This window comes from Streptomyces sp. NPDC111520, assembly GCF_055635295.1.
The window spans coordinates 1-44,349 of record NZ_JBVKBW010000037.1; the positions used below are offsets into that span (position 1 = coordinate 1).

32 protein-coding genes and 2 pseudogenes are annotated in these 44,349 nt (G+C 70.2%); 17 read left to right on the forward strand and 17 right to left on the reverse strand.

What is annotated here, in order from left to right; all coding sequences use genetic code 11:
• Window positions 1–82: 82 nt before the first annotated feature.
• Window positions 83–1,432 (forward strand): annotated as a pseudogene (locus ACZ7MY_RS41515) (UvrD-helicase domain-containing protein); the annotation flags it as partial.
• A 30-nt stretch (window positions 1,433–1,462) separates the two neighbouring features.
• On the opposite strand, the gene ku reads toward ACZ7MY_RS41515, so the two are convergent.
• From ku to ACZ7MY_RS41530, 3 genes are read right to left on the reverse strand one after another with little or no spacing between them, the layout of a single operon-like run.
• Complete coding sequence (ku, locus tag ACZ7MY_RS41520) at window positions 1,463–2,221, reverse strand: non-homologous end joining protein Ku (protein WP_499611208.1); 759 nt, start codon at window positions 2,219–2,221, stop codon at window positions 1,463–1,465.
• Window positions 2,222–2,279: 58 nt separating this feature from the next.
• Window positions 2,280–2,807 (reverse strand): DUF6233 domain-containing protein, encoded by a 528-nt coding sequence (locus tag ACZ7MY_RS41525; RefSeq protein WP_499611211.1) that lies wholly within the window; start codon window positions 2,805–2,807, stop codon window positions 2,280–2,282.
• Window positions 2,808–2,822: 15 nt separating this feature from the next.
• A complete protein-coding gene (locus ACZ7MY_RS41530) occupies window positions 2,823–3,839 on the reverse strand; it encodes a DNA polymerase Y family protein (protein WP_499611213.1) in 1,017 nt (338 codons plus the stop codon).
• A 352-nt stretch (window positions 3,840–4,191) separates the two neighbouring features.
• Between ACZ7MY_RS41530 and ACZ7MY_RS41535 the strand changes: the two genes are divergently transcribed.
• From ACZ7MY_RS41535 to ACZ7MY_RS41555, 5 genes are all read left to right on the forward strand, one after another.
• Window positions 4,192–4,344 carry a hypothetical protein gene (locus ACZ7MY_RS41535; protein WP_499611215.1) on the forward strand — a complete coding sequence of 51 codons (153 nt, stop codon included), beginning with the start codon at window positions 4,192–4,194 and terminating at the stop codon, window positions 4,342–4,344.
• A 1,077-nt stretch (window positions 4,345–5,421) separates the two neighbouring features.
• Window positions 5,422–6,861, forward strand: a complete 1,440-nt coding sequence (locus ACZ7MY_RS41540; RefSeq protein ID WP_499611217.1) for an LCP family protein — start codon at window positions 5,422–5,424, stop codon at window positions 6,859–6,861.
• Between the two features lie 386 nt (window positions 6,862–7,247).
• Window positions 7,248–8,528 carry a serine hydrolase domain-containing protein gene (locus ACZ7MY_RS41545; protein ID WP_499611220.1) on the forward strand — a complete coding sequence of 427 codons (1,281 nt, stop codon included), beginning with the start codon at window positions 7,248–7,250 and terminating at the stop codon, window positions 8,526–8,528.
• Window positions 8,529–9,322: 794 nt separating this feature from the next.
• Window positions 9,323–10,564, forward strand: a complete 1,242-nt coding sequence (locus ACZ7MY_RS41550) for a bifunctional glycosyltransferase family 2/GtrA family protein (RefSeq protein ID WP_499611222.1) — start codon at window positions 9,323–9,325, stop codon at window positions 10,562–10,564.
• Window positions 10,561–11,904: a putative hexosyltransferase gene (locus tag ACZ7MY_RS41555; RefSeq protein ID WP_499611224.1), complete on the forward strand. Its 1,344-nt coding sequence runs from the start codon at window positions 10,561–10,563 to the stop codon at window positions 11,902–11,904. Before ACZ7MY_RS41550 ends, ACZ7MY_RS41555 begins: the two co-directional genes overlap by 4 nt.
• A 106-nt stretch (window positions 11,905–12,010) precedes the next feature.
• On the opposite strand, the gene ACZ7MY_RS41560 is transcribed toward ACZ7MY_RS41555, so the two are convergent.
• Both ACZ7MY_RS41560 and ACZ7MY_RS41565 read right to left on the reverse strand, forming a co-directional pair.
• Window positions 12,011–12,268 (reverse strand): hypothetical protein, encoded by a 258-nt coding sequence (locus ACZ7MY_RS41560; RefSeq protein ID WP_499611227.1) that lies wholly within the window; start codon window positions 12,266–12,268, stop codon window positions 12,011–12,013.
• 122 nt (window positions 12,269–12,390) lie between these two features.
• Entirely contained in the window at window positions 12,391–12,597 is a 207-nt protein-coding gene (locus ACZ7MY_RS41565; RefSeq protein WP_499611229.1) for a hypothetical protein, read from the reverse strand.
• A 216-nt stretch (window positions 12,598–12,813) separates the two neighbouring features.
• Between ACZ7MY_RS41565 and ACZ7MY_RS41570 the strand changes: the two genes are divergently transcribed.
• Window positions 12,814–13,767 carry a serine hydrolase gene (locus ACZ7MY_RS41570; RefSeq protein WP_499611231.1) on the forward strand — a complete coding sequence of 318 codons (954 nt, stop codon included), beginning with the start codon at window positions 12,814–12,816 and terminating at the stop codon, window positions 13,765–13,767.
• 90 nt (window positions 13,768–13,857) lie between these two features.
• Here the strand turns inward: ACZ7MY_RS41570 and menC are convergent, their stop codons facing one another.
• Genes menC through ACZ7MY_RS41585 form a run of 3 tightly spaced genes read right to left on the reverse strand, consistent with a single transcriptional unit; the run spans window position 13,858 to window position 17,572 of the window.
• Window positions 13,858–14,976 (reverse strand): o-succinylbenzoate synthase, encoded by a 1,119-nt coding sequence (gene menC / locus ACZ7MY_RS41575; protein WP_499611233.1) that lies wholly within the window; start codon window positions 14,974–14,976, stop codon window positions 13,858–13,860.
• Window positions 14,973–15,869, reverse strand: a complete 897-nt coding sequence (locus ACZ7MY_RS41580) for a GNAT family N-acetyltransferase (protein ID WP_499611236.1) — start codon at window positions 15,867–15,869, stop codon at window positions 14,973–14,975. The genes menC and ACZ7MY_RS41580 overlap by 4 nt, the downstream gene beginning before the upstream one ends.
• Before the next feature lie 47 nt (window positions 15,870–15,916).
• On the reverse strand, window positions 15,917–17,572 hold the full coding sequence (locus ACZ7MY_RS41585; protein WP_499611238.1) for a PucR family transcriptional regulator: 1,656 nt from the start codon (window positions 17,570–17,572) through the stop codon (window positions 15,917–15,919).
• A 160-nt stretch (window positions 17,573–17,732) separates the two neighbouring features.
• Here ACZ7MY_RS41585 and ACZ7MY_RS41590 point away from each other — a divergent pair, with 160 nt between their 5' ends.
• A complete protein-coding gene (locus ACZ7MY_RS41590; RefSeq protein WP_499611240.1) occupies window positions 17,733–19,331 on the forward strand; it encodes an N-acyl-D-amino-acid deacylase family protein in 1,599 nt (532 codons plus the stop codon).
• Window positions 19,328–20,467, forward strand: coding sequence for a M20 family metallopeptidase (locus tag ACZ7MY_RS41595; RefSeq protein WP_499611242.1), 1,140 nt, complete (start codon window positions 19,328–19,330; stop codon window positions 20,465–20,467). The genes ACZ7MY_RS41590 and ACZ7MY_RS41595 overlap by 4 nt, the downstream gene beginning before the upstream one ends.
• Window positions 20,468–20,547: 80 nt before the next feature.
• On the opposite strand, the gene ACZ7MY_RS41600 is transcribed toward ACZ7MY_RS41595, so the two are convergent.
• From ACZ7MY_RS41600 to ACZ7MY_RS41620, 5 genes are read right to left on the reverse strand one after another with little or no spacing between them, the layout of a single operon-like run.
• Complete coding sequence (locus ACZ7MY_RS41600) at window positions 20,548–21,933, reverse strand: serine hydrolase domain-containing protein (RefSeq protein WP_499611244.1); 1,386 nt, start codon at window positions 21,931–21,933, stop codon at window positions 20,548–20,550.
• On the reverse strand, window positions 21,930–23,036 hold the full coding sequence (locus ACZ7MY_RS41605) for an ABC transporter ATP-binding protein (protein ID WP_499611246.1): 1,107 nt from the start codon (window positions 23,034–23,036) through the stop codon (window positions 21,930–21,932). Before ACZ7MY_RS41605 ends, ACZ7MY_RS41600 begins: the two co-directional genes overlap by 4 nt.
• The gene (locus ACZ7MY_RS41610) at window positions 23,033–24,997 is read right to left on the reverse strand and encodes a dipeptide/oligopeptide/nickel ABC transporter permease/ATP-binding protein (RefSeq protein ID WP_499611247.1); all 1,965 of its coding nucleotides are present in this window, start codon (window positions 24,995–24,997) and stop codon (window positions 23,033–23,035) included. Before ACZ7MY_RS41610 ends, ACZ7MY_RS41605 begins: the two co-directional genes overlap by 4 nt.
• A gap of 6 nt (window positions 24,998–25,003) precedes the next feature.
• A complete protein-coding gene (locus tag ACZ7MY_RS41615; RefSeq protein ID WP_499611249.1) occupies window positions 25,004–26,047 on the reverse strand; it encodes an ABC transporter permease in 1,044 nt (347 codons plus the stop codon).
• A 14-nt stretch (window positions 26,048–26,061) separates the two neighbouring features.
• Window positions 26,062–27,660 (reverse strand): ABC transporter substrate-binding protein, encoded by a 1,599-nt coding sequence (locus tag ACZ7MY_RS41620; protein ID WP_499611251.1) that lies wholly within the window; start codon window positions 27,658–27,660, stop codon window positions 26,062–26,064.
• Window positions 27,661–27,996: 336 nt separating this feature from the next.
• Between ACZ7MY_RS41620 and ACZ7MY_RS41625 the strand changes: the two genes are divergently transcribed.
• A complete protein-coding gene (locus tag ACZ7MY_RS41625) occupies window positions 27,997–29,085 on the forward strand; it encodes a Glu/Leu/Phe/Val dehydrogenase family protein (protein WP_499611254.1) in 1,089 nt (362 codons plus the stop codon).
• A gap of 357 nt (window positions 29,086–29,442) precedes the next feature.
• On the opposite strand, the gene ACZ7MY_RS41630 is transcribed toward ACZ7MY_RS41625, so the two are convergent.
• The gene (locus tag ACZ7MY_RS41630; RefSeq protein ID WP_499611255.1) at window positions 29,443–30,087 is read right to left on the reverse strand and encodes an aggregation-promoting factor C-terminal-like domain-containing protein; all 645 of its coding nucleotides are present in this window, start codon (window positions 30,085–30,087) and stop codon (window positions 29,443–29,445) included.
• Between the two features lie 672 nt (window positions 30,088–30,759).
• Between ACZ7MY_RS41630 and ACZ7MY_RS41635 the strand changes: the two genes are divergently transcribed.
• The 4 genes from ACZ7MY_RS41635 (at window position 30,760) to ACZ7MY_RS41650 (ending at window position 38,799) form a co-directional block, all read left to right on the forward strand.
• The gene (locus tag ACZ7MY_RS41635; protein WP_499611257.1) at window positions 30,760–34,605 is read left to right on the forward strand and encodes a S8 family serine peptidase; all 3,846 of its coding nucleotides are present in this window, start codon (window positions 30,760–30,762) and stop codon (window positions 34,603–34,605) included.
• A 621-nt stretch (window positions 34,606–35,226) separates the two neighbouring features.
• The gene (locus ACZ7MY_RS41640) at window positions 35,227–36,318 is read left to right on the forward strand and encodes a GlxA family transcriptional regulator (RefSeq protein WP_499611260.1); all 1,092 of its coding nucleotides are present in this window, start codon (window positions 35,227–35,229) and stop codon (window positions 36,316–36,318) included.
• Window positions 36,319–36,358: 40 nt separating this feature from the next.
• Window positions 36,359–37,369 (forward strand): GlxA family transcriptional regulator, encoded by a 1,011-nt coding sequence (locus tag ACZ7MY_RS41645; protein ID WP_499611263.1) that lies wholly within the window; start codon window positions 36,359–36,361, stop codon window positions 37,367–37,369.
• A gap of 143 nt (window positions 37,370–37,512) precedes the next feature.
• A complete protein-coding gene (locus ACZ7MY_RS41650; RefSeq protein ID WP_499611266.1) occupies window positions 37,513–38,799 on the forward strand; it encodes a sensor histidine kinase in 1,287 nt (428 codons plus the stop codon).
• 215 nt (window positions 38,800–39,014) lie between these two features.
• On the opposite strand, the gene ACZ7MY_RS41655 is transcribed toward ACZ7MY_RS41650, so the two are convergent.
• Both ACZ7MY_RS41655 and ACZ7MY_RS41660 read right to left on the reverse strand, forming a co-directional pair.
• Window positions 39,015–39,533 (reverse strand): ATP-binding protein, encoded by a 519-nt coding sequence (locus tag ACZ7MY_RS41655; RefSeq protein WP_499611268.1) that lies wholly within the window; start codon window positions 39,531–39,533, stop codon window positions 39,015–39,017.
• 364 nt (window positions 39,534–39,897) lie between these two features.
• Complete coding sequence (locus ACZ7MY_RS41660; RefSeq protein WP_499611271.1) at window positions 39,898–40,869, reverse strand: pirin family protein; 972 nt, start codon at window positions 40,867–40,869, stop codon at window positions 39,898–39,900.
• Window positions 40,870–41,527: 658 nt separating this feature from the next.
• Here ACZ7MY_RS41660 and ACZ7MY_RS41665 point away from each other — a divergent pair.
• The 3 genes from ACZ7MY_RS41665 to ACZ7MY_RS41675 all read left to right on the forward strand — a co-directional run bounded on the left by ACZ7MY_RS41665 (window position 41,528) and on the right by ACZ7MY_RS41675 (window position 43,909).
• On the forward strand, window positions 41,528–42,718 hold the full coding sequence (locus tag ACZ7MY_RS41665) for a serine hydrolase domain-containing protein (RefSeq protein WP_499611274.1): 1,191 nt from the start codon (window positions 41,528–41,530) through the stop codon (window positions 42,716–42,718).
• A gap of 582 nt (window positions 42,719–43,300) precedes the next feature.
• Complete coding sequence (locus ACZ7MY_RS41670; RefSeq protein ID WP_499611277.1) at window positions 43,301–43,465, forward strand: hypothetical protein; 165 nt, start codon at window positions 43,301–43,303, stop codon at window positions 43,463–43,465.
• 39 nt (window positions 43,466–43,504) lie between these two features.
• Entirely contained in the window at window positions 43,505–43,909 is a 405-nt protein-coding gene (locus ACZ7MY_RS41675) for a hypothetical protein (RefSeq protein ID WP_499611280.1), read from the forward strand.
• A gap of 256 nt (window positions 43,910–44,165) precedes the next feature.
• Here the strand turns inward: ACZ7MY_RS41675 and ACZ7MY_RS41680 are convergent.
• Window positions 44,166–44,349 (reverse strand): annotated as a pseudogene (locus ACZ7MY_RS41680) (IS701 family transposase); the annotation flags it as partial.

Sequence of the window (44,349 nt, forward strand, 5' to 3'; positions counted from 1 at the left end):
TCCTCCACACCTACAACCACCACCGCTGCCACACCGCACTCGGAGGCAAGCCCCCGATCAGCCGCGTCAACAACGCTGCGGGTCAATACACCTAGACGCTGCCGGCCGCTTCCCCGGCACGGTGCTGTGCAAGACCGCGCACTCCCTGGCCTATGCCGCCGTCGGGCATCGCTACCGGGCCCGCTTGAACGGTCCCCGGCTGCCCGGTCGGCACACCGCCGACGCGCTCGGCATCACCAAGCCCATGCGCATCGGCAACCAGGTCGTCAGGCCCGCGACGTTGACCTCGACGGCGCAGCGCACCGTCACCAGGTTCTGCCAGTCCGCCGACCCCACCATCGACCACCACCATGTGCCCCCGCTTCGCGGTCTAGCCGCAAGCCTGCACGCGGAACTCGCCCGCCGCATCCTGCCCTACGCCCGCGCCGCGTGGGCCGACCTGCAGCACTCCAACACCGGCGCCGTTCGCTTCGAACACGACCACTACCTGAAGATCTGGGCCCTGTCCGACCCGAAACTGCACACCGACTTTGTGCTCCTGGACGAAGCCCAGGACACCAACCCCGTCCTCGAGCAAGTCCTGCTCAACCAGCGCGGCCACGCCCAGCTGGTCATGGTCGGCGACTCCGCGCAGGCCATCTACGGCTGGCGTGGCGCCAAGGACGTCATGACTGGCTTCGACGGCACCGCCCTGTCGCTGACGCGGTCGTTCCGTTTCGGCCCCATCCTCGCGCTGGAGGCCAATCGGTGGCTGGCGATCGCAGGCGCCCCGATCCGCCTGGAAGGCACCGAGGCGATCCCCACCGAGGTCGGTGCGGTGACGAAGCCGGATGCGGTGCTGTGCCGCAGCAACATCGGCGCCATGGCCCATATTTTCCGCTTCCTCGCCAAGGGCCGCAGGGTCGCGCTGGTCGGGGGCGGCCAGGCCCTGCGCGCTCTGGCGCTGGCCGCTCGGGACCTGCAGGACGGACGTCGCACCTCCCATCCCGAGCTGGTGCTGTTCACCTCCTGGGGCCAGCTGCAGGACTACGCCGAACACGACCCCGCCGGCGGTGACCTGCAGCCCCTGGTCGACCTCGTCGACCATCACGGCACGGACGCCGTCCTGGCCGCGGTGGGCCGCCTCGTACCCGAGAGCGACGCCCAGGTGACGATCTCCACCGCGCACAAAGCCAAGGGCCGCGAATGGCCCGAGGTCGAGATCGCCGACGACTTTTACCCGCCCAAGGACAGCGATGAACGCGACGAGCACGGCAACCCCCTGCCCGGCCCGATCGACGACGCCGACGCCCGCCTCGCCTACGTTGCCGTCACCCGCGCACGCACCCGACTTGACCTCGGCGGCCTGGAATGGATCAACGAACACCCCGACGGAAACCCTCCGGGGTCACACCCCCGGCCGACTGAGGACCTGATCGCTCTTGCAGGCTGAGCCGATCTACACGGACCAGTTCGGTCTGCTTCAGCGCTTTCCCGTCGCGCGGATGCTGGCCTCCAGTGCCGCCATCAGGTCCACTGGCGGCACCGGCTCTTCCGGCTCCTCCAGCCCGGCTCCGGTCATCTTCGCGGCCACCAACTGCTCCAGGGCAGCCGCGTAGTCGTCGTGCAGCCCTGCGATGTCGACTCCGGTGAGCTGGTCCATGAGCAACTCGGCGAGCTCCAGCTCGCGCTCGGTCACCGGCGCCGGGCTGGAGAGGTCGTCGGGCTCGCGGATTTCTTCCGGCCACAGCAGCGTGTGGAGGACGAGCATGCCGTGGCGCGGCTTCAGGATCGCCAGCTGCTCCCGGGTGCGCAAGGTGACTTTGGCGACGGCGACCGTCCCGTGCCGGGCCAGCGCTTCCACCAGGAGCGCATAGGGCCGCTGGCCTTGCTCGCCGGCCGCGCCGACCCAGTAGGGCTTGGCGTAGAGCAGTGGGTCGACGTCGCGCTCGTTGACGAAGCCGAGGACGTCGACGGTGCGCTTCGTTGGAAGGGGGAGGGCGGCCAGGTCCTCGTCGAGGAGCACGACGGTGCGGCCGTCAGGCCGGTCCCAGCCGCGCGCGATCTCCGACTGCGGGACCTCCACGTCTTCGCGCTCGCAGACCCTCCGGTGCCGGATGCGGGCTCCGTCGCTGGCGTGGACCTGGTGGAATCCGGTGCCGTGCTCCTCGGTCGCGGAGTAGAGATGGACGGGGATGGTGACCAGGCCGAAGCTCACGTAGCCGGTCCAGATCGCGCGCATACCGACAGCGTGAATGGCAGGGCGGTTCGGTGCGCGGTGGGCTACTCCGGCGCAGTGATCACGATGCGCCCGCGACAAGGCGTACTGGGACCAGGTCTCCAGAGCGCTCTGGAGAGGGTTCCGGAGAATCCTGATACGGCGGATTCGACACCCTCGCCTGGCTGGCGGGCCCGCTCACCTTCCAGCCCACGATCAGCGGACGACCCGGATCGCATCCGGTTCCACTGCCGGGGAATGTCCCGTCCGTGGCGTGTGTACCCGATAACGTCCTGCCGGTCTGCGGGTCGGGTTTGCACAGCTCGCAGGCTCGCACATCCCACCGGGCGGCCCATGCGGTGGCTTCGGCAGGGGTGAGTACCTGGCCGTCGTTGATCCAGCAGTCCTGGCGGTGCAGGACGTACCGGGCCGGTCGGCCTGCAGCGCCCGGGAGGCGCTGCAGGCGCCAGCCTGGTGCGGGGCCTGATACCCAGGGCTGGTCGCCGGTCTCCACCTCGTAGATCTGCTCGCGGACCCGGCGTAGCTGCTGCAGCAGATGGAACTCGATCACGCGGAGGCGGGCGAGTTCGGTGGGCAGGTCGTCGTGCACGGGTCGTCGACTGGGTCAGGCGCTGTGGCGGCGGTGAGCGAGTGCGCCCCGGGTGACAGCGCCCGGCCCGAAGCGGGCATTGAGCCGGTCGACGACCGGGTCCAGGCGTCGGCTGTTCTCGCGGCTGGCGTCGAGGCTGAGCTGCTGCGCTGTGCCCACTGCGTGGACCAGGTGCTCGACACGGACTGAGACTCCACGCACCCGGGCCCGCTCCAGACCGAGACGTTCGAACACTGCCATTGCCGCGTCCCGCAGGTCGTCGGTGAACGCGCTCGGCTCGGCCAGGGTCCGGGACCGCGACATGCTGCTGCCACCGGCGAAGGACACACCGAGAGCGATGCCCCGGGCGACCTGACGGCGTTCGCGAAGCTGATGGGCGAGGTCCACCACGGCGTCGAGGATTTCGGTGCGCACCAGAGACGGGTCGAGGGTGTCGCGGTCCAGGACCCGCTGGACCGAGATGCTCTGCGGCAGCTCGGACGGGGTGACCGGCCGCGGGTCGACGCCTCGTGCCCGCTCGTGCACCAGCCGCCCCTCCCGGCCACCCAGGATCCGCTGGATGGTTTGCAGGGGCTGGCGGGCCAGGCGGCCCACGGTCGTCAGCCCGTACTGCTCCAGCGTGGAGGCTTGGACCGGCCCTACCCCGTACAGGTCACGGACCGGCAGCGGGTCGAGGAACGCGCGGAGTGCCTGGTGATGGTCGGGGACGACGCGGATGCCGCCGCGGCCGGGATGCGTGGAGGCCATCGCCGCGACCGCCCAGGTTGCGGCCACACCGATGTGCACGGGCGCCCCGGCGGCCAGCGCCCGGGCCTGGATCCGCTGGGCCAGCTCGTATGGGGTGCGGTCCCAGTACCGCAAGGCGCCGGCGACGTCGGCGAGTGCCGCGGCCGGCGGCAGGGGCTGCACCACCGGGGTGACCTCACCCAGCAGCCCCAGCAGTGCCACGTACTCGGCCTCGCGCACCGTGCGGTCCGCGCGCACGTGCAGGACGTGCGCGCCGAACTCGGCGCGACGCGCATCATCGTGCATGCTCGCCGCCTCCACATAATCCATCGTACACCTGTTCTATTTTGGTGAGCGTGGACGTGCCCGGCGCTGCGGGTGGATCACGGAAAGCCCCGTCTTTGCTCTTCGTTTCAGTCGGTCGATCTGGGCCCCCAATGGCGGCGGTGTCGGGGCCCCTCGCGCACATCTGTCGTTGAGCATTCCGCCGCTACTCATCGGCCAATCGGAGACCTGCATGCCCAGGAAGCCCCGTCTCACCCTGGATGAACACATCGAGATGGGCCGTGTTCTTGCCGGCATCCGTGTCGCTCACCGCGCTGTCCAGCTCGACAGGGTGTACCCGAGCAGTGGAGCCGAGGGGGTACCCCACAAGAAAGTGGGCGCCGCACTGCGGGCGCTGGACGAGGCGCGCAGCACCCTGGAGACCCTGCTGTCCCGCGAGCACCCGGAAGCCGCCGAGACCACCGTCTACTACCCCTACCCTGAGGACCGCAGCGTCGTCATCGCGCCCGACAGGCCAGCATCGTGAACGCCCACTGAATTGAGGTCGACCGTGACGATCGTGGGAACGGCCTCTGTCCCGGGCGGCAGCCAGTGCGGGGACCACAGCCAGTGCGTCAGTGCCTGGTCAGTCGCCGGCGGCCACGAGGTGTTGGCCAAGGGGTCCTGACCGAAGTCGCGCAGCAGACGTGCCTGGCTCCGCGTGCGCGTACCGCAGGTAGGCCTTGTGGTGCAGGGAGTAGAACGCGGTGAAGGTGTCCGGGAGCACCGCCGCCAGATCTCCTCAGAACACGGGCCGTGGCCCATGCCCGACACGGGGCCTCTCCCGTCCCGGCGGGGGAGGGCGTTACTCGTCTTCAACGAGAAGCACCTCAAGGCCGTGGCGATGATGACCCGGGCTCCTGATTGGCCACTGACCACCGAGGTGACCGATGTCGCTGGACGGGTCCATCCCCGGATGCTGCTGACCATCTCGGCAGGCGACGACAGTGCGTGGCTCGACCCCGAGTACTAGGGCACCGAGGACCTCCGCGGCCTCCTGACCGCTCGGTGGAACTGCTTCCGGATGCCTTCACGGTTTCGTGGCGTGGTTGTCTGCCAGGTTCCTGCAAAGGTGCTCTGTACCGTGCCCAACCATCCGCGAGCAGTGCTGTCCGGGGCCCAACGCGTCTCGGCAGTCGCGGAGCTGAACATCACCCATGATCCGCGCTACGGCGTACTCGGTGACTGGAGTGACCAGCACGTTCATGGGAGGGTCTACATGCGTCATGGCGAGAGCCCTGGGAGAGCGAGCTCCCCCCACGATCCCCACGAAGCTGGGTGGGGCAGTGATCCGTACCAGGCTGAAGAGCGCTGTGGGTATGTGCCACCGCAGTCCTCGCACGGTGGCTGTCAGCCGCGTGATCCGTTCGGCGCCGCCATGTACGACGACTCGGAGTTGCTCCTAGCTGAGTCCGCTCTCGCCCCGGAGGCGCAGCTTCCGGCACCGCCGCGACAGCGCCGCCCAGGGGGGGACTCTGTCTCCGAGGCGGCCGGGGGCCACGGCAGACGGCGGAGCGGTCGCCGACGTAAAAGGGGCCGACGGCGGGCTTTGCGGTGGGTGGCGGTGGTTACCTCGCTGGTGATAGTCGGGGCGGCGGGCGCCGCTTGGGCCTACTACCGTCACCTGAACGCGAACATCAAGAAGGACGCTCTCAACATCGGCGCGAAGAGAGCTCCCAAGAGCAAGGCGAACGCGGCGGGTCAGACTCCCCTGAACATCCTGCTGCTGGGCTCGGACGGCCGGAACAACGCCGCCAATCTCAAGCTCGGTGGCGCCAAGGAAACCGCCGGCCAGAAGCCGCGCGCCGACGTCCAGATGCTGCTGCATGTCTCCGCCGACCGCAGCAACATTGCCGTGGTCAGCATCCCGCGCGATACCCGCATCACCATCCCCAAGTGCACCGACGAAGACGGCACCGTCTACCCCGAGACGTCGTCAGAGATCATCAATGCCAGCCTCCAGCACGGCGGACCAGGCTGCACAGTGGCCACCTGGGAAAACCTCACAGGCATCCACATCGACCACTTCATGATGATCGACTTTGCCGGAGTGGTGTCGATGGCCGATGCCGTCGGCGGCGTCCCGGTCTGCGTCGACAAAAACGTACAGGACAGCAAGTCCGGGTTGAAGCTCCGCGCAGGCACCACGGTCATCAAAGGCAAGCAGGCGCTTCAGTGGCTGCGAACCCGGCACGGCTTCGAGTTCGGCAGCGACGTCGGCCGCACCCACGCGCAGCACATGTACATGAACGCGATGGCGCGGCAACTGAAGTCAGGCGCCAAGCTCAGCGACCCGGGCAAACTGATGGGACTGGCTGAGGCGGCGACCAAGGCGCTCACCGTCGACGAAGGCCTGGGCACCGTCAAGAAACTGTACGACCTGGGCAACGACATCAAACGGGTACCCACTGCCCGAATGACGACCACCACCATGCCGTGGCGCGAAGACCCGCAGAACCCGCAAGCACATGTGGTGCCGGGTCCCGACGCAGCCAAACTCTTCACTTTGCTACGCAACGACGACCCCATCGACGGCAAGGCGTCCGGGAAGAAGGGAAGGACTCCTTCCCCGAAGCCCGCCAAAACTTCGGCCAAGGCCGCGATAGAGATCATCGTGCAGAATGGGACGGGTACGGCTTCTGAAGCCGCTGTGGAGGGCCGGGCGGGTGCTGTCTCCGAACACCTGGCATCCCTCGGGTACGCCCGGGCAGCCGCGGACAACACGCCGAAATCCCAGTCCGGCACCACGGTCACCTACTCCCGAGGTGACCAAAAGCCCGGTGCCTTGGCGGTTGCTGGATCGCTTGGCCTGCCGACCAGTTCCGTACAAAAATCGGACGCTGTCGCATCCATTACCCTGGTGATCGGCGCCGACTGGAGGACCGGAAAAAGTTACCCAAAGCCGGATCTTGCCGACACCAAGAAAGTCCTGAAAAACGCAGACGCGCTTAACGCCGCCGACGAAAACGCGTGCATGAAGGTCAACCCTTACAACACCTGGTAAGCCTGATGTTGATCGGTAAGGGTGATTCCGTACGGCCACGCCGTCGTGCGGGGCCGCCCGGTGACCAGCACGTGCTTTGTCCGCTGAGCGGGGGAGTACGACCAGCAGCGCAGACATCCTCAAGAGGGCGGGATCTGGATCGTATGCCGCCATCTTTCCACTGCGGTTTTAGGTAATGCGCCAGGCAGAGGAAATGCCAGCCATATCTAGACAGGGAACCGGCATAGTCCTGGTGACAGTCTCCCGAGGGAGGCTAAGGCCGGGTTCATCCCTGCGGCGGAGGCGCGGATACATCCGTGCGGGCGAGATCGGACACCCCGACGGCACCGAGGCTGGAAGCACGCCGGGTGGCCAAGAGAGGCGACCCGCATGAGAAAGGGCGCAGAATGCCTGACAAGTCCTCCGGTCGCCTCGGCCGTCGTATGGCCACTCGTCGCAACGGCGCGATCGCGGCGGTCCTGAGTGCCGGTGTACTCCTCTCGGCCAGTCCCGTGGCGCATGCTCTCGGCTCCGCAGACCATCCGGCTGGCCCCGAGTCCCTGAAGCCGGCCGCCTCGGTCTCTCACGGCTCCTCGGCGCGGCACCTCACCCCGGGGGTGCGCGCACAGCTCGACCGTGCCATCACCAAGGTCATGCGCCAGGCTAAGGTACCGGGCGCGGTCGTGAGCCTGTCGATACCCGGCAAGGGCGATTACGTCCGCGGCTTCGGAGTGGCCGACAAGGACACCAGGGCCCCGATGTCCACCCGCGCCAACATGCGAATCGGCAGCGTCACCAAGACCTTCACTGCCACCGTGGTGCTGCAACTGGTCGACCAGAAGAAGGTGCACCTGGACGATCCGATCTCCCGGTACGTGCGGGGTGTGCCTCAGGGCCACCGCATTACGCTTCGGCACCTACTGGAGATGCGCAGCGGACTCGCCGAATACATGGCCGACCAGGACTGGGGGATGGCCTGGGCAACCAACCCGCACCGCCAGTGGAAGCCCGCGGAACTCCTTCCCTACTCCTTCAAGCACTCTCCCGAGGCCGCCCCCGGCACCAAGTACCACTACAGCAACACCAACTATGTGCTCCTTGGCATGGTGGTGGAAAAGGTCAGCGGCGAATCACTCGGCCGCTACCTGCAGCACCACATCCTCAAGCCGGCCCACCTGCAGCACACTTTCCTTCCCAAGGGTGCCGAGTTCCCGGCACCGCGTGCCCATGGATACACCGGTAACCCGCTGAGCGATGACAGCTCGATCGTGGACGCCACGACCTGGAACCCATCCAACGGAGGCGCCGCCGGCGCCATGATCTCGACCCTGGCAGACGTCCAGCGCTGGGCACCCCTTCTCGCAAAGGGCAGCCTGCTTAAGCACACCACGCAGGTGGAACGCACGAAGTTCCTGCCCACGGACATCAAGGGACTGGGGTACGGCCTGGGCCTGTTCAACAACCACGGATGGATCGGGCACAACGGCTCCCTGCCCGGCTACCAGACGCTGGCTGTCTATCTCCCGCAAACCAAGGCCACCCTGGTACTGCACGCCACCACGGATGTCCGATACCAGGGAACTTCACCGAGCACGCTCATCGCCAAGGAAGTCACCAAGATCGCGACCCCGCACCACGTCTACGACATCCCTGCCCCCAAGCCGGCACCTTCCCCCAGGGGACGCTGAGCAACCGCGCCTCTGACTCACAAGCGATAGACAAGAGAAAGTCGTGGGCCGGCACCGTTGACGGAGCCGGCCCACGACAGTTGGGGAAGCTGGCGGACTTGACCTTGCCCGAGACCATCCAACGGACCTGGTAGGGCGCCTCTTACTGCGGACCTCATTGTTTTTCAGACCCGCATGTCGGTGGACAGGTTGGCCGCAGGCGAGGCAGCAGGGAGCGACCGCCCCTTCTCGCGGGCGCATGCGGTGGCATCGGGTTCGCGCTGGTTCACGCGGCTTCCTCCACCGATGCGATCCAGCGGTCAAACTCCGGCGGCGGATGCGCACGGCTTCGTTCGGAGAGCTTGATGGCCCGGGGTCCCTTCTTGAGCTGATGCCACGGTCGAAGGAGGCTCGGGGAACGCCGATCTCCGCGATGACCAATGTCGGAGGTTGCTACCGAAGCGCCTGCGCAGCTCACGTGGGTTTCTCTCCCTCCACGGCTGAGCGCCGTGTCATCTTTCTCCTCCCGCGTTCCCGCCCTGCAAGGACAACGCCCGGACGAAGTCCCGTTCTGTGGCATCCGTGACCATTTCCCGTGGCCTCGGCGCTGAGGGTGCTGGGCTAGATTCGGCGTTACACCATTTCGGGGCGTACGGCGCTGTTGGCCCCGGCGGCGAGGCGGACGCAGTGACGTCCCGCCAGGCCCCAGGTGCCCCCCTGAGCGTCGTCTGCCTGCCGAGGATTTCCGGGAAAAGCCCTTGGACTTGGCACCACCCTGCACCAGAACTTAAAACGGATAAGTAGTGAGATATGCCTTGCCTGTCACTGCGGCGGACCGGTGGCCCCTGCGCACGGCGCTGCCCGTGCACCACCCACAGCCCGTCCTGGACGTGGTCGTCCCGGTGTTCAACGAGGAGACCGCTCTGGAACCGGGCGTGCGGCGCCTGCACGCGCATATGTGCGCCACGTTCCCTTACCCGTTCCGCATCACGGTCGCGGACAACGCGAGTACCGACGACACCCCGCAGATCGCCGCCCGGCTGGCCGGCGAACTGCCGGGGACCGAGTGGGTGCGGACGGCCGATAAGGGGCGCGGCCGGGCGTTGCACGCAGCATGGTCGTCCTCCAAGGCCCCGGTACTCGCGTACGTGGACGTGGATCTGTCCACCGAACTGACCGCGCTGCTCCCCCTGGTGGCACCCTTGATCTCCGGGCACTCCGACATCGCCATCGGAACACGACTGGCCCGGGGCTCGACCGTTGTGCGCGGCCCCAAGCGGGAGATCATCTCCCGCTGCTATAACGTCCTTTTGCGCTCCACCCTGGCCGTGGGCTTCTCCGACGCGCAGTGCGGCTTCAAGGCGGTACGCCGTGACGTCGCCGAGCGGCTGCTGCCTTTGGTGAAAGACACGGGCTGGTTCTTCGACACGGAGCTGCTGGTGATCGCCGAACGGGCCGGGCTGCGGATCCACGAAGTTCCGGTCGACTGGGTGGACGACCCCGACAGCAGGGTCGACATCCTGCCGACGGTGCTGGCAGACCTGCGCGGTATCGCCAGGATCGCCCGGGCACTGGGCCGCGGCTCCCTTCCAGTCGCCGAACTGTGCCGGTGCGAGGGCACCACGCAACCAGGAGGCCTCACCGTCCAGCTGACACGATTCACTGCCGTGGGAGTGCTGAGCACAGCGGCATACATACTCCTCTACACAGCCTTGCGTCCCGCGGCGGGACCGCAGTCCGCCAACGCCCTGGCACTGCTGATCTGCGCCCTCGCCAGCACGGCTGCCAACCGGCGACTCACCTTCGGACTGCGCGGCCGGGGCGGCGCGATGCGCCATCAGTTCAAGGGCCTGACCGTATTCGCGGCCGGCCTGGCCCTCACCAGCGGTGCGCTGGCCCTACTGCGCGCCGGGACCTCCAATGCCGCACTTCTGGTGGAAGCAGCGGTCCTCATCGGCGCGAACCTGGTCGCGACGCTGCTGCGTTTCCTGCTCTACCGGTCCTGGGTGTTCCCCGCCCACTCGCATGCCGGCCGGACGGGAGAGAAGGCTTCATGACCAACCCAGCCCGAAGCTCCGACCACGGCACCTCTTCCCTTCGATTTCCCGCACCACCGGAACTCACCGCCCTGGTCACCACGGCTTCCCAGACCGCCGCGGCCGAGCACGGCCGATGGCGGCGACTGCGCCGAGCAGCGCGTCATTACACGCCCGTGCTCGCGCTGTACGGGACGCTCAAGCTGATCGGCTTCACCGTCTTCCTCTACCTGCTGCACTCCTCCGGGGACTACCTGGGCAAGCAGCCGCGTTACGGCGGCGGCGCCCATGCCTGGGACGTTCTCGCCACCTGGGACGGCTGGTGGTACCAGCAGATCGCCGCGCACGGATACCACCCCGCGCTCGTACCCGTTCCCGGAGCCACCGGCCTGGTCACCCTGGAAGGCAACTCGGCGGCGTTCTTCCCCCTCTATCCGGCCCTGATGAGGTTGGTCTCCGCATGCACGGGCCTCAACCTGTTCGGGGCCGGCCTCCTGGTCTCCGTCGTCACCTCGTTCGCGGCCGCGCTAGGGATCTACGCCGTGACCACCCGGCTCGGCGGAAGGCAGGCCGGGCTCGCCGCCGCCGGACTATGGGCCGTATGGCCGGGGTCGGGCATGGAATGGTCAGGCTATTCCGAATCCCTCTACACCGCCCTCGCCGTCTGGGCCTGTCACGCCGTCATGTGTCGTCGATGGCTCACCGCCGGGATTCTCACCTGCGCTGCGGGCCTCACACGCCCCACGGCCTCCGCACTGATCGCAGCCCTCACCATTGCCGCCCTGCTCTCACTTCTGCGGCAGCGAAAGGAGATACGGCAACCAGCCGGACTAAGGTGGCCGGACCTCATCCTGCGCCCGGCGGCGGCCGTCACGATCGCCCCGCTCGGCCTGCTCGGCTATCTGCTGTGGGTGGGCCACCAGATGGGCGACTACGGCGGCTATTTCAAGCTCCAAAAGCACGCTTGGGCCCACGAGTTCGACTACGGCGCCCACAGCCTCAAAGTGTTTCGGTCCGTTCCCGTGGGCCACTTCGACTACCTCTATGCGTGGCCCTACGCGGACATCGTGAGTGTGAGCACCGTCGTGCTGGCACTGATCTTGATCCCGCTGCTGATGTGGCTGCGCCCCCCTGCCGTGCTGATGACATACACCGCGCTGACCCTCGCCCTCGTCCTCGGCAGCCAGCAGATCTTCGCCAACGTCTCCCGCTATCTACTCCCGGCCTTCCCGCTATTCATCCCCGTCGCTGTCGCCATGCGCGGGCTCGGACCTCGTACACGCTTCACGGTGCTCGCCATCGCCGCGGCGGCCTCCGGTTCATATGCGGGCTACGTCCTCTTCGAGCTCGGCATTCCATAGCGTGCGGGAACGCCCGCCGCAACACAGGTGACGATGAAAGGCCGCGCCAGCACTCCGAGGAGGCCTGTGTGATGTCGTGATCAATCTTGCCGAACCGGATTCGCCGTCACCATCGCAGGCCACGCACGCACTGCCCCCAACTCACCAGCCGACCATCCAACATGGATGCGCAACACGGCCCCCAGAGCAGCAGAGTGCGCATCAGCAGGCACCGGGCGAAGCAGCGTGATTGACTGCCTGCGTGACTGCGCAGGCGGCGTGCGCTGCGCACCAGGTGCGCAATGTCGATGCGGTGCTGGAACCCGTGGATGGTGCCGGCGACCCGTGCGTCGATCTCTTCGGGCGTGACGTCGTCGACGTGCACGGTGCTGGTGACGCCGTCGATCGGGTAGAGCAGAGTGGGCAGCGGCTTGTGGATGGCCGGGCCGTGCCGCTTGATGAAGGCCTGTGCGGCGCCCGGTTCGGACGTGTGGAGCGTGGGCGGGATCAGGAAGCCGGCGGCCGCGGGGCGGCGAGCCCGGAGGGCTTGAAGTCGGCGTCGCCGATGCGGTGCGGATGGTGGACGTACCGGCAGCCCGGCGGCGATGCCAGGAGGCTGCCGATGCCGTAGCGGGCCTGTCCGACGGCGAAGCGGGTGGTCTGCGTGACCGGGTCCAGTTCGGCGCGGGCGTAGGCGGCGCCGAAGCCGGGCACGGGGCTATCCGCCCCACGCCCCACGGAGCCCGGTGCATGTTCCGGCGCCATGGTTCGCCCACCGCAACGCGGCTGCCGTCCTTGTTGCTGCCGACGAAGACGCGGTCCTTCTCCTGTGTGCATGCTGCTCCCGCGCCTCGTGCCCCGTGTTCCCGGCGAAGGTGACACGGGCGGGGCGCCCCCGAGTGACACGACATCCTGGAAGGGGTCAGCGCCATGAAGGAGACCACGACGACGGTCGGTAGTGCGCCCGGAGGTCGCAACGGGGCCCAGACCGGTCCCGAGGAGGTGCGGCGCGCCATTGCCGAGGCGTTCACGGCGGCCGGATCCGCGGGGTCCGTCCACGCCGTCGACATCGACAGTGGTGTGCAGTTCGAGTACGGGGCGGACGACCCGGTGCTCCTGGCCAGTGTTTGCAAGATCCCGATCCTTGTGGAGCTCCACGCCCGGGCCGACGAGGGCGCGATCGACCTGAGCAGTCGTATGCTCCTGCCGCAGGCAGGCCGGTCGCCCGGTCCGACCGGGTTGTCGGTCATGGTCGACCCGGTCGAGGTCTCGCTGCGCGACCTGGCCTACTGGATGATCAGCGTGAGTGACAACGCCGCGACCGACGTCCTGTGCGAGCTGCTCGGCATCGACGCCGTCAACGCCCGGATGGAGAGGCTGGGCCTGAAGGAGGTACGTGTGGAGGGAACCTGCAAGGACATCTACGACGCGTTCGATGAAGTACTGGGCGGCGCCGACGTCACCGAGCTCAGTGCTGCGCAGATCGATCGGCTGCGGGGGTCCCGCGCGCTGCACATCCCATCCGGCACCCGCGGGACGGCCCGCTCTCTGACCGCTTTGCTCTCGATGATCTGGCAAGACCAGGCGGCGTCGGCCGAGTCCTGCACGGCGATGCGCCGCATCCTCGGGCTGCAGGTCTGGCCGCACCGGCTGCGCAGCGGCTTCCCGGGCGACTCGGTGACCGTCGCGGGCAAGACCGGCACCCTACCGTTCGTCCGCAACGAGGTCGGGGTGGTGGAGTACCGGGACGGCGGCCGGTACGCCGTCGCCGTGTTCACCTGCCCCGATTCGCTGGCGTACGCGAACCCGCCGGCCGACGCTGTGATCGGGACCGTGGCCCGCATCGCCGTCGACCACCTTCGCGGGGCACGGCAGACCGGCTGACATTCCGACGCCTCGCGCGGCAGCCGGCCCCGCCCGGAGGTCCGGCTGCCGGCGGTGGGGGCTCGGGGCGTGGCCCCGGGCCCGTGAGACCTATCGCAGGCAGTCCAGGGTCACCCAGTGGCTGGAGACGGTGACCTCCGCAAGGACGTCCGGCTGGATCTCGACGCCGAACCCCGGTGCGTCGGGCACCTGCAGGTGTCCGTCAGACAGGACGAAGGGGGCGGTGATGTCCTGGGCGTAGTACCGCGCGGACGCCGAGGTGTCCCCGGGCAGGACGAAGCCGGGAAGCGCGGCCAGCGCCACGTTGGCGGCCCTGCCGATCCCGGTCTCGAGCATGCCCCCGCACCACACCGGGGCCCCCATGGCGGTACAGACGTCGTGGATGCGCCGGGCTTCCAGGTAGCCGCCGACCCGGCCGGGCTTGATGTTGACGATCGAGCAGGCCCCGGAGGTCAGCGCGTCGGCCGCGGCACGCGCCGAGGTGATCGACTCGTCCAGGCAGACGGGCGTGCGGATCCGCTTGGCCAGTTCGGCGTGTCCGCGCACGGCGTCCTCGGCCAGGGGCTGCTCGACCAACAGCAGACCAAACGGGTCCAGGAGGGCGAGCTGGGGTGCATCGGCGAGGGTGTACGCGGTGTTGGCGTCGACCTGGAGCAGCAGTTCGTCGCCGAAGCGTTCGCGTACGGCCCGGACGGGTTCCACGTCCCAGCCGGGCTGGATCTTCAGTTTGATGCGCAGATAGCCCTCGTCCAGGTATCCGGCCACCGCGTCGAGCAACCGGTCGACCGAGTCCATGATCCCGACGGAGACACCGGCCGGGACCCTGTCGTGCACCGCACCGAGGTAGCGGGCGAAGGGCACTCGGGCGGCCCGCAGTTCGGCGTCGAGCACCGCCATCTCCAGGGCCGCCTTCGCCATGCGGTGCTCCTTGACCGGTGCGAGCAGCGGGGCGAGGTGTGCGGCCGTCACGTCGGCAGCCGCGGCGAGCCGGGGCAGCAGGAAGCGCTTGACGACGTGCTCGGCACCGTCGAGGTACTCCGCCGAGTACAGCGGGTCGCTCATCGCCACACACTCGCCCCAGCCCTCCGCCTCGGGGGTGACGATGCGCAGGAGCAGCAGCTCGCGGGCGTGCTGGGTGCCGAACGATGTGCGGAACGGCTCGACAAGTGGCATCCGTATGCGCCGCAGTTCGCATCCGGTGATCTTCACGAGGGGTTCCTCCGGGTGAGTAGGTAGTGCCCGGACCGGGTGCAGGTCCGGATCGTGTAGCCCTCGGCGAGGGCGCCGGTCAGGGCGGTGCGCAGGGCGAGCCGCCACGCGGTGGCGCGGGCCGGGTTCTCGCTGCGCACGGCCTCGATGTCGGGGGGTATCCAGACCAGTTGGGCCTGCGCGCTGGTCGGGTGCGGTTCGGGGCCGCCGTCCGCGCCCTGCGCCAGCCGCGGCTCGGCACGAGCGGCGGCACCGGGTTCCACGGGGCGGCGGCCCGGCACGCCGTCGAGGCGTTCGACGACGTGGGGGGCGAGTAGCGGCCAGGTGAGGTGGAGTCGGTCGCTGTGCTGGCCCGCGTTGATGCCGTCGGTCATGTCGCCGTAGAAGTCGGTCAGGTACTCGGTCGCCTGGGCACCGAGCTTGACCAGGTTGAAGTGGGCGTTGCGCCGTACCAGCGGGTCGAAGGTCCAGGTGATGTTCTCGATCCCGCGGCGGACCGCCCAGTCGCGCTGGTGGAGTTTGAGCGCGAAGCCGATGCTGCGTCCCTGGGCGCCGGCCCGGACGCCGCTGATGTGGGAGTGCAGCGTCGGCCGGTCGCGCAGCCCGAGGAAGCCGACGGACGCGCCGAGCAGTTCCTCGCCCTCGAAGGCACCCACCACGTAGTTGCCCGTATGGGCGAGTGCCCGCATGAGGTCGGAGTTGAGCGGGGGGCGGTCCGGGACGGTGTTCCAGACGTCCGCGAACAGGCGGACCGCGCTTGTCAGCGCGGCCAGGCCGGTGAGTTCTCGCACGTCGACTCCGGCACGGGCCTGGGCGGCCGCCGCGGCGGCCGCCGCACGATACCGCGCGTCGCTTGCGGCGCCCTTGAGGGCGGCTGAGGGTGAAGTAGCCACCCCCTTACTTTGTTTGCATCCGCCGGCGACTGCTTCGTTGCGGCAGATCAATCCTGGCCGGGGACTTGGTGGGCGCCGACCACGCGGCGTCCTTGGTCGGCGGCTGTCGCCGCTCGGCCCTCCCCGACCGTCAGCCGCAGCTGCAGCCAGAGCACCAGGCGTTGGTCCGCGTCCCCCAGGTCCACGCCGAACAGCTCCCCGACCCGGCGGACGCGATACCGGAAGGTGTTCTGGTGGATGTGCAGGCGGTCCGCCGCGACGGTGGTGTCGCCGAAAGCGTCGAGATAGGCCAGGAGGGTCTCGGCGTACCGGGTGCCCTTCTCGGCGTCGTGGCGCAGCATGGCGGTGACCGAGGCGAGCTGGATCCGCGGGTTGCCGGCGACGGTCTCCTGGAGTTCCTGCAGGATCGCCTGGCAGCGCACGTCCTCGATGGAGGCGACACGGGTACCGCGTGGTCCGGTGGCGAGCACGGCCAGCACTCGGTCCGCCTCCTGGCGTGAGCGCCGCACGTCCGCGAAGTCGGCGACCGTGGATCCGATACCGGCTCGCAGCCGGGTGTGCAGCGACTCCTCGCAGCGGCTGACGACGGTGGCGGCCAGTGCCGCCAACCGGGTCCGGGGCATGTCCTCCGCAAGCGGGAGCAAGGCGTACACGACCGGGCCGTCCACGACACAGGAGGCGGCGGAGGCCAGCGTCTCCGCGCAGGCCGTGACCAGGTCCGCGACCTGCAGGCCGAGGACGCCGACCGGAGTGCCGGACGCGGAGGGCAGTTCGAAGGCGAGCACGGTCATCAGGCCGGATTCGATGCCGAGTCTGGCCGCGGAAGGGGGCCGGCCTGCGAGCAGGGAGCGGAGCAGTTCGCCGCGTGCCCGGCGCTCCAGCTCCGTGGCGCGGCGCAGCCTGAGCAGGTGGAGCGCCGCCACCCCTGCGGCGTCGGCCAGTGCCTGCTCCGCCTCGGGGCCGAGCGGGTTGCCGGACTCCACCGCCCAGAGGGAGCCGAGGAGTTCGGTACCGGCGCGGACCGCCACGGCGATGCGGGGCAGCGGCGCGGCGTCACCGATCCGGATGACGCCGGGGGCGCGCCACAACCGCCGGTAGATCCTCTGGTAGCCCTCGTCCCGGGGCACCTGCCGCCCGAGGATGGTGTCGCGCCGCGGGTCGTCGATCGGCTGGCCGGGAAGGTTGGAGTAGGCGAGAACCCGCTGCTGGGGGTCCTCCACGGTGATGGCCCCGCCCACCATCGCCGCCACGGCGTTGGCCAGACCGAACAGGTCACCGACCGCGCCGGCCGAGGGGAGACCCGGTCCGTCCTGCCCGGCGTTGCCCGCGGCGGCGGCGAGTAGTGCGTCGACGTGCCGCCAGGGAATGACGTCGGCGACGGCGAGCACGGCGACGCCGGCGGCCGTGGCGGCCTTAACCAGCGGGCCGGTGTCGGCCCCGCGGGTCTTGAGGGCGATTGCCGCGACGTGTGCCCGGCCCAGGGCCGGCAGGGCGTCCAGGAGCGCCTCGGCGTCGGGACGCATCCCCACGGCCAGCAGCATCGCGCCGGCGCGGGCCGGCCCCTCGTCCTCGGTGACGTCCAGGACGGTGTGCTCGGTCACCGGGATGTCACAACCCGCCGGTGCGGTGAGCAGGCGGGCGGCGGAGGTCCCGAGCAGACCGAGGATCCGTGCCAGGGAGGGGTGTGCGCAATGGTTCGTCACGTTCGGTCCTTCCAAAGCCCATACGGTCGCACGCCCGGCCCGGCACGGGTATGTGCGCGGCCACATGGCCGCCGGGCGGGATTGGTCGCCAAGGACGAGGTGGGGGCGGTTGCCCGCGGCGAGACTGCCGTCGCAGGCAACGACAGTGGGGAGAGACGGCGTGTACGACCTGAAGTTGTGCGGGGGAACCGTCCACGACGGCCTGGGGTCGAGCGGCGTGCGGGCGGACGTCGCGGTGACGGGCGACCGGGTGGTGGCGGTCGGCCCCGGTCTGGGGCCCGCCAGGCGGGTGATCGACGTTGAGGGGCTGGTGGTCGCGCCGGGATTCATCGACCCTCACAGCCACTCGGACATGGTCCCGATGATGTCCGAGCCGCAGCCTTTCAAGCTGTTCCAGGGCGTGACAACCGAGATCGCCGGCAACTGCGGCTATTCCCCGGCCCCGATGGACGACGCGGCCGCCCGGGAGGCCCGGGCCCTGTTCGGTGACCTGGCGGCCGGGGCCGCGTACCGGGAGCGGTCCTTTGCCGCTTACCTCGACGACATCGAGGCCGCCGGTCCCACCAATCACATGGCCGTACTGGTCGGGCACCACACACTCCGCCTGACGGCCAACGGGATGGACCGGCGGCTGGCGCCGGGGGCGCTTCAGGCTATGTGCGCGTTGGCCGAGGAGGCGTTCACCGCGGGTGCCGCCGGACTGTCCAGCGGGCTGATCTACACCCCGGGAGCCTACGCTGACATCGAGGAACTGGTGGCACTCGGCAAGGTCGCCCACCGGTGGGGGCGCCCGTACGCGACCCACATGCGGGACGAAAGCGACGCCTTGGAGGACGCCCTCGACGAGGTGATCGAGATCGGCCGGCGGGCACGGATCCCGGTGCAGATCTCGCACTGCAAGGCGGCGGGCCGGCCCAATCACGGCAAGTCCGCGGTGCTGCTGGAGAAGCTGCACGCGGCGCGGGTGGCTGGGGTGGACGTCCGCGGCGACCAGTATCCCTACCTGGCCGGCGGCACCATGCTGCACGCCCTGCTGCCGCCCGAGGCGCTCGCCGGAGGCGCCCAGGCGCTGCTGGCCCGGATGGCCGACCCGGCCGAGCGTGCCCGGCTTCGTGCCAGGGCCGAGGACCCGGCGCAGGCGGTTGCGGCGGGGCTGTGGCGCCAGGTATCGCCCGCCGACGTGCTGATCAACCGTCACCGGGACGCCCGCACCGTCGGCCGGACCCTGGCGGGGATCAGCGGCGCGGACGACGCGTGGGAGGTGCTGTGCTCCCTGATCACGGCCGATGTGAACGCGATGATCGTGCCGACCATGATGGCCGAGTCCGACCTGCGCGCGATCATGGCCGATCCGCTGGTCGGCATCGGCTCGGACAACGGCATGCCCACCGGGCTCGACCATCCGCGCACCTGGGGCTGCTTCCCGCGGTTCCTGGGCCACTACGTACGGGAGGAGAAGGTGGTCGACTGGCCAGAGGCGGTCCGCAAGGCGACCTCGGCGACCGCCGCCCAGTTCGGCCTGGTCGGGCGCGGCTGGGTGGGGCCAGGCGCCATCGCCGACCTGTGTGTCCTGGACCCGGAGACGGTCGGCCATGAGGGCACCTACGCGGTGCCCGACGTCAGGCCGACGGGTATCCCATACGTGGTGCTCGCCGGAGAGGTCGTGGTGGACTGCGGGGAGTTCACCGGCGGGCGGCAGGGCCGTGTGCTGCGGGCGGGCCACGGCGAGCGGGCTGCCGGGAAGGCGGTGGCGAGGTGAGGCGCGCCCCGCTGCTCGCCGCGGCCGCCGCGCAGGCGCCGCGGATGCGGGACGAACTGGCCGCGCTGGTGGAGCGGGAGTCGTACTCGGCGGACCTGCCGGCGCTGCACTTGTGTGCGGACCTGGTCGCGGAACTCGGCACCCGGGCGCTGGGGAGCCCGCCCCGGCGCCTGGAGTCGGCTGGGCGGCCCCACCTGCTGTGGCCGGGCTCGGGCAGCGGCGACGTGCTGGTGCTCGGCCACTTCGACACGGTGTGGCCGACCGGCACGCTGGCCCGGTGGCCGTTTGCGGTGGACGGCGAGCTGGCGACCGGCCCCGGTGTCTTCGACATGAAGGCCGGCATCGTGCAGCTCTTCGCGGCCCTGCGGCTGCTGCCCTCGATCGAGGGCGTCGCGGTCCTGCTCACCAGCGACGAGGAGCTCGGCGCCCCGTCCTCGAGGGCGCTGATCGAGGACACCGCCCGCGGCTGCCGGGCGGTGCTGGTGCCGGAACCTAGCGCGGACGGGGCGCTGAAGACCGCGCGCAAGGGCATCGGCACCTACCGGCTGGACGTCGGCGGACAGGCGGCGCACGCGGGACTGGAACCGCACAAGGGCGTCAACGCCACCGTGGAAGTCGCCCGCCAAGTGCTGCGCATCGCCGCGCTGGGCGACTGCGCGCAGGGCACCAGCGTGACCCCGACGGTGCTGTCGGGCGGGTCCTCGATGAACACGGTTCCCGAGCAAGCCTCGGTGCGGGTGGACGTGCGGGCATGGTCGGCGGCCGAGCTGGAGCGGGTGGACGCCGCCCTGCGCGCGCTGGAGCCCGTGGCCGCAGGTGCCCGCCTGGAACTGGACGGGGGCATCAACCGGTACGCGCTGGAGTCCGCGTACTCGGCGCACCTGTTCGCCTCGGCGGTGCTGGAGGCCCGGGCGCTGGGGCTGGCCCCGCTGCGCCAAGCGGCGGTCGGCGGCGGCTCGGACGGCAACCTCACCGCCGGGCTCGCAGTGCCCACCCTGGACGGCCTGGGCGCGGTGGGCGACCATGCGCACGCGCCGGGCGAGTACGCCGACCTGTCCGCGATGCCCCAACGGGCAGCGCTCCTGACGGCGTTGATCGGCCGGCTGCTGGGCCTCGGCCGCGGGGCGGCCCGATAGGGCCCGGGAGCCGGCCCGCTGCGGACTACGGTCGCCCTGCCACCGGACCCCGGCCCCCGGCGGCAGGGCGCTCCATGCGTTCAGCCGGTCTTCGGCGTGGCGCGGGCACCGAGGTGGATGTAGCGGGAGCCGTCGCCCAGGGTGTACAGGACGACGGGCGTCCACGCGGTGAAGTCCTGCTCCCGGGCGACGAAGAGGCCGACCTCCGGGTCGACGGCGGTCAGCGGCATCCGGTGCGGCGGTTCCTCGAGACCGGCCAGCCCCTCGGTGACGGTCACGGTGAGTTCCGGCGTGCCGTCCTCGCGCGGGGCGAGGTCGATGCGTACGCCGTGGCGCTCGTAGAGCCCGTACCAGTCGGCGAGATCCACCGGGACGGGCTCCGCGGGCGGCTGCGGCGGCTCGGGCATGCGCAGCCCGGCGATCTCGGGGAGTATCTCGTTCACGACCGCCTGGAAGAGTTCCCGGGTGCGTCCGCCGTTGGTGAGCAGGACGAGGACGACCTCCTGGTCGGGCAGGACGCGCAGGAAGGCGCTCTGGCCGACGGTGCCGCCGTCGTGGCCGTACAGGCTCCGGCCCTGCCAGGTCGGCAGGAACCAGCCCAGGCCCCAGTGGTCGGCGACGGTCCAGCGGTCCGGCACCGCAAGCTGGGGCTCGCGCATCGCCTGCGCGGAGGCGGCGGACAGCACCCGGGTGCCGTCCGCGGCGAGGCCGTCGGCGAGGTGCATGCGGGCGAAGGCGACCAGGTCCCCGGCGGTGGCGACCACGGCGCCCGCCGGTCCGGCCGAGCGCGGGACGCCCCAGCGCGGGGCGGGCCGCGGCCAGTCGCCGGCTTTGCCGTCCGGCACCGGCAGGTGCCCCATTGCCGCCCGGAAACGCAGCACGTCCTCTGGCAGGGTGAAGGTGCGTTCCAGGCCCAAAGGGGCCAGGAGCCGCTCGTGCAGGGCGGTGTCCCAGACCTTGCCGGTGAGCGTCTCCACGACCCGGCCTGCGATGGCGAATCCGGTGTTGCAGTACGACTGGGTGGCGCCGATGGGGTGTGACTGGCCCAGCAACGCGCAGCGGGCAGTGAACCGCTCCAGCACATCGTCCCCGCGGCCGGTGTCGGTGAACACGTCGCCCTGGATGCCGCTGGTGTGGGTGAGCAGGTGGCGCATGGTCACCGAGGCGGTCACGTCCGGGTCGGCCACCTTGAACTCCGGCAGTACCTTCACCACCGGATCGTCGAGGTCGAGCAGCCCCGCGTCGACCAGCTGCATCACCAAGGTGGTGGTCAGGGTTTTGGTGATGGAACCGACCTGGAACAGCGAGTCGGTGGTGGCCTCCACCCCGGTGCCGCGGTGGAGCACGCCCGCCGGCGCCAGAACGGTTTGGCCGTCGGCGTGCACGGCCAGCGAAGCGCCGGGTACGCGATGCTCCCGGGCGAGCTCTTCGAGCCGCCGCCCCAGTTGTGCCTGGTCCAGTGTCAAGGGTGCTCCTTCGTCGCGGTCTCATCATCGGTGGCGGCCACCGCGGCGAGCGGGGTGCGCCCGCCGCCCGACGGGCCGTCGGGTTCTTCCGCCCTCCTGGGGCCGGCCGGGGTCGAACCGTTCGCCACGGGGCCGCAGGTCGCCGCCGGTTCGTCGGCGAAGTGACAGGCGGTCCGGTGGGGTCGCCCGGCCGCGCCGGACTGCGGGTCCAGGGTCAGGCACACCGAACGGGAGGCGTCGGTGCGCGGCCCGACGGGGCAGCGGGGGTGGAACCGGCAGCCCGTCGGGGGGTGGTGGGGGTCGGGGGCGTCCAGGTCGCCGACCGGTGCGTCGAACTCGCGCCAGGAGCGGCCCAGTTGCGGCACTGCTGCCAGCAGGGCCCTGGTGTAGGGGTGGCGGGGCCCGGCCAGCAGCTCCTCGGTGGGCGCGGCCTCCACGATGCGGCCCAGGTACATCACGGCGATGACATCACTGACGTACCGGACCACCTCAAGGTTGTGCGAGATGAACAGCATCGAAGTGCCGGAGCGGGTCTGGATGTCGCGGACCAGATTGAGCACCGCGCCCTGCACCGAGACATCGAGGGCGCTGGTGATCTCGTCGGCGACGATGACGTCAGGGCGCACCGCGAGCGCCCGCGCGAGGGCAACCCGCTGCCGCTGGCCACCCGACAGGCGCCCCGGGAGCGCGCCCGCATGATCCGGGGACAGCGCGACCAGATCCAGCAGCCGACCGGTCTCCCGGCCGCGCTGCTCACGAGTCAGGCGCGCGCCCGGGCGGCTCCGCAACGCCTCGTCCAGGGCCCCGCCGACGGTCATCCGAGGGTTGAGCGAGGCGTACGGGTCCTGGAAGACCATCTGGATCCGCCGGCGGGCGGCCGCGTCCGAGGCGATGTCCCGGCCGTCCAGCAGGACCCGGCCCGCGGTGACGGGGGCGAGTCCGACGACGGCGCGGGCCAGGGTCGACTTGCCCGAGCCCGACTCCCCGACCAGGCTGACGATCCTGCCCGGGGGCACTGCCAGGCTCACCCCGTCGACCGCTGTCATGGCCCGCCGTCCCCGCCCGAACCGCACGGTCAGCCCTTCGATCCGCAATCCGCTCATGCCTGCTCCGCTGCGGTGGTCTTGGCCTCGGTGCGGTCGGCCGGGAGCGGCGGTCGCGGGTGCCAGCAGGCGACCCGCCGGCCGTCCCGGAACTCCAGTGGCGGCTGCTCTGCGCGGCACCTGTGCGAGGCGAACCGGCAGCGCGGTGCGAAGGCGCAGCCGGCCGGCCGTTCGACGGGCTGCGGGGGCCGGCCGGCAATGGTGGCCAGCGGCCGGTCCCGGTCGCTGCCCATGTGGGGCACGGCGGCCAGAAGCGCCTCGGTGTACGGATGGGCGGGGCCCGCGAGCAGGGCGTCGGCATCGGTGTCCTCCACGATCCGGCCGGCGTACATCACCACCACCCGCCGGCACAGCGAGGTGACGACTGAGATGTCGTGGGAGATCATCACGATCGCCGCTCCGGTGTCCTCGTTGGCCCGGCCCAGGAGCCGCACGATTTGCTCCTGGACGGTCACATCGAGCGCGGTGGTCGGCTCGTCGGCGACGATCAGTTCGGGTTCCCCCATCAGGCCCATGGCGATCATGGCGCGCTGCCGCATGCCACCGGACAGCTCGTGCGGGTACTGGCCCATCCTGATGGCCGGGCTGGGGACACGTACCTGGTGCAGCCGGTCCTGCGCCAGCCGCACGGCCGCCGCGCGCGGCAGGCCGAGGTGGACCTCGCTGGCCTCGGTGAGCTGGCGGCCCATCCGCAGCGCGGGGTTGAAGGAGCTCAGTGGGTCTTGGAAGACCACCGCGGTCGTCGAGCCCAGCAGCCTGCGTCGCTCGGACGTGCGCAAGGTCCCGGGGTCCCGCCCGGCGATCTCCATCCGGCCGGCGGTGACCCGGCCTGGCTCCGGGACGAGCCCTGCGATCGCCATGGCCGTCAGCGTCTTGCCGCTGCCCGACTCCCCGACGATGCCGACCGTTTCGCCGCGCCGGACGTCCAGGGTGACGCCCACGACGGTGTGCAGCGGCCCGGACGGGCCGGGAAAGACGACGTCGAGGTCGTGTACGCGCAGGGCGTACGCGGCGGCGTCGGCCACGGGCCCGCGGGTCTCCGGTCCGGCCGTCGCGGCCCGCGCCGGACTTGCCGTGGTGCGGCGCGGTGCCCTGCGGGACCGGCACCGGCCGGTGGTCCGGGCAGCGGCGGCCGGTTCGGCGCGGACGAGCGCGGTCGCGGTATCGCCAAGGGCGTTGAAGACCAGCCCGGCGACGACAATGGCGACGCCAGGCGCGAGAGCCGCGGCGGGGGCGGTGTAAATGCGGTTGAGGTTTTCGCTGAGCAGGCGCCCCCAGTCGTAGTCGGGCGGCTGGACCCCCAGTCCCAGAAAGCTCAGCGCCGAGAGGGCGACCAGCATGCCGCCGACCTGCAAGGTGGTGGTGACGATCAGCGGTTCGGCGATGTTGGGCAGGACATGGCGAAGCATCAGGCGTGACCGGCGTACGCCGAGGATCCGTGCGGCGCAGACGTAGTCCGAGCCGGACACGGACGAGGCGAGGGTGTAGGTCAGGCGGGCGTACGGAGGGGCAGTGGCCACGCCGAGGGCCAGCACCGCCCCCTTCGCTCCGACGCCCACCACGGTCGCCACGGCGAGCGCCAGCAGCAAGGCCGGGAAGGCGATCGCGGTGTTCATCACCGACTCCCACGCCCGGCGACCGTGGTGGCCGAGGACGGTGGGGAACGCGCCGAGCAGCACCCCGGTCACCGCGCCCAGGAGGGTCGCCAGCACCGCGAGAACCAGGGACAGACGGCTCCCGGACAGGACCCGGGCGAGCATGTCCCGGCCCAGGGAGTCGGTGCCGAGCAGATGCTGCGCGGAGGGTCCCTGCTGGGCCGCGGCCACGTCCAGGTGCCCGGCGTCGGCGCCCCAGATGACCGGGCCGAGCACGGCCAGAAGGACCAGGAGGAGCAGGCCGAGGGCACCTGCCATGCCGGTGGGACCGATCCGGGGGACGGGCCGGCTGCCTTGCTTGGTCACCGTTTCTCAGCTCCTCGTGAGGGTCGAGCGGGGGTCGAGCAGACCGAGGGCCAGATCGACGACGAGGTTCACCACCAGCACCACCGCGCCCAGGAGCAGGACGATCGCCTGCACCAGCGGGTAGTCCTGGGCCACGATCGCGCCCACCACACTGCTGCCGAGACCGGGCCAGGCGAAGACGTTCTCGACCAGGACGCTGCCGCCGACCAGCGCGGCGAACAGCAGGCCGCCGACGGTGAGTCCTGCCGTCAGCACATTGGGCAGCACGTGGCGCAGGTAGAGCAGCCGGGCGGGCAGGCGCTTACTGCGGGCAACCCGCACGTAATCCTGGCCGAGGACGCGGGCGGTCTCGGCGCGGATGATGCGCGCCAGCTGACAGCTGGGGCCGAGGGCCAGGGCGAGCACGGGCAGCAGGTAGGAGTCGAGTGTGTCGGCGCCGGCCGGCGGCAGCCAGGGAAGGGTGACCGCGAAGACGAAGACCAGGCCCACACCGATCAGGAAGTCGGGGACGGTGGTGAAGACGCCGGTCACGCCGGTGAAGGCGGAGTCTGCACCGCGCCGGCGACCGCCCTGGGTGGCCACGGCCATCCACATGCCGACCGGGACCGCCGTCAGCGCGGTGAGCAGGACGGCCAAGCCGGCCAGCTCCGCGGTGGCCGGCAGCCGCGTCGCGATGACCGACGACACCGGATCGCCGCTGATGATCGAAGTGCCGAGGTCTCCGGTGAGGACGCCCCCCAGGTAGTGCAGGTACTGCGTCAGCAAAGGCTCGTCGAGGCCGAGTTCGGCCCGACGGGCCGCCACCACGGCGGGGTCGGCCGTGATGCCCAGAGCGGAGCGCACCGGATCCCCGGGAACCAGATGGACAATCAGGAACGAGGCCGTGACGACAACGAGCAGCGAGACCGCCAGGCGCACCAGTCGTCCGACCAGGAACCAGGCCCGGGGGAAGGAACGCCGGATGTCCTCCCCCCGGTCCACCGCGCCTTCGGGAACCGCCCGCGAACCGTCGCGCGGGCCCGTCACGGGCCCCGGGGATGGCTGAGCCATGGGGTGCTGTCTCCTCAGTGGGCACGCAGCCGGATGCTGGTCGGCAGGGGCATCTCGCCGGAGATCTCGAAGGTCGCACCGCGCCCGAAGTAACTGACGTACTTCTGGGCGATGGGGACCACGTCGGCTCCGGCGAACAGCGCCTTCTCGGCCTCGGTCCACAGCGCGCAGCCGGGCCGGCCGGGGGTCTGCACCGCCCGGGCGACCAGCTGCTCGTACGCGGTGTTGCGGATGCCGGCGAAGTTCGATCCCTCGGGGGAGCCGGGACCCGAGAAGAAGCTGACGCTCTGCGACGGCAGCTGGGTGGCCAGGGCGATCATCGGGGCCACGTCCCAGTTGTCGCCCTGGAAGATCGCCTGCAGGAAGGCGGCCGAGGTCAGGGTCTTCACCTTGACCTCGACGCCCAGCTTCCGCCACGCGGCGGAGAACAGCTCCATGCCGGCCGGCAGGTTCGGCCGGTCGGAGGCGTACATCGCGGTGAGGCTCAGCCGGGTGCCGCCCTTCGCCCTGATCCCGTCCGCGCCCTTGAGCCAGCCGGTCGCGTCCAGCGCGGCGGCCGCGGCCGCCTCGTCGAACGCCGGGATGCCCGCCGCGGCACCGGAGTCGTCGCAGATCAGCGGCGGCACGCCCATCGTGGTGTCACCGATCTTGCCCTGCCGGTCGGTGAGCACGGCGGCGATCTGCCCGCGGTCCAGGGCCTGTGTGAGCGCCTTGCGCACCACGGGGTCGGCACCGGGGTGGCCCTGGTGCTGGTTGAACACCGCCAGGATCCCGCCGGCCTCGAAACGGTACTCCTTCATGGTGCGCACCAGCCGCTCCCGGTCGGGGCCGTTGACGACACTGCCGTTGAGGCCGCCGCTGGTGAGGAGGTTGGCCGCGGTGGTGTCGTTGCCGACGACCTTCAGGACGACCTTCTGCGGTGCCCCGGGCACATTGATCCGGGCGCCGCCCGGCCCCCAGGCGTACTTGTCGCGGCGGACCAGCGTGTAGTGGTCGTTGGGGACGGCCTCGGTCAGCCTGTACGGGCCCGATCCGCTGGTCTTCCTGGCGAGTGCGGTGGGGTCGGCCGTACCGCTGCCGCACACCACGTAGAAGGCGGACAGCGACTGGAGCAGCAGGCCGTCGGGCTTGCCGGTGGTGATGGTGACGGTGCCCGCGGCGTCGTCGGCCCTGGTGGTGTAGTCCGTGCTCGGTAGCACGATGCCCAGCAGCGGTGAGGCGGCCTTGGGGTCCTTCAGGTAGTCCAGGTCCTTGCTGACGACACTGGGGGTCACCGGCGAGCCGTCGGAGCACGTGACGCCCTTGCGGAGGGTCAGGGTGACCGACGAAGGGGTGACGTCCCACTTGGTCGCGATGCCCGGGACCGGGTTCCCTTTGTCGTCCAGGACCACCAGCGGGTCGTAGGCGAAGGAAAGGAGGTCGTTGGCCGCGGCGACCACGGTGTGATACGGGTCGAGTTTGCCCGGGTCCTGCGCCAGGGTCGCCGTGAACGTCCCGTTGCGGACATAGGCGCCCCGGCCCTCGCCACCCGGGCCGGAGGCCCCTGCGGCGCAGGCCGTGGCGGCGAGTGCGATCGCGCACAACACCGCTGTCTTGGTTCCGTGCAGTCTCATGAGGAGCCTCCAGCAGCCCACCGTGGCGGTGAGGGATGCGCAGGAGCATCCAGCCGGCACGCCCCGGCCGTCTTCGTCGAAGGCCACCAGATGGACGCCGTGTGTTCGTCGCCGGGGCCCAAGGGGCCGGATCCGCGGGCACGGTCCGGGGCGGTTGCCTTTGGCGCGCCGGGGGTGCCGTGGAGCCCACTCCCGTGGGCGTGGATCGTCTGCTCCGCACAAGTTCCGCTGCGGCGTTGTGCGCGCCCGACGAAGCGGCACGGGTGCGGCGGCCCGGATGCTGTGGCCGATCCCGTGCCAAGGGTGCGGGGCCGCCACGACACGAAGGGCAGACGGATGCAGGACGTCGCAGCGAAGCAGGACCCGCTCGGGCACGAGTGGCTGGTCATCCGCCGCGGGGCGCGATCCGGCGCGACGCTCATCGTCGCGGTGCACTCGACGGCGCTCGGCCCCGCAGTGGGCGGATGCCGGATGCGGGCCTACCGCCGCTGGCAGGACGGACTGACCGACGCGCTGCGGCTGTCGGAGGCGATGAGCTACAAGTGCGCCGCGGCCGGTCTTGCCCACGGCGGCGGGAAGACCGTGATCGCGCTGGATGAGGACACCGATCCCGCACGCGTAGACCGGCGCGCGGTGCTGCTCGACGTCGGCGACCTGGTCGCGGAGTTCGGCGGCCGGTACAGCACCGGGCCCGACGTCGGCACCTCGGCCGAGGACATGGTGGTGGTGCGGGAACGCACCTCGCACGCCCTGTGCCTACCAACGTCCCACGGCGGCTCCGGATCTCCCGCGGCGCCGACCGCGACCGGGGTGCTGGCCGCACTACGCGCGGTATCGGCGCACCGCTTCGGTACCACATCGCTGGCCGGGCGCCGCATCGCCGTCACCGGACTCGGCGCGGTCGGCGAGCGACTGGCACGGAGCATTGCCGAGGAGGACGTCGAGCTCAAGGTGTCCGATGTGGATGATCGCAAAGAGGCGCTGGCCAAGGAACTCGGCGCGGAATGGGTCGAACCAGGAGAGGCGATCACCACCGACACCGAGATCCTCGTTCCGGCCGCGGTCGGCGGCATCCTGCATGGCGCCGTGGTTCCCCGGCTGCGCTGCTCGGCGATCGTCGGGCCGGCGAACAATCAACTCGTCACCGACGACGTCGCCGAGGACCTCAGGAGACGGGACATCCTCTGGGCCCCCGATTTCGTGGCCAACGCCGGAGGCGTGATCTACGCACTCGCCCGCGAGATCGAGGGCATCGGACACCACGAGGCGATCGACCGGGTACACGGAATCGGAACCGCGCTCGCCCGGATCCTCACGGACGCCGAGCGTGCCGACCGGACGCCGCTCGCGACCGCGAACGACCTCGCGACCGCCCGGCTTGGAACGGCACCGGGCTCCAGCCGGATCTCGGCGCACCGGTCCTGAACCGTCCGCCTTCGGCGGGGCGCGAGCCGGGCGGTGACCACGCACACGAAACGAGTGTTGCGCTGTCTTCCCGCCGCTTGAGGACGTCGACCCGCCACGCGCTGCCTGCAGGGAAGCGCTCGGCACCTGGCAGGGCTGACGCGTTCAACCCGCCGGCCGGGCCGACCGACATGTTTTCCAAACTGTATGACCGCGGTGTACCGGCAGTGGTCTGTCACCTTGTTGACGACGAAGTCCGCTGCAGCAATGGCGGTGCCGTCGCTGCGCACTGCCAGGATGCTGGAGGGGGCCTCACTCCGACCAAGGCGATTTTGTCGGCGGTCATGCCGTATGGCGCCGTCGTGGCGCAGCGGCTGGTCAGTACCAGTGGTTGGTCTGCCAGAACGACCAGGCGTCGCAGGGGCTGCCGTAGGCGGCGTTCATGTATTTCAGCCCCCATTTGATCTGGGTGCGTGGGTTGGTTCGCCAGTCGGCGCCTGCGGTGGACATCTTGGTGCCGGGCAGGGCTTGGACGAGCCCGTATGCGCCGGAGGAGGCGTTGGTCGCGGTGTAGTTCCAGCCGCTTTCTCGGGTGACGATTTGCGAGAAGCACTGGAACTGGGTGGAGTCGCCGATGATCTCGCGCGCCATCGCCTGGATTTCGGCGGTGGAGTAGGAAGCCGCCACTGCCTGGGCGGTGGCCTTCTTCTTCTCCACGGCCTTCTTCTTGGCCTCCTTGCGGGCGGTGGCGTCTTTGGCGGCCTGCCTGCGGGCCGATTCCTCGGCGGTCTTGCGCGTGGTGGTATCAGCGGCGTCTGTCTGAGCCTGCACCTGTTGTATGAGTGAGGCCTGCTGGACCTGCTGGCCGGCAGGTATGTCCGCGAGGACGGTTGTCGCGTCGGGGGCGGCGACGGGTTGCGGGCCCGGCTGTTCGCCTTCGGAGGCGACACCGACGACAGCGCCCACGGTGGTGACTGCAGTGGCCGAAGCCACCGCGAATCCCCGGACCGAGATCCGGCTCACACGGTTTCCTTCCAACATCGCCCGCTTGGTGACCTCACGGGCGTGAACATGCCCCTGTGCACCGGCTTCATCGTCGTGTGCCGGTGGCAGGAACCACGGGACCGGTGGGCTCACGTCGGATGCGAGAGTCCGCTGATGCAGCGCGGGCGCCCACGGCGGACCTTTCAATTCTGAAGTTTCCGTGCACCTGGTGGTTACGGGTGGGCCATGGGCAGGGCCTTAACGGGTCGACAGCCTGCCTCACCCGGACACGACTGCGCAATGGCCGGCGGCGCTGCGGGGCGAGGGAAGCGCCTGGCTGATTCGGGTCGGGGATCACTTGCGGAACAGCCGATTGCTCACGGCAACACACAGGCCCTGGGTGGCCGGAGTTGGGGATTTCGTGTCCGCTCTTGTGGCTGACCGGTGATCGCGTTACCTGGGAGCATCCGCGTGTCCGGATCCGGATCACCGTGCAGGCTCCAGGACTGACGGCCGCTCAGCTGTTGGTGAGTGCCGTCGACGACGTTACTTCGCCGGCACCCCGGTGGAGAAGCGGCGGCACGGCCCCCGTCAAGGGCGTGGCCTGGTGTCACGGTCCGCGCCCCGACGGGCCGTGACACATCACCCCCGACCACAAGTGAGGGCTCATTCATGTCGTGGAGACATCGACTGGCAGTCACGGGATGCGCGGTGGCGTTGCTCGCCACCGGCGCCGTCCCAGCCTCCGGGCATTCTCCGGAACCCCGTAAGGCCGGCGTAGCGAGCGCGGCCGAGGCACCGTTCGGCCGGAGCCGGCAGATCACGCTGATCACCGGCGACCGGGTGGAGCTCGCCACCGGACCGGACGGCAAGCAACTGGCCGCCGTGCACCCAGCACCGGGCAGCAGTGGGCACATGACTGCCACCGTCAAGGGTGAGATCCATGTGTACCCGTACTCTGCGCTGCCGCTGATCAAGGCCGGCAAGCTCGACAAGGAGCTCTTCAATGTGACCCGGCTGGCGTCGTACGGCTACGACGACGCGCACACCAAGTCGCTGCCCCTGATCGTTACTTACGGCTCGCCGTCGGGCGTTCGCGCCCAGGGCGGGGTGAAGCTCGCCGCCAAGGCCGCCGTGCCCGAGGGCAGCCGTCGGACCCGGGTGTTCGCCGGGATCGACGGAGCGGCGCTGAGCGCGGACAAGGGCCGGGTGGGCGAGTTCTGGGCATCCCTGACCGGTTCCGAGGTCCCGGCCAAGGGGGCCGCGGCCGCCGCGGGCGCTTCCGCGCCGACCCGTCTGACCTCAGGCGTCTCCAAGGTCTGGCTGGACGGCAAGGTAACGGCCGACCTGGAGCAGAGCGTGCCGCAGATCGGTGCCCCGCAGGCATGGAAGGCCGGCTATGACGGCAAGGGGGTGAAGGTCGCCGTCCTCGACACCGGCGTCGACCCGGATCACCCGGATCTGGTCGGGAAGATCGTCGAGGCCCGCAACTTCAGCCCGACCCCGGATGCCGTGGACCACAACGGCCACGGCACCCATGTCGCCGGCACTATCGCAGGCAGTGGTGCCGCCTCGGACGGTCGGCGCAAGGGCGCGGCGCCGGGAGCACAGCTGTATGTCGGCAAGGTCCTCGACAACGGCGGCTCGGGCACAAACTCGGCCATCATCGCGGGCATGGACTGGGCCGCTCAGACTGGTGCGCCGGTGGTGAGCATGAGCCTGGGCGGGGGCGCCACGGACGGCACCGATCCCCTGTCCAGTGAGGTCGATGCCCTCACCGCGAAGTACGGCACCCTGTTCGTCATAGCAGCTGGAAACGCTGGCGCCGAGAGCACGGTGGCGTCGCCTGGTGCTGCCGACTCCGCCCTGACCGTGGGTGCAGTCAGCAAGCAAGACGTGCTGGCCCCCTTCTCTAGTCGCGGCCCGCGGATCGGAGACTTCGCCGTCAAGCCGGACCTCACCGCGCCCGGCGTCGACATCGTCGCCGCCCGGGCGGCGGGAACCCAGCTCGGCGGCCATCCGATCGTCGACGAGCACTACATCGGCGTCTCGGGCACCTCGATGGCCACGCCGCACGTCGCGGCCGCAGCCGCGATCCTTAAGCAGGCGCACCCGGACTGGACTGCCAGTCGGCTCAAGGACGTTCTCGTCGGCAGCACCAAGGCGCAGCCCGACGCGCCGTACGCCGGTGGCAGCGGACGAGTCGACGTGGCGCGTGCGATCACCCAGCGGGTGATGGCCGACGCGGCTGTCGAGTTCGGTTCGATGAAACCTCCGGCGCCCGGCACCCCCCTGCCGCCCCTGGAGCGTACGGTGACGTACCGCAACACCGACGACAAGGACGTCACCCTTGACCTGGCGCTGGCGGCCAATGCGGCAGCGCCGTCCGGTCTGTTCAGCCTCCGCAACCCGTCGGTGACGGTCCCCGCAGGTGGCACCGCGACGGCCACCGTCGACGCGGCTGCGGGAGCACGGCCGGCCGGGCTGTACGGCACCCAGCTGGTGGCCACCGAGCGCGGCGGCACCGACGTGGTCCGCACCTCGGTGGCGCTGCGGATCGGTGCGCCGGACCACAAACTCACCCTCCGCTTCCGGGATGCCCACGGCAACGTGCCGTGCTTCGTGGAGCCGAACATGCTCTACGACCTGAACGGAAACGTCGCCCAATTGGGCCTGCCGGAAGACGGCGTCATCACGATGACGCTCCCGGAGGACCGCTACGGCCTCGCCTCCATGATCCACACCTGCACGGCGGGCACGGTAGACGACCACACCGAATACACCGTCGCCGACGTGCCGGAGATTGATCTCACCAGGGACACCGAGATCACCCTGGACGCCCGCAAGGCGCACCCGGTCACGCTGCGCACCCCCCGGCCCGCCGATCCGTACGGGGCGCTGGTGACCAGCATGCGACGGAATTCCGGCGAGGACGTCTGGGCGTTCCAGTCCTCCGTACCGGGACACGGCATCCGGGTCTCGGCGCTGCCTACCAAGCCGGTGACTTCGGGTGACTACTTGCTCAACCTGGGGTGGGAGGGACACGAGCCCCTGTTCAGCGCTGCGACCGCCCAGATCCCCGACCGCGGCCGAACGGCCGGGAAGCGGCTAAGACTGCACCCGCACTACGTGATCGAGTCACCGCGCCTGGACGGCCGTCGCAGCGTGCCGCTGATCCACGTCAGGACCGGAACCGAGGCTGAGCTGCGCAAGCACGACCTGCGCGGTGCGGTCGTCGTCGTGGAGGTGGACAAGCCCATCGAGGTGGTGCCGGTGGCCCGGCGCTCCCGCGAGCGCGGGGCGATCGGCCTGATCGGCGTCACCCGTGCCCAAGAGATGCACCTCTACTATCCCCAAGGGCTCCCCCTGCCGGTGATCCGGCTCACGGTCGACGAAGGTCAGGCCCTGGTCCACATGTTGGACGGCGGGCGGGGAACGTTCTCCTTCGACGCCGTCGCCCGCGAGCGCTACACCTACTCCGGCTCGGTACAGGCCCAGCACCAGATCCCGGACGCGCCGGTGACGGGCGTGTTGACGGCACGTAACTCCGCGCTGATCGATCGTGTCTACCACAGCGAACGCGCACAGGTTTGGATAACTCAGTTCCGGGTCCTGCGGACCCCGCTGGGCACCCTGATGCAACAGAGCGACAAGTACGAGCGGCCGACGAATACACGGATCCAGGAATGGCACCAGGCCAACGGTGACGTCTATGAAACCAGCGTCGGCCGGCTGTTCGCAGCGGGCACCGGCCTTGACGAATCGACGCACGGGCAGTATCGCCGCCTGACCCCCGGCACACACCTGCAGGAGACCTACGGCCGCAGCGTGATCAGGCCGCGGGTTCCGACCCACACCGCACCCTTCTCCATCATGGAGGCGATCCTGGATCCGCAGCCGAAGCCGGCCGACCCGGGTGCGTACCGCCACGCCGACGACATGGGCCTAGCGGTGTCGGCCGCCGACGACGGGGCGGGCCCGGGCCGGGAGCACAATGGGCCCGGCATGCTGGGCAAGGTCACCAGCTCGCTCTACCGCAACGGCACGAAGGTGGCGGACTACCTCAACCCGAGCATGGCGATGTACCGCGCCGCGGACCCGTCCCCGGCGGCGTACCGGTACGTCTACGACACCGACCGGGAAGGCCTGAGCTGGAGTCAGGTGGGGACCAGGACGCACACCGAGTGGTCCTTCACCTCACGCCGCACCAAGGACGTTACGGCGCTGCCCCTGGTGCAGGTGGACTACGAGGTGCCGGTGGACCTGAAGAACCGGGCGCCCGCGGGCAAGCGGTTCTCCTTCGGCCTCACCAGCTACCAGATCGAGGCCTCGCTGCCGAGGATCACCGCCATGAAGGCGTGGGCCTCCGTGGACGACGGCACGACCTGGACGCCACTGCACCTGGCCAAGGAGCCCGGCGGGCGGTGGCAGGCCCGGACCGCCAACCCGGCGGGCGGTTTCGTCTCGCTGCGCATCCTGGCCACCGACGCCGCGGGCAACTCCGTCGACCAGACGGTGATCCGCGCCTACCAGGTGGCCGATAGCCGGCAGCACTGACCCGCAAGAAGGGTAGACATCCGGACTCGCCCACCCCTGGCCGGCCCCCTCTCTCGCCCACCAGCGAGAGAGGGGGCCGTACGCATGGCCGCTGGCAGGAGCCAAGACACCTGCGTTATCAGAGCATCGCCCGGGTGGCCCGGGCCCGTGGCATCCGTACAGACGGAGGCACCGGATGAGGAGAACGTGGGTCTGCCAGGGATAGGGACGTAGGGCGCACCCCCACCGGCGGCGGTGCGCCTTTGGTCACTGTCGGTGAACGCGCCGTGCCGGACATGCGTAAGGCATCGTCCGTAACAGCCGACATTCCCAGTTGGCGCGTCGCGACCGCCACCACTTATGTGAGCGCCTACGGCGTGGGACACACGCGGTCTTCGACATGGCCACCAGCGGCTCCTCCGACATCGCCTTCTACGCCGGCCAGACCGACCGACGATGCGCCTGCTGCCTGAACTTTGCGCTCCCGTCGTGAGTGCCGGGGATCGGGCGGGCAGGAGCCGCCCGCCCGATCCCCGCACACTGCCCGGCCCGCCCCGGTTCGGCTCTCGTGCGCAGTGATGGCCGGATACGAGGGGTATCGGTCCTTGCCCCGCCGTGAGGCATGGCCCGAACCTGGCAGTCATGATCACCTCGAACGGCCCGTCCGGCGCAGGCAGGCGTCCACGTACCCACCTCGTCGTGATGGTCCTCTACGACGGGGTGCAGGCGCTGGACGTCACCGGGCCGATGGACGTTCTGGCGTCCGCCAACGTCCACGGCGGCTGCTACCAGGTTGTTGCCCTGTCTCCCGGCGGTAAGGAGGTGCGGACCACGTCCGGGCTGCGGCTTGCCGCCGATGGGATGCTTGAGGAGTGGTCCGGGCGGATCGGCACGCTCATGGTTCCCGGCAGCCCCAACTGGCGCGTGCCCGTGGAAGACCACGGGCTGATCGAGGAGTTGACGCGGCTGGCCCGCTCGGCCGGCCGAGTGGCCTCCCTGTGCGCGGGGGCCTTCCCACTGGCGGCCGCGGGCCTGCTGGACGGGTGCCGTGTGGCCACCCACTGGCGGCAGGCCGACCAGTTGGCCGCCCGCTTCCCGTCGGTGCACGTGGACCGCGATGCGTTGTTCATCCGTGACGGACGGATCATCACCTCGGCGGGCGTGACGGCAGGCATCGACCTGACGCTGTCGTTGGTGGAGGAGGATCTGGGGTCCGAGGTGGCGCGGGCCGCGGCCAAGGACTTGGTGGTCTTCATGGCCCGGCCGGGCGGGCAGTCCCAGTTCAGTGTCCGGCTGCGCGCGCGGTACTGCCACAGCGCGACGGTCCGCGCAGTGCTGGACGCTGTGGCGGCCGCTCCCCATGTGGATCACCGGCTGGACGCGCTGGCGGCCCGGGCGGGGGTGAGCGTGCGCCACCTTACCCGGCTGATCCGTCAGGAGACCGGCACCACGGCCGCCCGGTTCGTCGAGGAGATCCGCTTGGAGGCAGCGAAGGGGATGCTCGAATCGGGCACCGACCCGTTGGACACGGTCGCCCGCAGGAGCGGATTCGGATCCGCGGAAACACTGCGCCGTGCGTTTCAACGCGAATTCGGGATTGCCCCCGGTGCCTACCGTGCGCGTTTCCGTACTACGCAGCCGGAATGCCCCCGGGCGTCTTCCGGACCCGGCGGCGCAGTGCCCGCAGGCCAGGTGGCAGCCGCACTAGGCGGTGGGCCTGACCACGGTGGGTGACCGCCTTGCCCGTAGGCGGGGGCGGGCGGAGGATTTTCCCATGGACGGGCGAAGCGGGCGGATCCGGCCGCACCTGGTGGTGATGGTGCTGTTCGACTGCGTCCAGTTGCTGGACGTCACCGGTCCGCTGGAGGTGTTCGCCGCCGCCAACGACCAGGGCGCCCGCTACCGCTTGCTGACCGCATCCTGCGCGGGGCGGGAGGTGGTGACCACGGCGGGTGCGCGGCTGGCGGCGGATGTGGCCCTGGAGGAGTTCACCGGCAGAATCGACACCCTGATCATTCCCGGCCGCCCCGACTGGCGCACGGCGGTGTCGGACGTTCCCCTCATCGCCGGGATCGGCCGCCTGGCAGGATTCTCCCGCCGGGTGGCCTCGGTGTGCGCCGGTGCGTTCCCGCTCGCGGCCACGGGACTGCTGGACGGGCGCCGAGCGGCCACCCACTGGTGCCTGGCCGGCGACCTGGCCAGGCACTTCCCCTGTATCCAGGTCGATACCGACTCCATTTTCGTACGCGACGGGAAGGTCATCAGCTCCGCCGGGGTCACCTCCGGTATCGATCTGGCCCTGTCACTGGTCGAGGAGGACTTCGGGCCCCAGGTGGCGCGTGCGGCGGCGAAGTATCTGGTGGTCTTCATGGCCCGGCCGGGCGGCCAGTCACAGTTCAGCGTCCGCCAAGCCGCCCGGCAGCCCCGCCACCAGGTGGTGCGGCAGGTGATGGACGACGTCACGGCCGACCCCGCCGCCGATCACAGCCTGGAGGCGGTGGCCGGGCGGGTCGGCATAAGCGTGCGCCAGCTGACCCGGATCTTCCGCACCGAGACCGGGCTGACCGTGACCCGCTTTGTGGAGCAGATCCGCATCGAGGCGGCGCAGGGGCTGCTCGAGTCCGGCACCGACCCGCTGGACGTCGTGGCCCGCCGCTCGGGTTTCGGCTCCGAGGAGACCCTGCGCCGCGCCTTTCAGCGAGAACGCGGCGTCACCCCGGGCACGTACCGGGCGCGGTTCAGGACCACCTTCACGGCCCACTCGGCCGTCGCCCACGCCCACTGACCGCCCCTTCCCTTTCGTCCGGCCCGCCCGCATATTCGGCCGCATTTCCCGCCGAACGGGCCAAGGCCTTCATTTCGCGCCGGATTCGGAAATCCGCCGGATTTCTTGCACGTTGCCGAGTCCGTAACGCGAAAGGGGCCGCTTTGGCTGTCATCGACAGACGTTTTCTTCTTCCACAACAGGCGCGCAGGCATGGGCGTCTGGAGGCCCTTGCCCGGCGTCGCCTACCGCGTGCAGCAGTTGACCTCCTGCTCGCCCCCCTGCTGGCGGTGGCCGCCCTCACGGAAGCCGTCGATCCTGCGTACCCGACCGGACACGGCCTGGACGCGGTGGGCATCGCCTTGGCCCTGATGGTGGGAGCCCCCTTCGCGGTGCACCGTCGGTGGCCGGTTGCCGCACTGCTGGTCGTCGGCGCGTCGGCGGCTGTCCTGCAGGCCCGGCACTCCATCCCCGCACCGGTTGCCGGCGCTGGCACCGCCATCGGCACGGTGCTGCTTGCCGTCGCCGTGGCGGTCTTCCTCACCACCGTCCGCTACGGACGCTGTCCCACCTACCGGCTGCTGGCCGGGACGGTACTGGCAGCCGGCGGCACCGAGGTACTGATCGGTGGTGCCGGCGGCCTCGGCTCGGCCCTCGTTGTGGCCGTCTTGGTGGTCGCCGCGTGGGCTTTGGGCTGCTTGGTGCGGGCCCGCCATGCCATGGCGGCCGAGACGCTGGAGCATGCGGCCGCGCTCAGGCGGGAGCAGGTCGCGCTGGCGCGCACGGCCGTGGTGGAGGAGCGGGCCAGGATCGCCCGTGAACTGCACGACATCGTGGCCCACCATGTGAGCCTGATGATCGTGCAGGTCATTGCCGCCGACCGCGTCCAGACCAGCAACCCGGGCAAGACCCGGGAGCTGCACGCTGCCATCGAGGCGACCGGCCGGGCCACCATCGCAGAGCTGCGGCGTCTGCTGGAGCTGCTGCGCACGGAGGAGGACGAGGCGGTGGCGGGGCGCTCGCCGCAGCCGGCGATCAGTGACATCCCCCCACTGCTGGACTCCCTGCGTGAAGCCGGGCTCCACGTGGAGGCGACCTCCACGGGCGTCGCCCGCCGCTTGTCGGCCGGCACCGAGCTCACCGCCTACCGGGTGGCACAGGAGGCGCTGACCAACACGCTCAAGCACGCCGGGCACACGCACGCAGCCGTCACCTTCGACTGGCAGCCGGACTGCCTGACCGTCACGGTGCGCGACGACGGCCCGCGTGCCGACACCCATGCCCCCCATGTGGTGCCGCCCGGCGGCGGCCACGGCTTGGTGGGCATGCACGAACGCGTCATCGCCGCCGGCGGCACCCTGCACACCGGCCCGCAACCCGGCGGCGGCTTCCTCGTTTGCGCCGTCCTGCCCCTGACCCCACCCTGCGACAACGAAACGGACCGTCCTTGACGACCAGGCCTCGCCGTGCACGAGGACAGCCGCCGCCACCATCCGACTGCCTTCCCCATCGCACAGCGAAATTCCGGTGCCCGCATACACATTCACCTGCGAACGCGGACCACGCTGCTGCGACGAACGCCCTCGGCAGGACGGGGCCGGCCCGCTGCGACCCTGCTTGGCCGGCGACGCAGGAAGCCCACGCGTCGACGCGCGGGGTCACCGGGTCACGCCACGCCGGCGGCAGGTTTCGCCGCCGGTCTCCCGGCCGTCGTCACGCGCAGCACCGCGCCCACACGCCATCCTTCCGGCTCGCGGGTCACCTCGATCGTTTCGGCCAGTGCCTCGACGATGGCCAAGCCGCGGCCGTGCTCGGCCAATTCCTGCGGGATGACAACCCGGTGCGCCGCCAAAGGAGCTCCGGAGTCCGTCACGCACATATACAGCCAGTTCGCCTGCTGAAGGAGGCGGATGCTCATTTCCGCATGGCCGTAGCGGACTGCGTTGGCCGCCAGCTCACTGATCACCAGGGCGGCCGTGCCGAGGTCGTCCGCACTGACCCCCCACAGGGTGAGGAGGCCGGTGGCCCAGCGGCGGACGACGCTCACGCTGGCAGGCTCGGCGGGCAGCGCCACCACAGCTGTTTGGACAGGACCCGCCACCGGCAGCGTCGTGCGGCGTGGGGCGTCCACGGCCAAGACGGTCTGGTGAGCCGCAGGGCTGGGATGACGCGGACGGGACAGCATGGCGACCTCCGGGGTCCCTGTGCCGCGGGGGATCCGCCCGGCACATCGTGGGCAACCGGGTGCGCCGGTGTGGTCATGGCCGGGCCCCCGGACCCGTTTCCCACGATTTTGGCCCTCCGCGCAGTCCACCCATGGGCGCAGTCCGCCCCCGGATCCGCGGTCGGCGCGAAGTCACGGCTCCGCGGCCCGGTGACTTGTTCTCGGAGCACCTTTCGACGGTACGTCGCAGGGCGGCCGCACAGGCATGCGGGCCGTCGTCGGCGGCGGGCGGGCCGGTCACCATCGCCGATGTGGCTGCCCGTACCGGCAGGCGACGCAGGTGGGCCGGCCCTGCGGTCCTCGGGCGTCCTGGCCGGACCGTCCCTTACGACGTGCCGCCGTCCAGGTGGGCTGCGGGAATGTGTCCCATCCTGCCCTGCAGGTGGTCCTCGATGGCCTGCCGGATCTCCGCCTGGGTGTTCATCACGAACGGGCCGTAGCGGGCGATCGGCTCCCGCAGCGGCACGCCGCCCAGCAGGAGTACCTCAAGACGCCCGGTCCGGCCGCGCTGGGACGGCCCCGCCTGAACGGTGATGGCATCTCCCGCTCCGAACACAGCGAGTTGCCCCTCCTCCACGGGCCGCTTGTCTGCGCCCGCGCTCCCCGATCCCTGCAGCACATAGACCATCGCGCTGTACTGCGGATCCCATGCCGTCCGCAATTGTGCCTGCGGAGGGAGACTCGCGTGCGCATACACGATCGGCGTGTAGGTCACGCCCGGACCGTGGTGGCCGCCGAGATCTCCGGCGATCAGGCGTACCAGCGCACCGCCGTCGTGGGAGGTCAGCAGTTGCAGCCTGTCCGCCCGGACGTCCTGGTAGCGCGGTGGCGCCCACTTGTGGGTCCGCGGCAGGTTCACCCACAACTGGATGCCGTGACTCAGACCGCCCTTGGCGAGGACCTCTTCGCTGGGGACTTCGTCGTGCAGGATGCCCGACCCTGCGGTCATCCACTGGGTGTCCCCGTCTGCTATCACGCCTCCGCCACCGTTGGAATCGTGGTGTACCACGGTGCCGTCGATGACGTAGGTGACCGTTTCGAACCCGCGGTGAGGGTGCCGGGGCGCGCCCTTGGCCTGATGCGGCTGGTAGACGGTCTCACCGACGTGGTCGAGCAGCAAGAACGGGTCCGCGTCGGGCAACGCAGCACTTGGGAACGGACGGCGCACCACAAAGCCGGCTCCCTCCCGCTGCTGGTGTGCGGTGACTACACGGTGGACGGGGCGGTCGGTGGCGGCAGCGTCAGGGCGGGGGAGGCGGGGGAGGATCAGGAGATCCTCGACGGTCACGGCCGGCATAGCGGTCCTTGTGCGGACGACGCCCCACGGCGACGACGATCCGCCGGGGGCACCGGTGTCTCTGCATGGGGAAACATGGACAGGCAGGCCGCTCTTCAGGGGGTGCGACCGATGCCGGGCTGATGCCGGGGCGCCCGACGCCTGCGACGCCTGCGATACGGCCCATGGCGCCGTACCGCCCCAGGAGCTTGTACCGCCGAATCTAACTCGCCGACGCAGCACGATCGCTGCCGGAACCGGTCACAAATACCACGTATCGGGACCAGGGCTTTGTGGTCCCTATTCCTGCCGGGCAGACACACCTGGCTGGAGCCGGCCAGCGCGTCCGCCGCTGCGTGACCGGCTTTCCGCCGGCCCTCCTTGCCCTCCGGCCGCTGCCTGCAGTCGCCGCAGCACGGTCTCTTGCCCGGTCCGCCTTCGGAACCAGCGCAGATGAGCGCTCACCTGTCGGGGGGAGACGCAACCTCCGCCACGAGGCTGAGGCGATGACGGTGTTCCGGGCGCCAGGCTGGACTCCGCGCCGCCTTTCCATGGACGTCGCTCGCCATCCGGGCGGCACACCGGGTGATTAGCCGGTGTCCCGCCCCTTCTGGGAGAGGGCGCGGCGGCGCGTTTGAACCCGAACCGTAGATGACACCTGTGCTTGAGAGGATTCTTCATGCACCTTCCCTTGCTCGCCGCCGCCACCGTGCTGTCCGGAGCCTTGGCCGTGCCTGCGGCTGCTCCCGCCTTCGCCGTCTCGGCCCCTCCCGCGGCTGCCGCCGCGGCCACGTGCACCGACCTGGCACACCGGCCGGGCGGGGCAGACCACGCCGCATGGCGCAAGGCCCTGGACGACCTCGTCGCGGCGGGCGTGCCGGGCGTCGTTGCCGAGGTACACGACGCCCGCGGCACATGGACCGGCACCAGTGGCAGGGCCGACCTGCACCACCGCCGACTCCCGCCCACCGACGGCCGGTTCCGCGCCGGAAGCACGACCAAGACATTCGTCGCCACCACGGTGCTGCAGCTCGTCGCCAACAAGAAGGTACGCCTGGACGCACCCATCGAGCACTACCTCCCGGGCGTGGTGCCAGGCGGGCACGACATCACCGTCCGGCAGCTGCTCAGCCACCGCAGCGGACTGTACAACTACACCGACTCCCTGTGGCATGGGAGCCTTTCACAGCTCTACCAGGCCCGCTTTCGCCACTGGTCGCCTCGGCAGTTGCTCGCGGAAGCCTTCCGGCACGGCCCCTACTTCGCCCCCGGCAGCGCCGGCCACTACTCCAACACCAACTACATCCTGCTCGGCATGCTGATCCAGAAGGTCACCGGCCACAGTGCCGAGCAGGAGATCACCGACCGGATCATCCAGCCCCTCAGGCTCAACCACACGCACTTTCCCGGCAGCTCAGTCCGCATTCCCGGCCCGCACGCACACGGCTACCTCCGCCTTGACGGCCCGGATTCCCCGCTCAACGACATCACCGAAGTAAGCATGTCCTGGGCATCGACGGCCGGTTCACTCATCTCCACCACCCACGACCTCAACCGCTTCTTCAGCGCACTGATCGGCGGAAAGTTGCTGCCGCCGCGCCTGCTTCACGCCATGCAGGACGCCCAGCCACTACAAAGCGGCACGATCGACTACGGGCTCGGCCTCAGCCGCCTGACCGACCCCTCCTACGGCACCGCCTACGGCCACATCGGCAGTGCCCCCGGATACAGCACCTACAGCTTCACCACAGCCGACAACAGCCGCCAGGTCACTCTGTCCCTCAACACCCTGACCGACTCGCAGAAGCTGAAGGAGGCCACGGACAGCGCACTGAAGACACTGCTGAGCCCTCCCACCACGTCGGAATAACAACCTCCGGCACAAACAACCCTGTCACAGGCGCGCCAGGCCTTCGCGCACTCCGCGCCCTGCAAGGCCACCGGCCGCGCCGCTCCTGCCTGTTCGTCCCATGGCGGGCTGCTCTACACCCGCTATCTCGCCCCCGGTCTTCTCGGGGACCTTCGGAGTGTGGACCACAGCCGTCCCCGGCACCGCTGTGGTCTGCCGGTCCTGGACGCCGAGGCCGTGCCGGGCGCGTGACGGCTGGAACCCGTCAACCCGCTCCCGTGCCCTGGTGGCGCGCCTCTGGCGGCGGTGCAGAAGGTGGTGGCCTGTGACCTGACGGTTGTCCATACGCGGAGTGGCCGCGGTGGCGCAAGCGGCGCTGCCTGACCTACGCCGCGCTCGATGAGGCCGCGGACCATGCGTGCACCGAAGGGGAGCCGTTCCACCCGGGCTGCCACCAGCACATCCGTGACCGGCTTCCCGGCTCATCACGCATCACGCATCCGGGGGCTGGGGTGGCCCCACGCTCTCGAGCGGCCGCTTCCTTCGGCTGCTTCGGCTGCTCCGGTGTGGTCGGTGTGCGGAAGGCCCCCGAACCTTCTGGACGTGACGGGGGTGAAGGGTCTGGCCCGAGTCGCGGGCATCGCGAGCTTCTGGATCCGCAAGGGCATCGCTGACCGTGTTGAGGTACTCAACCGGGAACGACTGGTCCTTGCGATCTCAGGGCTCGACGTCCGCGTGCTCGATGAGCCACACGCGCAGAACACCTAGGGCCTGTCCGGCGGATCATGGCAATGGCAGATTGTGCCCGTGAGTTACAGCATCTTTCTGCTCCGGTTCGCGGACGGCGAGGTCGTCGCCCTGGACGTCGAACGATTCCGACAGGTGACGGAGCCGTACGTGGTAGCGGGCGGCCTGGAGGAGGGCTTCTCCCAAATCCGCGCGGAGGACGGGGGCGAGGCAGACCTCTATCACTCGTCTCAGGGCGAGGACGGAATGTCGTGCGTGACAGCGACACACTTTGCTCGCGGCGCGATGAGCGGCGTGCTCGCCCGGCTGGCGACAGCGCTAGGGGCCTCGATTGTCCCTCAGAACAGCCGCGCACTGATCTTCCACGAGGACGAGCGCCAGCATCTTCCTGCGGTCCTCCAGGGGGAGGCGGCTGTCATAGCCCCCACGGCGGACGCGCTCCAGACGGAATTCGACGCGCTCTGAGCGTCTCCGCCCCCGACGAGTGCGCTAGACCCGAGGGGAACCGCAATCACCAGGGGCTAGTACTGCAACGGTCTTTGCTCTGACAGGTGAGCAGCTTCCGGTGGTATGTGACCGCGTCGTTTGTAGTGGCTGGTGCGGGCTTGGTGTTGTCGTCGGCGTCGCCAGTGTGACCAGTGCAGGACGTGGTCGATGGAGTGTGGTCGGCGGTGGGTGAGTCGGGTGATCAGGCGTCTGAGCTCGGGGAGGCTGAGCGGGATCAGGTCGGAGGATCCGTTTCTGCTTTCCCGGCATCCAGCTCGCGGGCTCGCAGGACCGTCAGGCAGGCGTGGGCGGCGATGGCCAAGGTGATGTGGCGGTGCCAGCCGTCGTAGCGGCGGACCTGGTAGTCATCGAGGCCGCACTCGCCCTTCGCGGTCTGGAAGCACTCCTCGATGGCCCAT

Bases quoted from the DNA above. Each gene is read 5' to 3' on its own strand.
- ACZ7MY_RS41615 (WP_499611249.1), bottom strand. From the start codon at position 26,047: ATGGCTCAGCCATCCCCGGGGCCCGTGACGGGCCCGCGCGACGGTTCG.
- ACZ7MY_RS41645 (WP_499611263.1), top strand. From the start codon at position 36,359: ATGGACGGGCGAAGCGGGCGGATCCGGCCGCACCTGGTGGTGATGGTG.
- ACZ7MY_RS41625 (WP_499611254.1), top strand. From the start codon at position 27,997: ATGCAGGACGTCGCAGCGAAGCAGGACCCGCTCGGGCACGAGTGGCTG.
- ACZ7MY_RS41545 (WP_499611220.1), top strand. From the start codon at position 7,248: ATGCCTGACAAGTCCTCCGGTCGCCTCGGCCGTCGTATGGCCACTCGT.
- ACZ7MY_RS41605 (WP_499611246.1), bottom strand. From the start codon at position 23,036: ATGAGCGGATTGCGGATCGAAGGGCTGACCGTGCGGTTCGGGCGGGGA.
- ACZ7MY_RS41660 (WP_499611271.1), bottom strand. From the start codon at position 40,869: ATGCCGGCCGTGACCGTCGAGGATCTCCTGATCCTCCCCCGCCTCCCC.
- ACZ7MY_RS41570 (WP_499611231.1), top strand. From the start codon at position 12,814: ATGAAGGAGACCACGACGACGGTCGGTAGTGCGCCCGGAGGTCGCAAC.
- ACZ7MY_RS41640 (WP_499611260.1), top strand. From the start codon at position 35,227: ATGATCACCTCGAACGGCCCGTCCGGCGCAGGCAGGCGTCCACGTACC.
- ku (WP_499611208.1), bottom strand. From the start codon at position 2,221: ATGCGCGCGATCTGGACCGGCTACGTGAGCTTCGGCCTGGTCACCATC.
- ACZ7MY_RS41530 (WP_499611213.1), bottom strand. From the start codon at position 3,839: ATGCACGATGATGCGCGTCGCGCCGAGTTCGGCGCGCACGTCCTGCAC.
- ACZ7MY_RS41655 (WP_499611268.1), bottom strand. From the start codon at position 39,533: ATGCTGTCCCGTCCGCGTCATCCCAGCCCTGCGGCTCACCAGACCGTC.
- ACZ7MY_RS41620 (WP_499611251.1), bottom strand. From the start codon at position 27,660: ATGAGACTGCACGGAACCAAGACAGCGGTGTTGTGCGCGATCGCACTC.
- ACZ7MY_RS41555 (WP_499611224.1), top strand. From the start codon at position 10,561: ATGACCAACCCAGCCCGAAGCTCCGACCACGGCACCTCTTCCCTTCGA.
- ACZ7MY_RS41665 (WP_499611274.1), top strand. From the start codon at position 41,528: ATGCACCTTCCCTTGCTCGCCGCCGCCACCGTGCTGTCCGGAGCCTTG.